The sequence below is a fragment of the Micromonospora sp. NPDC049274 genome, assembly GCF_040678875.1.
GTDB lineage: Bacteria > Actinomycetota > Actinomycetes > Mycobacteriales > Micromonosporaceae > Micromonospora.
This window is the reverse complement of sequence record NZ_JBFAQS010000012.1, coordinates 1-45368: the sequence shown is the minus strand read 5'-3', so window position 1 is coordinate 45368 and position 45368 is coordinate 1. Positions and strand designations below refer to the sequence as shown.

42 protein-coding genes and 3 pseudogenes are annotated in these 45368 nt (G+C 66.4%); 20 read left to right on the top strand and 25 right to left on the bottom strand.

The window, feature by feature from the left end; translation table 11 throughout:
• The 3 genes and pseudogenes from AB0K10_RS22230 to AB0K10_RS22220 all read right to left on the bottom strand — a co-directional run.
• Nucleotides 1–1789: hypothetical protein (locus AB0K10_RS22230; RefSeq protein ID WP_363686271.1), on the bottom strand; the 1789-nt coding region annotated here is incomplete at its 3' end.
• 379 nt (nt 1790–2168) lie between these two features.
• Entirely contained in the window at nt 2169–2462 is a 294-nt protein-coding gene (locus AB0K10_RS22225; protein WP_363686269.1) for a hypothetical protein, read from the bottom strand.
• A gap of 138 nt (nt 2463–2600) precedes the next feature.
• Nucleotides 2601–3291, bottom strand: a pseudogene (locus tag AB0K10_RS22220) (transposase family protein); the annotation flags it as partial.
• Nucleotides 3292–3766: 475 nt separating this feature from the next.
• Here AB0K10_RS22220 and AB0K10_RS22215 point away from each other — a divergent pair.
• Together AB0K10_RS22215 and AB0K10_RS22210 are read left to right on the top strand one after the other, a co-directional pair.
• The gene (locus tag AB0K10_RS22215) at nt 3767–4585 is read left to right on the top strand and encodes a hypothetical protein (protein ID WP_363686267.1); all 819 of its coding nucleotides are present in this window, start codon (nt 3767–3769) and stop codon (nt 4583–4585) included.
• A 602-nt stretch (nt 4586–5187) separates the two neighbouring features.
• Nucleotides 5188–6693 (top strand): hypothetical protein, encoded by a 1506-nt coding sequence (locus AB0K10_RS22210; RefSeq protein ID WP_363686265.1) that lies wholly within the window; start codon nt 5188–5190, stop codon nt 6691–6693.
• Between the two features lie 355 nt (nt 6694–7048).
• Here AB0K10_RS22210 and ribD read toward each other — a convergent pair whose 3' ends face one another.
• The 4 genes from ribD to AB0K10_RS22190 form a co-directional block, all read right to left on the bottom strand.
• On the bottom strand, nt 7049–7933 hold the full coding sequence (gene ribD, locus AB0K10_RS22205) for a bifunctional diaminohydroxyphosphoribosylaminopyrimidine deaminase/5-amino-6-(5-phosphoribosylamino)uracil reductase RibD (protein ID WP_363686263.1): 885 nt from the start codon (nt 7931–7933) through the stop codon (nt 7049–7051).
• Entirely contained in the window at nt 7933–9084 is a 1152-nt protein-coding gene (locus tag AB0K10_RS22200; RefSeq protein ID WP_363686261.1) for a hypothetical protein, read from the bottom strand. Before AB0K10_RS22200 ends, ribD begins: the two co-directional genes overlap by 1 nt.
• Nucleotides 9085–9463: 379 nt before the next feature.
• Nucleotides 9464–9658, bottom strand: a complete 195-nt coding sequence (locus AB0K10_RS22195) for a DUF397 domain-containing protein (RefSeq protein ID WP_363686259.1) — start codon at nt 9656–9658, stop codon at nt 9464–9466.
• Entirely contained in the window at nt 9655–10542 is an 888-nt protein-coding gene (locus tag AB0K10_RS22190; RefSeq protein WP_363686257.1) for a helix-turn-helix transcriptional regulator, read from the bottom strand. The genes AB0K10_RS22195 and AB0K10_RS22190 overlap by 4 nt, the downstream gene beginning before the upstream one ends.
• Before the next feature lie 430 nt (nt 10543–10972).
• Between AB0K10_RS22190 and AB0K10_RS22185 the strand changes: the two genes are divergently transcribed.
• The 10 genes from AB0K10_RS22185 (at nt 10973) to AB0K10_RS22140 (ending at nt 18372) form a co-directional block, all read left to right on the top strand.
• A complete protein-coding gene (locus AB0K10_RS22185; protein ID WP_363686255.1) occupies nt 10973–11230 on the top strand; it encodes a hypothetical protein in 258 nt (85 codons plus the stop codon).
• The gene (locus tag AB0K10_RS22180) at nt 11227–11502 is read left to right on the top strand and encodes a hypothetical protein (RefSeq protein ID WP_363686253.1); all 276 of its coding nucleotides are present in this window, start codon (nt 11227–11229) and stop codon (nt 11500–11502) included. Before AB0K10_RS22185 ends, AB0K10_RS22180 begins: the two co-directional genes overlap by 4 nt.
• Nucleotides 11499–11732: a hypothetical protein gene (locus AB0K10_RS22175; RefSeq protein WP_363686251.1), complete on the top strand. Its 234-nt coding sequence runs from the start codon at nt 11499–11501 to the stop codon at nt 11730–11732. Before AB0K10_RS22180 ends, AB0K10_RS22175 begins: the two co-directional genes overlap by 4 nt.
• Nucleotides 11733–11764: 32 nt before the next feature.
• Nucleotides 11765–12466: a GPP34 family phosphoprotein gene (locus AB0K10_RS22170; RefSeq protein ID WP_363686249.1), complete on the top strand. Its 702-nt coding sequence runs from the start codon at nt 11765–11767 to the stop codon at nt 12464–12466.
• 40 nt (nt 12467–12506) lie between these two features.
• Complete coding sequence (locus tag AB0K10_RS22165) at nt 12507–14000, top strand: APC family permease (protein WP_363686466.1); 1494 nt, start codon at nt 12507–12509, stop codon at nt 13998–14000.
• A 17-nt stretch (nt 14001–14017) separates the two neighbouring features.
• Complete coding sequence (locus AB0K10_RS22160; protein ID WP_363686247.1) at nt 14018–14680, top strand: GNAT family N-acetyltransferase; 663 nt, start codon at nt 14018–14020, stop codon at nt 14678–14680.
• A 95-nt stretch (nt 14681–14775) separates the two neighbouring features.
• On the top strand, nt 14776–15303 hold the full coding sequence (locus tag AB0K10_RS22155) for a GNAT family N-acetyltransferase (RefSeq protein ID WP_363686245.1): 528 nt from the start codon (nt 14776–14778) through the stop codon (nt 15301–15303).
• Nucleotides 15304–15585: 282 nt separating this feature from the next.
• Nucleotides 15586–16335, top strand: coding sequence for a hypothetical protein (locus AB0K10_RS22150; RefSeq protein WP_363686243.1), 750 nt, complete (start codon nt 15586–15588; stop codon nt 16333–16335).
• A 130-nt stretch (nt 16336–16465) separates the two neighbouring features.
• Nucleotides 16466–17689 carry a methyltransferase, FxLD system gene (fxlM, locus tag AB0K10_RS22145; protein WP_363686241.1) on the top strand — a complete coding sequence of 408 codons (1224 nt, stop codon included), beginning with the start codon at nt 16466–16468 and terminating at the stop codon, nt 17687–17689.
• Nucleotides 17690–17745: 56 nt separating this feature from the next.
• Entirely contained in the window at nt 17746–18372 is a 627-nt protein-coding gene (locus AB0K10_RS22140; RefSeq protein ID WP_363686239.1) for a hypothetical protein, read from the top strand.
• Nucleotides 18373–18595: 223 nt separating this feature from the next.
• On the opposite strand, the gene AB0K10_RS22135 is transcribed toward AB0K10_RS22140, so the two are convergent.
• The 17 genes from AB0K10_RS22135 to AB0K10_RS22055 all read right to left on the bottom strand — a co-directional run bounded on the left by AB0K10_RS22135 (nt 18596) and on the right by AB0K10_RS22055 (nt 34245).
• Entirely contained in the window at nt 18596–19912 is a 1317-nt protein-coding gene (locus AB0K10_RS22135) for a hypothetical protein (protein ID WP_363686237.1), read from the bottom strand.
• Nucleotides 19909–20214, bottom strand: a complete 306-nt coding sequence (locus AB0K10_RS22130; RefSeq protein WP_363686235.1) for a hypothetical protein — start codon at nt 20212–20214, stop codon at nt 19909–19911. The genes AB0K10_RS22135 and AB0K10_RS22130 overlap by 4 nt, the downstream gene beginning before the upstream one ends.
• 9 nt (nt 20215–20223) lie before the next feature.
• On the bottom strand, nt 20224–20793 hold the full coding sequence (locus AB0K10_RS22125) for a hypothetical protein (RefSeq protein WP_363686233.1): 570 nt from the start codon (nt 20791–20793) through the stop codon (nt 20224–20226).
• Between the two features lie 438 nt (nt 20794–21231).
• The gene (locus AB0K10_RS22120; protein ID WP_363686231.1) at nt 21232–22602 is read right to left on the bottom strand and encodes a hypothetical protein; all 1371 of its coding nucleotides are present in this window, start codon (nt 22600–22602) and stop codon (nt 21232–21234) included.
• Nucleotides 22599–22976 carry a hypothetical protein gene (locus AB0K10_RS22115; protein ID WP_363686229.1) on the bottom strand — a complete coding sequence of 126 codons (378 nt, stop codon included), beginning with the start codon at nt 22974–22976 and terminating at the stop codon, nt 22599–22601. Before AB0K10_RS22115 ends, AB0K10_RS22120 begins: the two co-directional genes overlap by 4 nt.
• Before the next feature lie 106 nt (nt 22977–23082).
• Complete coding sequence (locus AB0K10_RS22110; RefSeq protein ID WP_363686227.1) at nt 23083–26391, bottom strand: LysM peptidoglycan-binding domain-containing protein; 3309 nt, start codon at nt 26389–26391, stop codon at nt 23083–23085.
• 148 nt (nt 26392–26539) lie between these two features.
• On the bottom strand, nt 26540–26962 hold the full coding sequence (locus AB0K10_RS22105) for a TadE/TadG family type IV pilus assembly protein (protein ID WP_363686225.1): 423 nt from the start codon (nt 26960–26962) through the stop codon (nt 26540–26542).
• The gene (locus AB0K10_RS22100) at nt 26959–27393 is read right to left on the bottom strand and encodes a TadE family protein (protein WP_363686223.1); all 435 of its coding nucleotides are present in this window, start codon (nt 27391–27393) and stop codon (nt 26959–26961) included. Before AB0K10_RS22100 ends, AB0K10_RS22105 begins: the two co-directional genes overlap by 4 nt.
• Nucleotides 27390–27731, bottom strand: coding sequence for a TadE family protein (locus tag AB0K10_RS22095; protein ID WP_363686221.1), 342 nt, complete (start codon nt 27729–27731; stop codon nt 27390–27392). Before AB0K10_RS22095 ends, AB0K10_RS22100 begins: the two co-directional genes overlap by 4 nt.
• Before the next feature lie 83 nt (nt 27732–27814).
• Nucleotides 27815–28015 carry a hypothetical protein gene (locus tag AB0K10_RS22090; protein WP_363686219.1) on the bottom strand — a complete coding sequence of 67 codons (201 nt, stop codon included), beginning with the start codon at nt 28013–28015 and terminating at the stop codon, nt 27815–27817.
• Between the two features lie 34 nt (nt 28016–28049).
• A complete protein-coding gene (locus AB0K10_RS22085) occupies nt 28050–28904 on the bottom strand; it encodes a type II secretion system F family protein (RefSeq protein WP_363686217.1) in 855 nt (284 codons plus the stop codon).
• Nucleotides 28901–29806, bottom strand: a complete 906-nt coding sequence (locus AB0K10_RS22080; RefSeq protein WP_363686215.1) for a type II secretion system F family protein — start codon at nt 29804–29806, stop codon at nt 28901–28903. The genes AB0K10_RS22085 and AB0K10_RS22080 overlap by 4 nt, the downstream gene beginning before the upstream one ends.
• Nucleotides 29803–31332, bottom strand: coding sequence for an ATPase, T2SS/T4P/T4SS family (locus AB0K10_RS22075; protein WP_363686213.1), 1530 nt, complete (start codon nt 31330–31332; stop codon nt 29803–29805). The genes AB0K10_RS22080 and AB0K10_RS22075 overlap by 4 nt, the downstream gene beginning before the upstream one ends.
• Complete coding sequence (locus tag AB0K10_RS22070; RefSeq protein WP_363686211.1) at nt 31325–32131, bottom strand: ParA family protein; 807 nt, start codon at nt 32129–32131, stop codon at nt 31325–31327. The genes AB0K10_RS22075 and AB0K10_RS22070 overlap by 8 nt, the downstream gene beginning before the upstream one ends.
• A gap of 1 nt (nt 32132) precedes the next feature.
• Nucleotides 32133–32699: an SAF domain-containing protein gene (locus AB0K10_RS22065; RefSeq protein WP_363686209.1), complete on the bottom strand. Its 567-nt coding sequence runs from the start codon at nt 32697–32699 to the stop codon at nt 32133–32135.
• Between the two features lie 110 nt (nt 32700–32809).
• A complete protein-coding gene (locus AB0K10_RS22060; RefSeq protein WP_363686208.1) occupies nt 32810–33700 on the bottom strand; it encodes a hypothetical protein in 891 nt (296 codons plus the stop codon).
• A complete protein-coding gene (locus AB0K10_RS22055) occupies nt 33694–34245 on the bottom strand; it encodes a hypothetical protein (protein ID WP_363686206.1) in 552 nt (183 codons plus the stop codon). The genes AB0K10_RS22060 and AB0K10_RS22055 overlap by 7 nt, the downstream gene beginning before the upstream one ends.
• 453 nt (nt 34246–34698) lie before the next feature.
• On the opposite strand from AB0K10_RS22055, the gene AB0K10_RS22050 reads away from it, so the two are divergent.
• The 7 genes and pseudogenes from AB0K10_RS22050 to AB0K10_RS22020 all read left to right on the top strand — a co-directional run bounded on the left by AB0K10_RS22050 (nt 34699) and on the right by AB0K10_RS22020 (nt 43473).
• Nucleotides 34699–35220 carry a hypothetical protein gene (locus AB0K10_RS22050; protein ID WP_363686204.1) on the top strand — a complete coding sequence of 174 codons (522 nt, stop codon included), beginning with the start codon at nt 34699–34701 and terminating at the stop codon, nt 35218–35220.
• A gap of 50 nt (nt 35221–35270) precedes the next feature.
• Entirely contained in the window at nt 35271–35795 is a 525-nt protein-coding gene (locus AB0K10_RS22045; RefSeq protein ID WP_363686202.1) for a hypothetical protein, read from the top strand.
• An 8-nt stretch (nt 35796–35803) separates the two neighbouring features.
• Nucleotides 35804–37042 (top strand): MAB_1171c family putative transporter, encoded by a 1239-nt coding sequence (locus AB0K10_RS22040; protein ID WP_363686200.1) that lies wholly within the window; start codon nt 35804–35806, stop codon nt 37040–37042.
• A gap of 24 nt (nt 37043–37066) precedes the next feature.
• Nucleotides 37067–37659, top strand: a pseudogene (locus AB0K10_RS22035) (hypothetical protein).
• Nucleotides 37660–38047: 388 nt separating this feature from the next.
• Nucleotides 38048–38254: pseudogene (locus tag AB0K10_RS22030) on the top strand (transposase); the annotation flags it as partial.
• A 14-nt stretch (nt 38255–38268) separates the two neighbouring features.
• Nucleotides 38269–38673, top strand: coding sequence for a transposase (locus AB0K10_RS22025; protein WP_363686198.1), 405 nt, complete (start codon nt 38269–38271; stop codon nt 38671–38673).
• 462 nt (nt 38674–39135) lie between these two features.
• A complete protein-coding gene (locus AB0K10_RS22020) occupies nt 39136–43473 on the top strand; it encodes a LamG-like jellyroll fold domain-containing protein (protein ID WP_363686196.1) in 4338 nt (1445 codons plus the stop codon).
• A 152-nt stretch (nt 43474–43625) separates the two neighbouring features.
• Here the strand turns inward: AB0K10_RS22020 and AB0K10_RS22015 are convergent, their stop codons facing one another.
• Nucleotides 43626–44633 carry an IS256 family transposase gene (locus tag AB0K10_RS22015; RefSeq protein ID WP_363686194.1) on the bottom strand — a complete coding sequence of 336 codons (1008 nt, stop codon included), beginning with the start codon at nt 44631–44633 and terminating at the stop codon, nt 43626–43628.
• Nucleotides 44634–44983: 350 nt separating this feature from the next.
• Here AB0K10_RS22015 and AB0K10_RS22010 point away from each other — a divergent pair, with 350 nt between their 5' ends.
• A complete protein-coding gene (locus AB0K10_RS22010; protein ID WP_363686192.1) occupies nt 44984–45226 on the top strand; it encodes a hypothetical protein in 243 nt (80 codons plus the stop codon).
• The last annotated feature ends 142 nt before the right edge of the window (nt 45227–45368 follow it).

Genomic DNA, 45368 nt, shown 5'->3' with positions numbered 1-45368 from the left:
GGTAGAGGTCGACGGCTTCCTCACTGACGGCCGGTGCCTCGACACGGCGCCCTACCTCCGCCAACGTGGCCGCGTGGTTGTTCACCGACATGGCGAGGTCGGGCAGGTAGGCGTCGCGGCTGCCGGCGACCAACTCGCGGTAGAGGTCGACGGCTTCCTGGCTGACGGCCAGCGCCTCGACACGCCGCCCCACCTTTCCCAACCAAAGGGCGTGCGAGTTCAGTAGGGACGCTCGGTCGTTTGGCGTGGTCGCCGCTGGCGGAGCGCGCAGGGCGTGGGTGGTCAACGCGACCGCGATCTGGCCGAATTCGATCGAAGGGTACGGCACCCGACGCGCTGTCCGCAGGACCCAGTCAGGGTCGAGTTCGGCCGTGACGAGCCGGGCTGCGACCCGGGGAGCGAGCATTCCGGGGAACTGGAGGCCGACCTGGAGTACCGCCTCGGTCATCACCGGCAGAGCCGCGGCCAGCGCCACGTCGATCATCTCCGCAGCGTCGGACTGGTGGGTGCGCGCGCGGCTCAGGACCGTCAGTGCCTGCACCGCCTGACCGAGGGCCAACCCGTGCAGGATCATGCTGCGCTCGGCCGGGGTGCTTTCACGCAGGACCGCGACCGCGAGGTCCTCGGCAAGCAGGTCCGGCTGCAACGTCCCCAGACCACCGCCCGTCCCCGCCGCCGGGTATAGACCGTACAACCAGTCCACGTACCCGTTGACCACCTCCGGCTGCGCCCTGCCCAGGCCCGGCACCCGGCGGACCAGCTCCATGGCCTGCTCACGATTGTCCGCGCCCAGCAGCGCCGCCACGGCGACCAGCCGCCGCAACACGGCATCGGCAGCTGGCCCACCCGCACCTGGTAGAGCGTCGCGGCGGGCCCGGTGCCGCCAGTACCGGGCCTCATGGCCCAGCACCTCAGCCAGCACGTCGAACCGGTCATCACCAAGCGGCCCGCCCAACACCGCCAGCAGCGCCTGCGCATGCATCCGCAACACCGGAACATCCGGGCCCACCCCACTCGGTGGAACATCACCCGGAGGCCGGCGATGCAGCCGGGCGGAGAACGCCACCACCGCCTCGGCCACGATCTGCTGCGGGGTGTAGTCCTCAATACGAGCCGGCACCTCTATGACGTTCGCCGGCAAAGTCAACGCGTCCACCAGATGCGCCTGTGGCGGGTACGCAGCCGACAGCGATGACCACCACAACCCGGCCGTCCGGGCCAGCAACAACACCCGCACACCACCGGCCCGATGCGCCACGCACAACAGGTACGCCAACGCCTGCGGGTCACGGGTCTCCGCGTAATCCACCGTCAGCAGCAACCGGCCCGGCCGGTCACGCACCTCAAGTTCCGTGGCGACCGTCGCCTCCCCACCGGGTGCCACCGGCCAACACTCCCAGCCCGTCAACCGGCCGGCGAAGTGCTGACCCAACCGAGTCTTGCCCACCCCACCCGCGCCCACCAGCAGCCGCACCACACTCGTCGCCGGATCCGCGCACCACCGGTCCAACGTTGCCAGCAGCCATCCACGACCGACGAACCCGACCACCGCCGCCTGCGGACGCAAGAGCCACACCACCGACTCCGGCAACTCCGCCACCAACGCCCCCGCGACCACCCGATCCCGCCGCTCACCCCGCTGCCGCGCGACCCGAACCCACTCCAGGACCGACGGCGCGAACGCTCCCACCACCGCCGCCGTTGCGCCCGCGAGCACCGTCCAACGCAACTTGCCATCCGTGACCAACGCCCACACCGCCGCCACAGCGACCGCTGCGGGAACCAGCACCGCCCACCAGCAGCGCCCGACCCGCCTCAATCCAGCCCGAAGCACACTCGCACGATACTGAAGGTGATCAGACCAGCACACAGTCGATCATCCGAGAATGGCATCGGGTCATCGGCAAAGTCGTGAGCGGATCAGGTTCCGTGCGCGGCTGATCCTGAGGTTCGGTTCCCTCGTGCCGGCGTGCACGGCGTGGCCCTATGCAGGAGACGCAGGTGCGTGCAAACGGACGATTTGCGAGGTGGTCGGTGGGGATCGGGCGGCCGTAGCGTTCACAGGTGCCGTAGGTGCCCGAGTCCAGTCTGCCGCGTTCGGTCAGGGGTGCATTAGCGTGGATCACGAGGACCTCCTGGGTGATGCGGAACCTTCGACAAGCTCCACCTCACCCGGAGGTTCTCACCCATTTCAAGATCTCAGCCCTGTCACCAACGTCCATGGACAGAACAGCTAGGGCCTTGTCGAGGTCGGCCAATCGGCGGCGGGTTGCGGCGAGGACGGCGGCGAGTTGTGCGCGCTCGTCGGAGATCGTGCTGCCCTCGGGGTCGTGTTCGTCGTCGGCGTTGGAGTCCCGGCTGGCCTCGAACACGGCGTGCAGGTCTGCCACGCGCCCGTTCAACTCGTCGGCGACCGCTGAACGCAGTCGCTTCAGTTGAGCGCGACTGCCGTCGAAAGTCACCGTTCTACGTTAGGTTCCGCGGCCATTGGGGTTGCGGACGCTCGACCGGGTCCACCAACGGCCACCCGTCGCCGCCACATCAGCTACGGCCGGAAGTCCCGGCCTGACCTGGCTGGTCACCGCCAATGTGCTCGACTCTGCCCGGATCTTGCGGTGCCCGGTGTTGTAATCCTGCTTCCAGGCTGGCAGTTCCCTGCCGTCAAGGGGATTGCGGGACGGCATGATCACCTCAGGGTTGCCGCGGTAGCCGCCGTCGGCCATCACGGTCCTGCTGGCGAGTTGGTCGACGACGCCGCTGCTGCGGTACACGATCGTGTCCTTGCGGTTGCCGGGTTCCGGGTCGTTCAGGGCGATGACCAGGCGGGTGTTCGCAGCGATCGCCACTTGCAGGTTCGTCAAGTACCGGTAGTTCTTACTATGAGCCGCGAGCCGGTAATCCCGGGTCGGAATCAGGGTGCCGTCGACGATCGCGACCTGGCCCTTCGGGCGGCGGCGTACCGGCGCCAATGCCAGCAAGGGTCCGATCGTGTCGATGACCCGGTGCACTGCCGTGTGCGAGACGCCGAACAGTGGCCCGAGCTGGCGCATGGTCAGGTTCGTGCACCAATACACGGCCACCCGTAACACCCGATCTGACAGGTCGAGGGCCCAGGGCCGGCCCGGGCGCCCGTGGGCGATGGCATCACCGATCATCACGGCCATGCTGTGCGCCACCACGTCGTGCAGCGCCACGTGCGGCGACCAGGCGAAGCAAGCGGCGGAACTGCGCCGGGCGCAGTCCGGTGAATGGGAGGATCAACTCCTGGCCAGAGGTCGAGAACACCTGCACACATCGATGATCATCCGCCGTCCGTGCTCGACTGCACCGGGTACTGAGACGACCCTTCAGGTGGTGGTGACGCCGCCGCGTGACGGCGGAGGCGCAAAAGCGGCTTCCAATGAGCGGGGCGGCGTGATCCCAAAACGGCTATGGCAGGAGCTACGACGGCAGCGTCGGTGGTTCCTCTGGGTGATGATGGTATCGATGGGCTGCACCTACGCGTCGATGTTGATGAGGGGCCCGAACCCCGGGTTCGGTGGTCCGGTGTTCCACTTCACCGTGCTGTGTGGGTTCGGTGCGGTGCTCGTAGCATCGGTGGTCCTGATGCTACGGCGGGGCGGGACCAACGCCGGTAACCGGTGGAGCGCGCACGGACGTCCGAAGCTGCTTGATGACGTATCGCGCAAGCGGACCGTCACCGGGTAACGAGACATCGCTTAGAGTCCGCTCCAGCATCGAAGCACCAACGAGCGGAGTCGCATTCATGTTCGACGACCTCCTCCGCGCCAGCGCGGCACTGCTCCATGACATCAGCGTGCAGGTTCAGGACGTGCGCCACAACGAGCCCGCCCCTGGCTCGGTGTGGCGTCGTGAGACGGCCCTGGATGCGACAGTTGGTGACGAGGGTTTCCCAGTGCCTTACAGCTTTGCCCACCACGTGCACCGCACGCTCAACTACGCTGCTGCCGAACGCCTCGAAACTCTTTCGTGGTGTGTGCAGCCCGGCTTCCCGCAAATCCTCAGCGCCATCGACTTGGCCCGCGCCGCAGCAGAAACAGCGAGTCTGGCGGCGTGGCTGGGTCGTCCGGAAGCGGACGGTGAGGCTCGGCTTCGTCGTCTGATGTACATGGTGCAACGGGCGGATGGGGAGCAACGTGGATTGCAGACAGCGCTGGGCGTAGAGCTGTCATCGAGTTCGAAGGGGATCCTCGACTGGGCTGGCCGCAGGAGGCTGCGTGCCGAGCGATACCCGTCTCGTGAGGCGCTGCTAGCTGCCGTCGATGAGGATGCCGGCTCCATACATTACAAGCGGCTGAGTTCGTTTACTCACGGCAACCTCGACGCCATGATGGCCCTCTACATCGAGATTGAGCAGGCCCAGAAGGGCGATAGCCGGCTCCTTGAGGTACACGCCTTGTCGGTTGCGACTGTGGCAACGAGTTACATGCTCGGGGGGTTAGCCTCGCTGGTCCGAATTACTGGTATCGGGCAGCCGGAGCTGGCGGCTCTTGACGAGAGGGCCGAGAAGTTGGAGGAGGCTTTGGAGTGGGCTGCGGAACAGGTGCCCGACTTGGCGCGGTAATTGGCGTCTGGTTCTCCACTTCCCCATCGCAGAAGTGGAAGATCACCAATATTGGATCCGATTCGCAGCACACGCACCTCGTCATGAGCGTGCACCTGATCTCGTCCACGCGCGGGCGTCCAACCGTCAACCGACGACCGGTGGCGGCGTCGGGTGTGTGCCAACCAGCGCTGGCATCGGTCGCTCGTACTCATGGGCCGCTCGGGCGTCGTCGAAGACCTCTTCGGCGACTGCGGCTGTGTACGGCACCTCGCTGCAGGATGCCCGACCGAAGTGACTAGCCGCATGCTCATCGACCTTTCTCCTGGCGCCGACGGTGTCTGTGCGGCGGGTCCTGTAGCGCAAGCCCTTGGTCCGTGATCGCCCTTCGACGTGGCTCCGTCGATACGTGGGTCGCCCGACGCCACATCTTGGATGCATATGTCCGTTTTGACAATATTCTTGTTATTGAAACTCCATAGTCAACGTTTATAGCGGAATCGGCGCAGATTCTTCCTACAGTGGAATCGTTGCTAAGATTCGCGGTGGGGGTGCCGCAGTGGGTGGACGTGCACGGCATGTGAGGTTCGAACCCTCCTCCCCCCCAAAGAAGACGAACGGGAATGATCAACATGTCGACATCGACCGCGGTTATCTGGAAGGTCGTAGCGCGCCTTAGTCGCAACATTTTGACGCCCGGAGAAGTTGGAACATCCTTCAATTCGACACCAAGCCCAGGCGTGTTCCGAAAATTTGGCGTTCCTCTGGAGTACGCCTACACGCCGCTCAGCTTGACGCCAACACCTCCGTTTTATCAGGCCATCAAACGGAGCCTCGCCGACATTCATCACGAACCCACGGGGAAGAAGTTTCCTTTTGCGCTCCATCTCCCCGTTCTAGGATCTGGCAAACTACGGGCGAGGTTTCGGCTTTATCCACCCGCGACTGCGATCGCGACGTTTAGCTTCGACGCAAGCACCAGCGTCGATGTGGAGCAGCTTTTTGCGTTCCGGAACGTCGAAGTAGATGCGACGCTAAGCCGGATCGCCCGAACCTCGCTCGCGTTGATTAACTCGGGAGACCATCGAGCACAATCAGAAATTTCGATCCAAACTTACCCAGCATTTCGGATACTGCAAAGCAATCTTCGCGAATTCAGCAGCTGGAGCCCTCGCGACAAAAAGCAGCTAATTGGCCTATTGATCGGCAACCGGACGTTCGACTTAATGTCCGATGATATCGTCGCGCGAATCCAAGAGCTCAACTCGGAATTCAACAAAAAGAGCACCGATGAGCTGCTACTGCTGAATAAGCAAAGCCTCCTACTTTTGACGTCTGACCTAGAACCACAGCCAGGTATCGGCGATCGATTCGAGCGCTCCGTCGACCTAGTAGAGGTCGCGCTCGCCTTCAGGACCTTCCTACAGCACTACCCTGGAAGCCGCATCGGCGTCGAAGAGTTTAGCGACTACATCTACTGGAGAATTCGCTCGTGGATCCGCAACTACAGGGCAATATTTGCCGAAAGTGTGTCGAATAGGTATCTTTGGGAACACTTGATTCGCGAGTTCGGCCTGACGGAACTGGTGAGCATGGTGGAGGCAGATAACCGTTGGATTGGCGAAAAGCTGGAGCAGCAATCGAAATTCTTTGCAACCTTGGGGCCCACGTGGTGGGCCGACCCCGACTACGCTAACGCCTTTGCCAACTCAAGCCGCTCACCCGACGCTCAGGAACTCGCCTTCCTGACTGACAGGCAGCTCCGCTCGGCCGTTTTGGCAGATGTCCGCGAGGCTGGACGCTCTTTGACTGCGAAGAGCTATAAGTCGGCAACGGTTATGGCAGGTGCTGCGGTTGAGGCTATGTTGCTCGATGCTCTAATGAACCGCACGGCCCTTAGCCAGCAGAAGCTGCTATCCCAGTCCTTGTCCCAGTATATAGCACATGCGCGCGCCGAGAACCTGGGTTTAGACGAAGGCGTGCTGAGTATTGTCGATCAAGCGATGCGCGGGTGGCGCAACTTGATACACCCGGGGCGACAGTTGCGAATGAATGTCGTAATTGATGAACACAAGGCAAAGCTCGCAGTAAATGCAATGCATGCTCTTGCAGCTGAACTGGCGAAATGATCGTATGACGATCGAGCATGCCGTGTTGCTTGAAACCGTTAGGGGAAGGTCCAGGCTGACCGCTCGGACCCACGAGTGGGCACGGGTCGGTTCTGCTCGGCTGCTGGTCAACTCGCAGCCACACGACGCCATCGAGGCACTCATTCGCTTCGCATCTCTTACGCACTTACAGCTTCTCGGCGGGAGGGCGAGGAAATCGCCAAGCTGAAGGAGTTCGCGAACCGTGCCGAAACTGAGCTCGGCAACAGTTTCTAAAGAGTCACCGCTCAACATACTCCTGCGCGTCTCCGCGAGAATCTACCAGACGCGAACCAGCGCGATGATCAGCAGCTGACCGGATGAGTCCTATCCCGCGCTACACGCGCATGCGTCGCATGCGAGACGTCAACGAGTCCCCGTGAGCCACGACTTCGACCAGTCGGAAGCCGATGGGCGTGAGGTCGGATCGAACCACTTCCAACGCCTGAGGCGGGTCAGTTCGCGGCACAGCGACGACGAGTTCGTCGATGACGTGCAAGTGCGGCTGCAGCGCGGCGGCATGCTGTTGCCCGACTACGAGCACACTGCGCACGCCGCCTTCGAAGGCGGCTGATAGCCATTCCGCCAGACCGACGTCGATGTCGGCACCGCTGGGTAGCGCGAAGTGCGCGCTAGCGTGTCCTCCTGGGATGCCCTCGTCGAGGATCATGCCCGAGACGACGAGGTCAGCGTTCGCGCGAAGGTCGAGCAGGAGCCGTTCTTCCGCCGCCGATTGATGTCCGCCTTCCGCTGCAAAGGCCCAGGCCACGTAAGGCCTACGACGCACGGTCGCAGTCAGCCACGGCTCGAGGACGGTCAGGGCTTCGTCGCGCAACACGTCGGTCTCGACCTGGACGCCGGCGGCGGCGAGCATCGAGGCGCCGCCGTCACCGCGAGAGGTTGGGTCGATGACCGCGATGACAACCCGAGAGATACCCGCGTGGATCAGCTCCTGGCGGCACGCCGGCGTGACTCCGACGTGGTTGCATGGTTCGAGCGTGACGACAGCCGTGCCACCGCGAGCCGCACCTCCCGCTGCGTTGAGAGCGTGAACTTCGGCGTGTGGCTCTCCTTTGCGGCGGTGAAACCCCGCACCCACTACCGTTCCCTGCTGGTCCAGGATCACGCAGCCGACGGGCGGGTTCGGGCTCGTCGTACCCAGCCCAAATGCGGAGAGGGTGATGGCATGCCGCATAGCGGACAGCTCGAGGTCTGACGCCATCAGGCAGTCTCCACAAGGTCGTCGAGGAATGCACGGACGTCAGCCAACTGGCGGTGCTCGTCAACAGCGGAGCCGATCTGGCCGAGTTGGTGCAGAATCCGGCGCGATCCCGCTCGTCGAGCGATCGGTAGCGCTATATGCGCCGTGGCGGCCGCTTGCTCAGGCTGGTCAGCCGCTACATGCGCTGCGGCCTTCGTAAGCAGGGCTGCAGTGAAATCCTGGCGGTGGAGCGACGGGATCGACGGCAGCGCGGCGTCGAGTACCGCGATGGCCTCGTCCGGCCGACGCCCTAACCTCAGACATGCGCCTCGATGAACCTCGATGTAGCCGCTCGTGCAGTAGGAGGCGTGCTCGCCCTCGGGCTTACCCGGGCCGCGGTCCGCGGCCCACTCATGCGCGTTGTCCAGGAGTTGCATGGCCTTGCCATGCTCGCCGACTGTGGCGAGCGCGTGGGCATGCTGCACGCGGAGTGCCGCGCGTACCGGACTGGGTACCTTCTTGTCCTGTAGCATCGCTGCTTCGGCCTCTTCGACAGCACGCTGCGGCTTTCCAGCAAGAAGCCAGTGCTGACTGCTGCGGTATGTCGCCCACGCTGTCATCGTCGGATCAGCAATCTGGTCCGCCCAGGTGAGCGCCTTCCGAGTCCACCCCTGGGCCGCTGGGGCATCGTTGAGCGAGTGGTTCAACCAAGCTGCCGATTCAGCGTACTGGGCGGCGAGGCGTACGAGGCTGGGGCGAAGCGACGATGGCACATCGTTGAGCAGCCGGTCGAGCAGCGTGAGCTGAGCCGTGACACCAATCAAGGCGTACTGCGGTCCGAACAGCTTGTCGTTCTGGACGAGCAGGTGCCACTGGGCTCGCAGCTGATAGATCGTCTCATCCCAGCTTCCCTGCATCGGCTGCTCATGGCCGTGGTTGGCGGTAGTGGTGGCGTCGGTACGCCGCGGGCTGTAGAGGTCGAGTTGGCCGTCGCTGGCGGCACCGAGGACGTGGCGGAGGGCGGCGCGACGCTCTTCGCTGGGCCAACGGTGCTCGCCGCGTTCGAGCTTGCCGATCCAGCGGAAGTCGACGTAGTGGGCGGTGAGGACCCTGCCGGGGTAGAGCCGGTCAAGAGCGGCGTTGACGGCGTCGGCCAGCTCGCTACGCGACATGGATTGCCCTGGCCGCCGAGGTGAAGGTAGACGCCGGCGGGCGTCGCTGAGCAGGGTGTTCGGACTGATTACCGTATCCGGGTGGCGGGGCACTACCGGTCCCGGCGCGCTGGCAGCTGAGGGCCGAGACCTTCGTCGCCATCACCTCTGCGCTGCCGACTGGGTTCGATAACGGTCTCGAGATGATGTGACACTCGCTCCCCCATTTCACGTCCGCCAATGGCGGGCGCTCCGCTGCTGCTGATGGCTACTCGAAGTCATGTGGATTCGATGTCCAGGATGCCAACATCGGGCCCAGAGGGCCACGGTTCTATTGGCGTGAAACCCTCGCGTCAGAGGCCGAGGCACACCTTGGCGCTGCAGCGCACTTTGGCCAGGGTCAGCGGCTGAGGTCGCCGGCCCGGAGGCCGCTGGTGAAGGCGCTCCAAGTGCCGAGTCGGAATTCCAGGATCGGGCCGGTGACGTCCTTCGAGTCGCGTACGCCGACGGTACCGTCGCCTGCGTTGGCGACCTCGACGCAGTTGCCATCGTCGCTGCGGGTGGACTTGCGCCACCTCGTGTATCGCGAAGTCATGCTGGAACTCCTTCGATGGGTGACAGGTCCTGCGCCGCTACGCGGAGCAGATGAATGCTGATGTTGGGCGCGAGCGCAGCGGCCTTCAGCCGGCTGTGCAGGCTCAGATAGGGCTGGACCTCATCCGGCTTGGTGTAAATCAGATCAGTCGTGAGCGTGTCGGCGGCGACAGCAGAGGAGTCCGGCGTGTCGCGATAGCGGTAGATCGAGTAGGCGGACCTGGGCGCGCTGTGGCCCTTGATGGAGGCGTCGATCGGTAACACGCGGACGGTCACGGTTGGGTGTGCGGCGCAGACGGCGACGATGTGCCGGAGCTGGTCAGCGACGATGCGTGGATCAGCGGCGCAGCGTCGGATCGCGATCTCGTCGAGCACGACGTCGTAGCGCGGCCCATCGGCGGCGAGGAGCAACTGCTGCCGGTGTGCCCTGGCAGCAACCGCTGCGGCGGGATCGAAGGCCTCGGGGTGACGGGCAGGGTCACTCCGCAGCCGAGCATCGGCAAACGCCCTCGTCTGGAGCAGACCGGGGACCAGCGCCAGGGCGTACTCCGTAATGGCTCTGGTGCCGCTCTCCAGGTCGGCGTAGGTGGCCTGCCTGGCACCCATTCGTTCCGCGTCGGCCACCCACCATCCCCGCGCCCAGCCGTCGGTCGCCGCGTCCATGATGGCCGTCCGCCGGATGGCGCCGACGCCCAGGTAGTCACAGATCGAGCTGACCAGATCGATGTCGGGGCCGAGGTGCCCATTCTCGAGAGCACTGAGCTGTTGCCGCGGAAATCCGACGGCGCGCGCGAGTGGTTCAGCCGCCAGCCCATGCTCGTTGCGCAGGCGTCTGATCTCGCGTCCAAGCCATCGTCGCCGGACGTACGGACTGGGTCTGGTCACCGGCGGCCTCCAGGGCTTCGTCAAGCCGGTCGACCAGACGGCCGGCTGGAGAACTCAATGTAACCCCAACAAATGCTGAACGATCTTGGAGGCGGTTCCTGCGCAGCGGTAAATGCGCAGCTCAGAGGGCGGTCGGACCGGAGGTCGGTACCTGAGGTCGGACCAGAGGTCGGCATTCCCAGTCGTACAGCATTCCGTGATCGTTGAATCGCAATCGGTTATGCGCCAGTGGGCCCGAGCCCACCAGGCGGTTGCTCGATCGCCCGTAGATCAGCTGGGCAGGCGCCTGCTTCGGCACCGCCCAGTCGAGCAGGGTGCAGGGCCCGTCGCGATCCCCCGTGCGGGATGGTCCCTGCACCCGTCGGACGGCTGCGCGGCCAAGGTCGGCGAGGGTCCCGGCCGTGCGCCCACCCAGTGAGGGGAGATGACGGTGGCGAAGCGAATCAAGTGGTTCGTCCCAGCGAAGGACGGTCGGCAGTACCGGCCGTTCGGCATTGACTGCGAAGGCGCGGCGACGCTGTTCGGTCACCGCAGCGGATGGAACCGGACCGGCGCGGCCGAGTCGAACCGACCTTCCCCTCAAGAACTCGCTGCGGAGAACCGTGCCTTCTGGGCCGGTCTTGATCGGGTGCCTGCCAATCGGCAGATCCGTCTCGCCCCGCAGGGTGATGAGCAATCCGCGCCATGAACGACGCCGGCGATCTCCCCACCGTCAAGCCCGGGACGCTGCTGAGGCTCGGTCCCGACGATTGGTCTCTCGGGCGAGACCTGACCCCTGGCACGCATGTCGATGTGGTCGTCGCCTGGCTCCGCACCGACCTCGCGCACCTCAGCGAAGAGTGGATGTGGGTACGCGGTCACCGACCCCAGTGCGAGTACCCCAAGGTTGATCTACACCCGCCCTGCATGGAGCTGCGCATCAGCGTCGCCGCGTTACGCCGGATCGGACCGACGTCGTGACCAGCACCGACGAAAGCGCTCGTCCCGTGGACCGTTTCGAGTCGGCCCGCCTGACGGTGCTCCAGCACGTAGGTGGTCGCATCTGCTTCCACTGCGACGACAACGAATGCAAGCAGTACGCCTGGGCGATGGAGGAGCTCACCCGCCACACCGGGGGCCAACACCTCCTCTGCCAGCTCGGGCTTCTTCCCGCCACCGATAGCTCACCCGCGGAAGGCCAGCCACGGTGAACAGACCCCCTGGCACAGGCGAAGAGCATGCCGTGCCCATCCACAACGAGCCAGTGCAGCCACGTCGGCCGGTGCGAGCCGTCGGTACCGCTACCGCAATCTCCCCTCGCGTCGCCGACGAATTCTTCTTCCTGGCACACGACGACCAAACCGGCCGGCCCCGGCTCTACGACATTGGACTGGCTTCGGGCCTCGCCGCCGCTCTGCTCGTCGAGTTGTACTACGAGCGCCGCATCACGTTCGAGCACGGGAAGGTCCAGGTCCTCCAGACTTTCCCGCCGAAGGATTGGCTGCAACACCTCGTCCTCGACCGGTTGGTCGCCCAGCCGCAGCACAGCGATACCCGAACCTGGCTGACGTTTCTGTCCACCACCGCCTACGAGCAGGTCGCCACACGCATGTGGCAGGTGGGACTCCTCCGACAGCAGCAGGTCAGTCGGCTCTGGCGGCAGCGCACCGTCTATGTGCCGACGGACATCAACACTGCCGCCTGGTCGTGGGCACGACTGTCGCAGCAGATACGCAACTACCGGCAGCTCAACCACTTTGACATCGCGCTGGCCGGCCTGACGCTGCATACCCAGCTGGACACAGCCCTGCTCGATGGCGCGCCGTACACCGCTCAAGCGCACCTGCGTCAGCTGGTCAACCAATCGTGGCTACCTCTACGCGACTTGCTCGCCGACCTCAGCAGCGTCATCGGCGCAGGAGTACTCAGCCACCGCACCTCCTGACGTGCGGTCCACAACCACCCCCCCAGGCGAAAGAGATAGCATGCCCCACTCGAAACCTGACACTGTCACAGCCGTCCTGGCACGCGGTCGGCTCGGAATCCCCTCCGTGGTGTTCTTCGTGATCGCCGCAGCCGCGCCACTCACTGTGATCGCCGGCGGAGCAACCACCGGGTACGCCGTCACCGGTGTGACGGGCATCCCCGTGTCATACCTGGTCGTCGCCGCCGTGCTCGCCTTGTTCGCCGTCGGCTACGTCGCGATGTCCCGGCGGATCGTCAACGCTGGCGCCTTCTACACCTACGTCACCCGGGGACTCGGGCGCCCGGCCGGCGTTGCGGCAGCCATGGTCGCGTTACTGGCCTACAACGCCATGCAAATCGGCCTGTACGGCGGGTTCGGGGCTGTCCTCGCCCAGTTCCTGAAGAGCCAGTACGGCTGGGACACCACCTGGTGGGCATGCGCGCTGATCGCCTGGGCGGTCGTCGCCGTTCTCGGTCTAATGCGCATCGATCTGAACGGCAAGGTGCTGGCGGTCATGCTCGTCGCCGAATGCGCTGTCGCCCTCGTCTTCGACGCGGTAATGGTCAGTCACCCTGCCAGCGGGACGGTCACCTTCGACACCCTCGCTCCGTCGCACGTCTTCGCCGCCGGCATCGGCGCCGCACTGGTCACGGCGATCACGGGTTTCGTCGGCTTCGAGGGCACCGTCGTCTTCAGCGAAGAGACCAAGGATCCGCGCCGGACCGTACCGCGTGCCACGTACATCGCCGTGGCGATCACCGGTCTGCTCTACGGCCTGTCGGCATGGGCCATGTCCGTGGCCACCGGCCCCGACAGGATCGTGGAAGCCGCCCGCGCAGACGGGACCGATTTAATCTTCAGCCTCGTCTCGCCGCACCTCGGGGCGAGCGTCGTCACGATTGGCCGAATCCTGTTCATCACAAGCTTGTTCGCCGCGCTGCCGTCGTTCCACCACACCGTGGCTCGATACCTCTTCGCCCTGGGCCGTGAACGAGTTCTCCCCGCCGCGCTGGGGCGAACCAGCCGTCGCACTGGGGCGCCGAAGGGCGGCTCCATCCTCCAGAGCATCACCGCGTTGGCCGTCCTCATCGGCTACGCCGTAGCCGGCGCCGACCCGGTCGTGCACCTGTTCTTCTGGGTGACCGTGACCGGCGGTCTCGGCGTTCTGGTCCTGATGACCGTCACTTCGGCCGCGGTGGTTGGCTTCTTCGCTCGCACCGGACACACCGAAGGGCCTTGGCGTGCCGCCGTCGCACCACTCATCGCGATGCTCGCGCTGAGCTCGATCCTCGCCATCACCGTGCGCGAGTTCGACACCCTGCTCGGCGTCTCCCCGCATTCACCGTTGCGCTGGCTCTTTCCGGCCGTGTACGGCGGTGCCGCACTCGCCGGCGCGGCCTGGGCGCTGATCCTTCGCGCCACCAAGCCCGCGATCTACAGAACCATCGGCCTCGGCGCGGAGAGCGCAACGGCATCCCTCCGCAGCCCTGACGCCCTCCGCCAGCCGGCCTGACCCAAGCAGGAGTGAGCATGACCCACATCAGCACCAGCGTGACCGTGCGGCAGGCAACTCGTGGCGATGCGGAACCTCTGGTCGCCGTCCTCACCGAGGCGTTCTTCGACGGGCCGGTGGCCGACTGGCTGGTTCCCGATCATCGCGACCGGCAGATCGTCTACCGCCGGTACTTCGAGCTGGTCTTCAACCACGGCCTCGACAACGGCCACGTCGACACCACCGCCGACCTGTCCGCCGTAGCGATCTGGTACCCCCGTGCCGAACCTCGGCGTGGAGACTCTCGGGAGTATCAGGTAGCGCTGGAAGCGGCCACGGGAACGTACGCGCCGAAGTTTGCCCTCCTCGACGCGGTATTCGAGGCATTCCACCCGAGCGAGCCGCACCACTATCTCGCGTACGTCGCTGTTCAGCCCGAGCAGCAGCGCCGCGGTGTCGGCGCGGCGTTGCTCGACCATCACCACCGTCAGCTCGATGCGCTCGGCATGCCCGCGTACCTGGAGGCCAGCAACCTCCGCAACCGTGAGCTGTACGTCCGACTCGGGTACCGAGCAGGGCCGCCGCTGATCCTGCCCACCACCGGGCCGACGATCTGGCGGATGTGGCGCGGACAACCAGACGCGGCCCGCCCGGCTGCCTTCCCCGAGAGCCGACTGCTGCCCCGCCGGAGGTCCCTGTGATTCCCGCAACGACGACCTCGCTCATGCGGCCCGGACAGCCCAGCGATGTGGCTGCAATAGCCAGTCTCCTGGCCCAAGGCCTCGCCGAGGATCCCGTGGCCGAGTGGCTTGTGCCTGACCCGACCGAGCGTCAAGCCGTCTTGCATAGGCTGCTGGCATTGGAAATCGACCACGCTGTCGAGTGGGGCGACACGGACGTGCTGTTGGACATGAGCGGCATCGCGGTATGGAGACGGCATCCGGCCGACGACGCGCCCGCATTGTCGGACCATCACCTCCGCACGATCACCGGGTCGGCGTTGACCCGGTTCCAGCAGCTCAACGCGCTGGTGAACGAGTACAGGTCCGACGCGCCGCATCACTGGCTGGCGTGGCTATGGGTCGCCCCTGGTCACCGCCGCCGAGGCATCGGGGCGGGACTGCTCACCCGCCATCACGGGGTCGTTGACCAGCTCGGCTACCCGGTCGACGTGGTGGTGACCAACCAATCCGCAAGGGACTTCCTGCGTGCCCACGGCTACATCGCGGGCCTGCCGTTGCACTTGCCCAGCGGGCCGCGGCTCTGGCCACTGCGCCGCCACGCCCGCCCAGCCGCCACCCGCCGGGCCCCACAAACCGACTGATCACTCGACGGCACCTACACCAGGGCCGTCTCGCCGGCCCTGCACCCACCTCGACCCGATCCGACACAAGCGAGGAATCACGAGACCATGTTCAGATCGACGGTCCCAGTCCGCCGCCTAGCCGCGAGCCTCATCGGAATTCTCCTGCTCACCGGCTGCGAGCCGAGCAGGCCCACAAACGAGACGCCGGCCCCCTCAGCGCCGTCAATTTCTGAAAGCCAGCCCGCTGCCATACCGAGCGGTGCCGCTACCGGCTCTGGCCCGACCGCGCAACAACGACTGATGGCCCTCGCCAAAGACATCGAGGCCACGACGGCCGACGGCACCACCAACCTGCCGTACACCTACGTGCACACGCAAACCTGGGCCCGTGCGACCAACGCGATCACCCGGATGGACCTCCGGCGGTGGCGCCACGACGCCGACGGCTCGGGCCAAGAGATCATCCGTCGCCTCCCCGATCTGCCCCGGGTCGACCATCAGCCGGATCGTGCCGAACGGAAGCTGCTCGCACAGGTCCCCGCTGCCGCCAAGCGATACCTGGTAAACAGCCTCCATCCGTACCTGCCCGATCCGCTGCCGACCGACGCGACCGCGTTGGCCGACGCGCTCGCACCTCGCAAGCTGGCAACCGAACCCGCGTACCCGCGGATGCTGACTGGCGGCGTCGTTGCCCTGTCGAGCAGCCAATACCTCAACCGTGAACAGCGAGCAGCAACCCTCCGCGTCCTGGCGGCCGTCCCTCACATCAACTACCTCGGGCAGATCACAGACCTCGCCGGGCGTCCCGGCCTGGGCTTCGCCGTCTCCGCCGACGGATCGACGTCGCAACTCGTGATCGACCCACGCAGTGGCGACATCCTCGCCGCTCAGGAGCGACTGACCGGCCGCCGACCCGGCCTGTTCTCGTACATCCTCATCCTCGAGCGCGGCCACACCGCCAGCACCGCAACCGTTGTGCAGCCCTCACCTACGCAACACCCAGCAGGCACCGGCACCCAAGCCTCTGACCTCGACCGGCAGCGTGGGTAGCAAGGGACAGGTACCCCGGGTCAAGTCGACCCTGGAGTTCGTATCGGAGGTAGAGGTGGCAGACGAGCCCAGGGCAAGAGGCATCGTGTCGATCTCAACGCCCACGCCCGGTTCCACTAGCGTCGACCGAGTGATCACGCATAGTGAAGCCGCTGACCTGCGAATCACGCTCGTGGACCGCCTCTGCGCCGAGAATGTCATCCGCTCGTCCGCCGTCGCGGCTGCGATGCGCCAGACTCCGCGTCACCTGTTCCTTCCCGGGGTACCGCTGCAAGGGACGTACACCGACAGCCCCGTTTACACCAAGACCGACGACTGCGGCACCAAGATCAGCGCGGCTTCGCAGCCGCGAATCGTGGCCAAGATGCTCGAACAACTCGACGTACGACCCGGCCAGCGGGTCATGGAAGTCGGGGCCGGCACCGGCTACAACGCCGCCCTCCTGGCGGCCGTCGTCGGTGACAGCGAACGCGTGGTCACGATCGACGTCGACGAGGACCTGGTCGACGGGGCACGCAGACACCTCGCCGCCGCCGGCGTTACCACCGTCGACGTTGTGCTCGACGACGGCGCGCTCGGGCATCCCCAAGGCGCTCCCTATGACCGGATCATCGCCACCGTAGGCGCCTACGAGACACCGACGGCGTGGCTGGAGCAACTCGCCCCGGACGGGCGACTCGTCGTACCGCTGCGCCTGCGCGGGGCCGCCTCCCGGTCCGTCATCTTTGAGAGGTACGACGGCGGATGGCGCGACCAGGGCAGTGAATTGGCGGTGTTCATGCCGCTGCGTGGCATCGGCGACGACGCCCGCCGACTCGTCTCCCTCACTCCCGAGCAGGACGTGATCCTGCAAGTGCACAAAGATCAGGAAGTTGATGCCGCGGCACTCGCCGGCGTCCTGGAAACCGAGCGCCGCAAGATCTGGACCGACGTGTTCTTCCCGCCGATGGTGTCGTACGAGTGGATGGACCTTTGGCTGGCCTGCCGCCTCGACAACGCCATTATGCGGATGAACGTACAGCCCACAGCCGTTCAACGCGGCGCCGTCACCCCGATGTTCAGGTGGGGGGCGATGGCGACCACCGACGGCGCCCGCCTCGCCTACCTCACCACAAGGCCGGCCCCGGCCAGGCCTGACGGCAGCAGACTGTACGAGGTAGGTGTCATCGGGCACGGACCCAACGGCGAGGACCTCGCGCACCACGTCAGCAAGGAGATCCGCACCTGGGATGCCTCCTACCGCTCCCGCACGGTCCGCTTTGAGATTCCCGACGCTCCCGTCGAAGCGGACCCCTCGGCCGGGCGCTTCGTCCTCGTTCGCCCGCACCACCCGATCACCGTCACTTGGCGGTGACTATCAACAATCTCCGATTCGCTCGGTCCTCTCTGGGGTTGTGCCGTCCCGCAACGATGAGCACGTTCAACCTGACCTCCCAGATTGGATTCCGCATGCGCTTGATCTTGCTGCAACTGCCCGCTCTCGTCGGTGTCCTCATCGGCTCCCTGGCCACGTACATCGCGACGACGGCACAGGAGCGAGGCCGTTGGCGCCGGCAGCAGGCGATCCGCTGGGATGAGCGGCGGATCACGGCCTACTCGGACTATTCACATGCCGTCAAGAAGGTGATCTCAATCGCGGTGCGCCTCGCCGCAAAAAGAGGCGTCTACGAGGACGACTTCTGGTTCGGCGGCGAGGTCAACGAAAGTGATCTGCTCGCGGCTGAGGACGAACGGACAACTCGCTGGGAGGCAGTGTTGATGCTGGGCGACGACGAGGTAGTCGCAGCCGCCCGGCAGTGGCACCAGGTGACCTTCCGCCTCATGCGGCTCGCCTTGGGTCAGCCGAGTGATCTGACGTGGAACGAGGCGGTGCGGGCTACCGGTCAGGCGCGAGGCCGCTTCTACACCGCTGCCCGTCGGGACCTTGGCGTGAAGTTCGACGCGTCCTCCGCGCCGTACGAGTGGCAGATGTCCAAGTGGCTGATCGAACGACCCGAAGACACGAATACCGCTGTTGCCGGTGATCCGGTCGCCTGAATCGCGCCCCGGTCGTCGGGGATACACGCGGGCACCGCAGTTGGTGCTGCAACCGCGGATGTTCGTGGTGTCGGGATCAGGTCGCTCGGGCGGCGGATTGACGCCGTCGTCACTGACGCTTGTTGGGAACGAACGCTTTGGAGCGGCGTCAGGATAGTCAGCGCGCGTGCGGCAAGCAGCTCTGTTCCCTCGCCGGGACGCGTCGAGTTTCGGATGCGCTCGATCATGCCGCCGGGCGATCCGGGCGGGGTGCCCACTTGCCACCGTCCAGCCAGGCGTTGGCTCCCACCTCAGCCTGCGGGAACGGCGTCGTGTTGTGGCTGCGGGTGCCGAGGTCGGGGCGTTCCTTGCGCTCCTGCTCGTCGATCTTGATCAGGTCCGACATGGCCTCTACATGCCGGCGCTCCGCGTCCATCAGGAAACTAACGAAGTCCTTCACCACCGCCAGGAGGGCCGCCTCTGGGTTCGAGCAGGCCGAGAAGAGACCGTTGACGGCGTCGACGTACCCCTTGAGGGCCTCGATGAGCTTGCCGATGTGCTGGTAGCCGAGGCCGGCGTACGCATTGCGAAGGCCTTCGAGCATGCTGGCGGCCTCTTTGCCCTCCTCGGCCAACCAGCGCGTCTGGGTCTCAAGCTGAAGCAGGTAGGCCGAGGCGCGCTCGGCGTACTGGCTGAACGCCTGAGAGGCGCTGCCCTCCCAGTACAACTTGAGGTTCTTCAGCTCGCCGTCCATCTCGCCGCGCAGCTCGGCGTAGGTGCCCGCGGCCGAATGCACCAGATCGGCGCGGTTCCAGATCACCTTGGGTGCGGAGCGCCAGGCGTGGACCATCAGGTCACTCAGCGGGAGACGCTGACCGGTGCCCAGCTCGATCAGGATCGCCTCAAGCTGGAGCAGCGTGTCCCGGTGCTCGTGGATGAACGTGTCGAGCTGGTCGCCCTCGCCGTTCTCGTAATAGATGGTCCGGCCGCCGGAGAAGCCGAGATTGTTGCCGTCGGTGCTGCCGACGGTGACCGGCTCCTCGACCTCGCGGGTCCGCGGCAGCCTTTCGTCGCGGGTAGCGCCCAGCCTGTCGTTGCCGTTCGGAATGGCCAACGTCGGCTGGTCGCCCGGCAGCCTGCGCTCGTACGGTTGAGACAGGATGCCGGCGCCGCCCGGACGCACACGCACGCTGCTGCCGTAGCCATCGGCGAGCGGCAGATAGGGTCCCAGGTCCTGGTTGAACACGTCGAAGTCGGTGGCGACGTCCAGATCAGTGCCCTCGTAGTCGGCAGCGATCTGCATCAGCCCGTCGGCTATGCGCTCCATTTCGTTACGGGCGATGTTCGCCTCGGACAGCCGGCTACCCAGGGCCGTCGTCCAGTCCCGGTTGAGCTTGTCGGAAATTCCCTCAAGCGTGCCCCAGGCAGCGACAGGGACCATGCCGACGTCACCGAGGTAGCGGCGCACGGCGCTGTATGTCACGGCATCCTCGTAGCGCTCCACTCCGAAGGCCACCAGTGCTCGCGACTCGACCCGCAGGGCCGACGTGTCCGTGGTCATGCTCCGTGTCTCCCCCCGTCCGTTGATTCGATCGGCGAGAACAGGTCGACGCCGATGGGCGAGCCGAAGTAGTCGATGCGCAACTGGCGGTACCGCCGCCGGTGATCGGCCAGTGCTGCGAGCAGGGCGGTCCTAATCTCGGACGCCACCTGGTCCGGGCTGCACCGGCGCAGCATCCCGGGTCGAATGTTCACCTGCAGGTCCCCGTCGTGGTCCCGAACCACCGTCACCCAACCGTTGGCGGAGACACCTTCGGCCCTGATGCGGCTTACGTCCTCGAAGTAGCGCTCCAACTTGCCCACGACGTGCTCCTAATCCGCGGACTTGAGCGTCATCGCCCGGTCGGTGATGCGCTGAGCGCTGGCGTTCGCGTACGCGACGAGCTGCTCGACCGTAGAACCCGGGTTGCTGAAGTCCGCGTAGACGTGCGCGTACCGGTCGTCGGATGCCACGAACGCACCTGCGAAGACCTTCTCGTTGATCTTCTCCGAGCATGAGCGCGCGACCTGGTATTCGACAGCGTTTGGATATGGAACCGCCTCGCCGTAACAGGGGCCTTCCGTCGCGGTCTTGCGCAGATATGCCTCATCGTCACTCTGGGTGAGACTCACGGTGATCTTGCCCGCGTACGACCGATCGACCGACGAAAAATCGAACTCGCAGCTGACCAGAGACTTGCTGGACTCGCGTTTCGGCTCCGCACGTGTCACGGTCCACGACCCCTCGACGACGCTCGGCAAAGCCTCAACCAACTCACTGCAGGAGGGAACGGCCTCATCGTCGCCGAACGGCCCCCACCGCCAGGCGCCCAGCAACCCGAGGGCCACCGCGACAAAGCCGGCCACGACGGCCAGCGCCTTCCTGCTCCCCCACCCGCTCACCAAGCAGACCGTTGCTCGTACATGGGGTGTTCTCCCTTGGGGGCCTGCGGTTGCAGTGATGCCAACGCGATCCTGGCCGCAGCCCGTACCTGCCGGGCCAACGATTCATCCGAATGCCGGTTCAGGCCGTCGACCTGCACCGCGATGTCACCCTGCCTCGAGGCGACAATGCGAACGGACCGGTCCGGCGAACAGACATCCACCTCAGGGCCAGGAACAGGCACCTCGGGCTCTGAAGGCTCTCGCGACCCGAGGATCATCGGATCGGTCCTTTCCGGACGACCGTACGAACCGCCGCCGCTACATCGTGCGAGCGCCCGATGGTCGCGTTCTCCCGTCGCGGCGTCACCATGGCGACGACCCTATCAACGAGTGTCACCGGCTCGCCGCCCTCAGTGATCACCGCAGATCGAAGTACCATCGCCGACTCGTCCGACATCATCGAGATCGCTGCGCCCCCCGCCCTGGGGACGGATCGGTCCTCGACCACGACGGCTCGGGCACCGAGTTCCTCGGTCGCGGCGGTTTGGGGAACGCCATCGCCGACAGGCTCCTGTCTGCACCTTGGCTACCGACGTCCTGTCCCTGCACCAACGCACGGGCGAGGTCCTGCACAACATCGTCAGATCGTGCAGCGGGGCGCCACCCGCTGGCGGCTCGGTAAACGAGCGAGCCTGCAGGGCGTTCCAGAATCGCCTCCGCCTTGACGAACAGTTCACCTCGCTGCAAAGCAGCGGTCAGCCCTTTGTGAAGCGTGGCCGCCATGAACGGGAGTTCCGAGTTGAGGCGAGAGATCTGCTGAGCATGGGTGCCGTCAGGATCGTCGCGGTCGCCATGCCCGCGTGACCGCAGCCAGCGTAGGACCTCTGCCAGCTCGGCAGCAGTATCACGGGCTGGGCCGACCGGAGGGGTCGCACGCAGGTCAGCGGCTGCGATGGCGGCCTGCCGCCAGCCGCCAATCAATCGTGGGTCACCATCGCTGGCCAGGACGTGGACCGCCAGTCCGAGCTGAGTTCCGAGCTGCAGGTGGATGCTCGTCAATTCCCTAGGGTTCTGCCACATCCAGGTGCGCGCCGCGTTGACCGCAGCGAGGGCGTCGGCCACGCTGTTGACGCCCGGCACGGGATTCAATGGGGACCTGGCAATGTCGAGACCGTGCAGCGGGGGTTGCCCGCGGCCCAGAGCAACCAACTCACGGGCAACCGCGCTCAATCGGCTGCTCGCGGTCCACCTGGCGGCCTCGGCCACCGGCCGATAGATCTCGGCAAGGTGCCCCCGCCCCTGATTGAGCCACCCAGGCAGCGCGATGTCGATCGTTATCGCAGCCGTGGCGAGCCTGGCGATGTCGGCAAGGCTCGACTGGACACCACCGCCAGCCCGGATTGCGAGCCCCTCCGGTGTACGCGGCTGATGGCCCGGTGGGACGTGACTGACGAGAATGTCACCGATCACGCCGATGGCATCCGCAGCCCGACGCAGGGAGCGTGCCGGCTCAGCGGTCACTGCGGCTGGGGCGGCCGGAAACTGCCGGTCAACGATCGTAGCGGCACGAAGCCCGACGTAGAGCTGGGTCAGCCGCTGCCCTTCTCTTGTCAGAATCGTCGAGGCACCTGCCCGATCCGCTACCTCGACTGTCGGACGACCGCCGACCAACAGCTCAGTCGCTCTGGCCAACTGTGCGTAGACGGCCGCCCGGGCGTTCACGGCGGCGTTGATGTCGGCCGCGTTCCTGACTCGCCGTTGGCCCATCGCCGTGGCCGCCGCACGTAAGGCCTGATAGGCCTCGTTGTGCCACTGGCCAACGGTCATGCCAGCGCCGCTGCCGCACGCCGTAGCTGCTGGGCGCCGGCATCGTGACTGAGTCGCCGAGCCAGGTCATCACGGTCGTTGGTGGCTTGGCGCTCGTGATACCGCGCGAGTTGTTCCATCAACGTGGCCACGACGAGGCGGGTGTCCGCGTCATCGCGCACCGGGGCCTCAGCGTCAACAACCACGTCGTGGTCGGCATACAGCCTCGCCCGAACGTCCAGTAGCTCGAGGCCGAAGCGGTCCCAAGCGAGATCGGTTCCGGCCAGCCTCTTCCACGCTTCGAGGGCCAGCTGAATCACTCCCGCAGCGGCAACATCGTCGGCATCGTCAGCAAGGCGAGCCATCATTTCTCGTGCTGCCTCGGCGTATTCCATACCGTGAGCTTGGTTCGACGTCCGCATTTCGTCCATCCCTTCGCGAAGTGGAAGTTGATCGATGGGCTATATCTGCCATATGGATCAGTTGACAGGTGTGATCGCCCTATCCGGTCCCGCTGGTCGCCGACAGCAGATCTGGCAGAAGTTGGCGTAGCAGGGCATATGTGACAGGCGCGAGGTCCTCGGGTATCTCGGCTTCTCGGGTACGCATCAGCTCACCCAGAAGGTTGCGTAGCTCGGCGGTATGCCCCTCAACGTGCGCCGCGCGCATGATGTCGCGCCAGGGCCCATCGTCACCGCGCTCCGGATCGGCCAGCCAGGCCCGCTGTACCGCCCAACGCGCAGCCGTGGGGTCGCCCGCCTCGAGGTAGAGCTCGGCAAGCTCGTGGGCGGTGTCGACGACAGCGGAGGTGATGTGCCCCGGGTAGATGTCGGACGCGGGTAGCCAGGTGAAGGGGTTGCGGGTGCCGATGGCATAGGCGCGGTCAGCTCCCTCGAGAGGGGCACCCCGAACCAACTCCAACGCCGCACGTAGGTCCTTGACCCCGGCAGGACCGCGGCTCTCACCGCGGCTGCGCAGCCGGCGAAACAGGTGCCAGTCCAGCAGGTAGCCCGGCGCCAACCGGTAGAGCCGATCAGATCCCATCTCGGGTAGCCAGGCGGTGCCGTCGTTGGTCTCCCCCAGCCACCGACGGGCACGAGTGATCGCCACCCGACGGCTGGCGTCCTTGACCTGTTGATCGGGCCACAGCGCGTCGGTGAGCTGCTCGGCGGATGCTCCGCGAGCGCCGCGTTGGGCGAGGTAGACGATGAGTTCCGCGTGGAAGCGGCGGCGCTGTTCGGGCGCCGGGCCGGGCGCGTCGACGTCGACCGCCCCGAGGATGCTGATGCGGGGGCGGCTGTTGTCCTGCTCACGCCAGGACCGCAGATCCTCATCGAGCTGGGGATCGGCTTGCCTGCGGCGCTGGCGGATCGCGGCGGTGATCTCGCGCGGTGGAGCGGCGATGTTGCGGGCCTGCTCGATCCGGGGCACTGCGACGATGGGGTCCGACGGAGTGGACGTATCGCTGGCGCCGGTCCCTACATCGTTGGACGCTGGTGCTGCCGGCGCTGCCGGATCGCTCGTACTCAAGAGGTCGAGTACTGAGCCGGCCGCGTCCGTGTCTTGAGCCCACGGTTCCGGCTCGGCCGCCGGCAGGGTGGGCTCGTCTCTAGCGGATCGCGCCTGGGTCATGATCTCGACGAGCGGTTCCAACTCTCGAACGGGCAGTCCGGCCGCGGCTCCCTCGACAGAAAGGAACGGCAGGGTGAGGTGTAGCAGGCCGTCCTCGTCGATGATGGCGGTGTTCGGGCCGGCGTCGGCGAGGGCCTTCGTGGTGCTGGCGACTGCGACAGCGCATCGTCCGGCGTCCCGCAACTCCTTCCCCAGATCATCTAGTACGCCGAGGTCGTCTGCGCCCGGGTCGGCGACGAGGAGAACCTGAGGTGCCCAGGCCTCGCCGACGTCGAAGATGCGACCGGCGAATGTGTTGGCTGCTCCGTTTGCGGCGAGGGCGGCTGTCACGGCCGCGGCTCGGCGACGAAGCCGTGTGACAGCCTCACCAACCGACGAGACCGCGCGTACCCGATCGGGGTTGAGGGCGATGAGTAGTTCGGTCTCCGGGACCGGGAAGCCGGTGACAATGACCTCGACCTCGTCGGACCATGCGTTACAGGCCAACTCGCAGGCGACGTAGCGCAGCAGAGCGAGGGTGCGTTCGCTGTCACCGGCGATGGTGAGGCTACCGAGGCGTTCAAGGTCGAGCAGCAGATGTCGACCGGGCTGTGATCCGACTGCGACGAGAGTCGGCAATGGGGCGAGCTGCTCGGAGAGGGGCGGCACTGTGGCGGCACCGGGTAGGGTCCAGCTCCGGTGATCGTCGATCCATGGTGCGGGCGGTTGTGGACCGGGCTCGTTGAGCACCAGCGTGACGTCGCGGTCGACGATCCAGGCGGCGGCGATATCAGGCAAAGGTTGATCCCGCTCCGCCAGCGCTTTGGCGAGGCTGCGTAGGGCGAGGTCGAGCCGGTCGACGTCGGCTGGTTGCTCGGCAACCCGAAGCGCTCGCTCCGTGGCGCCGTCGCGGGGATGCGGTAGCCGACGGCCGGGCCGACGGTGCTGGCGTTGGCGGTGTCGGCGCCGCACGACGGCGGCGAGCAGCAGCGCGGCAAGCAAACCTGCGCCGGCCAGCGACCCCAGAACTGTCGTCTCGTCGAGGTCGTTGTCCTCAGTCGGCGGTGTGGACCGACCGTTCGGCTCCGACGGGTCGGCGTTCACCCCCGCCGTAGTCGATGGGGCGGATGTCGTCGGCGAGGGCGTTGGCGTACCGGCAGAGGGCGCCGCGGCTGAGGGCTCGAGCGTCGGCGCAGTCGGGGCCGGCGAGGTGGTGGTGTCCGGTTGGCCGCTGCCTTGCTCGGGCGGGTGGGGCGCGGCCGGCTGGTCACCGTGGTCCGGAGCGCTCGGATCCGGTTGGGTTCGGTCGCCGGCAACGACTTGACCCTGGGCGTGGTCGGCAGGGCCCCGATCACGAGCATCCTCGGGCAGGGTGATGCGCCATCCGCGCTCGATGTGGTTGGGGAATCGGTGATCGCGCCGTTCCAGATCTGGGTTGGTAGCTGCGATCTCGACGTAGCGGTCGGCGTCACCGAGAAAGCGTTCAGCGACACCTGCCAGCCAGTCGCCGCGCGCCACCTCGTAGACAAGCGGCCCGGCCGTTTCGGCCGACGACACCGTCCTATATGTGGCCGTCAGAGAAGGGCCCACCGGAATCCGTAACGTCCAGCCGGCGTACACCCGGGTGTTGCCCGGTTGAAGGCTCCGTCCGTCAGGCTGCGGAAGACCGTGGTTTGTCTCGGCCAGGCGCTGCCAGGAGACGTTGTACCTCTCCGCAATATCGAGCAGGCTCTCCCCGCGCTCCACCGGATGCTCGATGTAGCCGGCCGCGTCCGACACATCCCGTACGGCTGTTTGCGATGAGCCTTGCCGAGGTGTCGCGTGTTCTGGTGCGGCCACCGCCGCGCTAGCCATAGCGGCGGGCACTGAGGCCGAGGCCAGAGCCGGCGCGGCGAGCGCGCCAAGGATGGCGGCAACCAGCGCGGCAGCGAACCGCTGCTGCATCCGCATGCCGGGGATCCGGGTCGTGTTGCGCGGGACGCGTCCGCGCCGGCGTCCTCGCAGTTGGGCGACGGTCTCCATCACCAGGGCGACCAGGAAGGTGACCCAGGTCCAAACGACCAGAACGACGGCGACCCACCCGATCAGTGCCAGCGTCTGCAGGAAAAGGTCTCCATCGTCCGGGCTGCTGATGACCTCCCATGCCTGGCCGGCGGACGTGCCCGGATCTTTGGCGGTGTTACTGAGCCAGGTGACCACGCCGGGCAGCGGATTGCCGGCCGCCCAGACGAGAAGGATCGGCAGGACGACGATCAGCGTGACCACGGCGAGGGCGACGGTGCCGTCGAGCGCCTGCCTGCCACGACCGTCAGTCGGGGTCCGTGCCACGGTTACTCCTTCCCGGGTGCTATTGGGCGATCAGGGTCGCGGTTGCCCGTCCGGTCGCCGTCGTGCCTGCGCCCCCGCCGAACAGGTCGAGCAGGATCGGGTCCCAGGTGACGGTGACCGTGACGGTGAGCTGTTGGGAGCCATCCACGGTGACGGTGCCCGTGACTCCCTCGAGATCGTCGAGGTACGCCTGGACGGCTGCGGATGCCGTCGAGGCGTCGATCTCCTTGGCGCCGCCGTCGATCGCCTGTCCTGCCTTGATCGCCTGCCCGCCCGCGCGGGCCGCCTCGGCGGCGATGTTGTCCGCGCGTTGGTACGCGCGCACCTTGGCGCCGCCGTCGACGACAAGGCCGATCAAAGCGAGAAAGGCCGGCGCGAGGACTGCGAACCAGATGGTGATCCGACCATCGTCGCCGCCCGACCGTTGCCAGAAGGTAGTCACTGCCGGCTCCGGTAGGTGTCGAGCGGGCTGGTGAAGGAAGCAGCGAGCGGCACGGCGCCGGGCATCCCGGGCAGCGCGACATCGGACAAGGTAGCGGTGCAGCTAACTGTGGCGGTAACGGTGGCGGGTTGGCCGACAGGAACACCGAAGCCTGCGGCGGAAACCGTGACGCTCAGATTGGTGCAGCTCAGCCCCTGGGCGTCCAGGGTCGAGTTGGCGGCGGCCTGTGCCTGCGCGTTCGCCTCAGCGGCGGTACGTGCCAGGGACGCCGTGCGGGCGGCGTCGTAGGCCGCCGCCTCGAGTGCCTGGCGGGCCAGGTTGAGCCGGCCACCGATGATGGTGCCGGCGATCAACGCCAGGATGGCCGGTGCCACAACGGCCATCTCGATGCTCGCCGAGCCGCGTTGATCACGGATCCGCCAGGTACTCATGGCGTTGTGGGCCGTTCGACGGGGCCGTGGGCCGACATGCTGACGGTCCAGCTCAGCCCTGGAAGCACCGTGATCGCCTGGCCGGTAACGGTAACGTGCGCGTCCGTCTCGGTTCGGGTGACGACGACCTGGTGGTTCTCCAGGCCCACGCCAGCCGTCGACAGGAAGTCGGTGGCCCGTCCCTCTCCCGCTGCAGCCGAAGACTGGTAGCCCCGGGCGGCGTTGGCTCCCTGGGTTGCAGCACCAAGTGCGATCGACTGGGCGAAGTAGATCAGCCCGGTCTGGATAACGGCGAAGGTCAACAGGACCATCGGTAGCGCGACGATGGCGAACTCCACGGGCGAACTGCCGCGGTCGCTGAGGCAGAGGCCCGCCCGCCCGCGTCCGGTGAGACGCGGGCAGACGGAGGTTAGCGCCTGAATCACGGCTGGGTCGGGATGAGAGCGACCCAACCGTTGGCGACGGCGACGATCGCGCCGGCGACGACCACGGCGCCGGCCACGAGGATCGCGGTGATGACGGCGGTGCCGACTGGGCTATCGCCGCGGTCGGTCCGGGCGGGATCGGTCAAGTCCTGCCAGCGAGTCGCCAGGAAGGCGGTGACGCCGTGGATGGTGAGCATGGCGGGTTCCTTTCCGTGAGGGGTGGTGCCGGGATCAGTGAACGAACAGGCGGGCCATGAAGGGGTAGCCGATGAGGACGAGGAGTACGAGAATCAGCGCGGCGGCGGGGATGTCGAGCTTGTTGGTACGCAGTTCGGCCTGGGCGAGAGCCTCGGTGCGGATCCGGTCGCGCATCGAGTCGGCTCGCGCGCGGAGCGTCTGGTGGACGTTGGCGCCCTCGCTGCCGGCAGTTCGCATGATGTCCGCCAGGTCACCCAGCTCGACCACGTCGATATCGCGGGCGAGGACCTTCAGTTCGTCCCACGGTGGTCGCAGTTGCAGCTGGGCGCTGAGCAGAGCTTCACGGATGCGGACGAAGACCCAGCCGTGGCAGACGCTGGCCGCCCGGTCCAGCGACTCCACGGGACCGTGGCCACCAAGGACCTGATGTGCGGCGAGGTCGAGGTAGGTACACATGGCCCGGGTGAATTCCGCTCGTGCGACAGCGGCCTTGGAGACCACTTCGCGGTGGGCCAGCACCGCGCCGGCCAGGGCGGCGGCGATGGTCGCGCCCACGGGGATGAACACTGGGATTGGCAGAGACAGCACCGCGGCGACCGTGATCAGTGCGGGCAGGATGAGGCAGAACAGCGCCGACAGCCCGAGGGTGAGGAAGTACTGATCGGTGGTGCGGTCCAAAAGCCGCAGGTCCGCGTACGGCACCGTGAACCGACGTCGGAGCCAACTGATGCCGGCTGGCGTGTTGCTCGCGGTGCTCAACGGATGAAGTCGTCGAAGCGCGGGGCCCAGGGCTGGCGGCGCCGGAATCAGCTGTACGACGAGCAAGAACACCCCGAGCCCGGCCATCGCGCCGGCGATGACCATGGCGGTGAGGTAGCTGTTGTTCATGCTGCCGCCGCCCAGGTCTGCACCTCGACCGGTGGTAGGAGTCGTTCCCGCTTGGGCGGCAGGCTGAGCTTGCGCACCGAGGTCATAAGCACGATGTACAGGCCGGCGAGGAACAACAGCACGAGCTGCCCAAGGACGCTGCCGTACGGCTGCAGATAGTGCGGATTGATCACGCCGTAGGCCAACAGCAGGATGGTCATGCCGGTCAGGAACCGAACCGCGAAGCGTGGACCCTCGCGTTTCGCGTCCACCGTCGAGCGCATCTCGATCTCGGCGGCGATAGACCGGCTGATCCCGGTCAGCACCTCATGCAGGCCCTCGCCACGATCGGTGACATGCAGCATGAGCGGGGCGATGACCTGGTCAGCGGTGTAGTCATTGAGGTCGTCGGCCATCTGCTGCAGCGCGGCGGTCGGGTCGGCGCTGCCCTGCAGACGCGCCGCCAGGTCGCGGACCTCTTGCTCGATGAGCTGCGGCGCCGTTGCGGCGGTGGCGACGACAGCCTGCTGCAGGCCGATACCGCGGGCGACGATGTCGGCCAGCCGGCGGGTCCAGGCTTCCACTGCCTCGAGCCGGGCGATTGCCAGCTTCTCCGCGCGACCGGCGGCGAACAGCCACGGGATGCCGGGAAGAGCGATACCGATGATCACCCCGGCGGCAGGCCAACCAGTCAGCAGCCAGGTGAGGGCACCGGCACCGATCGCCGTACCCATCTTGACCTGATGGGTACGTTGCTCGCGACGCGTGCGTCCGGGCCCGGCCCACCAACGCCGGGCACGCTGATGCAGTACCGACGGCGGCTTGGGCGGACGGGTGGTCCCTACGACACCGAGAACACCGACGACCGCACCCGCGACGGCCAGCATGCCCGCCAGCACCGCGGAGAGGTCGAGCAGACTCATGGCCGCCTCTGCCCGGTGTCGAGACCAGCCATCCACGCGCCGTGGTTGTGCTCTCCCTGGCTGATGTAGGCGGTCAGTTGCCGCGGGTCGTAGCCGACACGCAGCAAAGGTTCGAGCAGCCGCTCCGGCAGGTGGCGGGGTACGCCTCTTCCATCCGATCCCGGTCCGAAGACCTGGGTGGTGACGAGCTGGTCACCGTTCATCCCGCCGACCTCGAGCACTTCTGAGATGTACCGGTGCTTGCGACCGCCGAGCTTGGTTTCGTCCTCGACGTTCACGTACACGATGAGGTCGATCGCGCCTCCGGCCATCCGCCGTGCCAGTTCGGCGGTCATCTCGGGCCCGTGCTGCAGTGCCAACTCGATGACGCGGTCCATCACGGCGCGCGGGTGGCGGGCGTGGATGGTGCAGAGCGACCCCTTGCTGGTGGCCATGGCCTGCAGCATCGGCACGATCTCCCGGGATCGCACCTCACCGACAATGATCCGCTGCACGGACATCCGGAGGGTCAACGGGATCATGTCCATGATCGTGACCTCGCCGGCGGGCCGACCATCGGCACCGCGGCTTCCGTGGCCTTCCCGGGACTCGAGGCTCATCGCCCATCGGTGCCGCCCGGTGGTATGCAAACCGAGCTCGCGGGACTCCTCGAGGGTGACGAACTGTTCCCGGTCCGGGATTTCGCGGGCTAGACCGCGTAGCAGGGTGGTTTTGCCGGCATCGGCCAGCCCGGCAACCATGATGTTGAGACCGGCGGCCATGGCCGCCTTGAGGAACTGGCAGATCAGGTCATCCATGGCGCCGTATCGGTCGCGGAGGTCTTCGAGGCTGACGTCCATCAGGGTGTGCCGGCGGATCGCCGCGTACGGACGCACCGACACCTGCATGAGTACGGTGAGGCGGCTTCCGTCGGGCAGTTGCATGTCCAGCCACGGCTTGGTCGACGACAGCGAGCGCTCGGTCGCGCCGGCGCGCATCGCGAGGACCTGGAACATGTCGATGAGTTCTTTGTCGGTGTCGGCCACCGGCTCACCGACGGTAATCCGACCGTCGGTGTGCTCGATCCGCACGTTGTCACAGCCCAGGATGTGGACGTTGACGATGTCCGAACGATCGAGCAACTGCTGTAGGCGGCCGAGGCCGAACATGTCAGCCGCGACGGCGTCGAGAAGGGCGCCTTCCTCCGCCTGCGAGATCGGCTGCCCAGCCTGATGCAGAGCGTCGACGTGATCACGCACCAGTCGCGCCGCGATGCGCTCCGCTTCGGCGTGCCGGTGGGCGGTGGAGACGTTAGGCGTCTCCCGCAGTGCCGCAGTCAGTTCCGTGCTGACCCGAGCGCGCAGCAGTCGTACTGCCGCATAGTCGATGCTCACCGGTGCGGGCGGTCCCACGGCTGTGGCGGGCCGATCAGGCTTTGGTCCGAAGGTCGCGGCGGTGCCGTTCGATGGCCAGCGGTGGCCATTCGTGGCGATGCGGTCGGCCGCTGCCGGCCAGCTCGGGTCGCTGGGTGAGCGCTCATCAGGCACGGCTGCTCCCGCTCGATGTCGTCGGTTCCAGGTGGGCTCGCCGCCGTGTGATCGCGTCGCGTACCGCCGGCTCTGTGCTGGCAGCGGCCCGGAGCAAGCGCTCGCTGCCTCGCAGTCGACCACCGCCGTCGCTCAACATCTCGGCGGTGCGCCGGTCGTCGGGGAGTTCAAGCACGGCGGGTAGCTGCAGCCGCTGTTCGATGTCCCGCCGACCGTAGGGACCATCGCCAATCAGCGCCAAAGCGAGCCCTCCGGGCCCCTGGCCGTACTGGGTCAGTTCCCGCCGAAGCATTTCTGCCGCGCCTGCAGCTGGTGCGATAGTCCGCAGGGTCGTCACGCGGACCACGAGTAGCAACAGGTCGGCACGGAAAAGCAGTGGCCACGGCGGCGCGCTGGTGGCGAGTCGCCCGCAGTCGGCGATGACGTCATAGCCGGAATCACGGTGCTCCAGCTGGCCGAAGAACTTGGTCAGCGACTCCCAGGTCGGTCGGAGGGTGCCTGCTTGGACCGTGTCGTTGATACCCGGCAGGACGAAACGCTGACCCGGATTCTTGGCGTCGAGGTCGACGAGCTGGTGGTCGAAGGTCTCGGCGAGCTGGTCGCGGAGGGCCGCCGCAGCAAGGGGCAGGAGGCCGATGGGTGGAATCTCAAGTCTGGACAGGTAACCGCTCAGGATGCTGCCGCCGGACGGGTCGCACTCGGCCAACACCGTGCGCCCCTGCCAGGACAGGGCGCACGCCAACGCGGTGGTGGTGACGCCGGGCGAGCCCTTAGCCGAAACCATCGCGACGATGGCCACGTCAGCTCCCCGTGGTCAATGCGACGGCGATGCGGCCGGCGGCCGCACGGGAAGCGATGAGGGGCCCATCTCGATCGGCGACGGCGACGTTGAGGAGCGTGGTGCCCTCCTTGGCTCCGGCTCGTACGTCCACCACGGTGGCCTTGATGCTGATCGGCGGGGTTGTCGTCTGCTGCTGGTTCGGGACCGGACCTTCGTCGCTGGTGACGACGAGCAGCACGTGGGCGCCGGGCTTGACCCTTTCGGCGGGTACGCGTTCCTGCGGCAGGCTGAGTCCCACCAGCTGTTCACCCTGACCGGGCACGGCGGTGTCGGTGAGGTGTGCCCTGGTCAGCAAGGTGCCGGGCACCAGCCCAACCGCCGCGAACTTGCCGATGACCTCGTCGGCAGCGCCGGCCCTGATCGGTTTGAGCGCCGGGTCGACGGTGATGCGTACCGTGCTGAGGTCTGAGCGATCGATGGGGGAGCCAGCCTCGACCGTGCCGCTTACTGCGAGGTACTCGGCAGTCGTGCCGACCTTGCGCAGTACCGCGGCGGCGATCAGCCCGCCCGCAGCGACCAGCGCCACCGCCAGCCAGACGAGTGCCGGACGCCAGCGGCGTTGTGGTGCGACGCGGGGAATGGCGTACGGGGCAGCCACCGGGGAGGCAGCGCGGGAAGACTTGCTTGGTGCGCTGATCATGAGGTGATCACCTGCAGTTCGTCGATGTCGATCGTGGCGGTGGAGGAGAGCTCGACGGTTTGGGAACCGGTGTTCCCACCGCCGCCACTCCAGGTGACCAGCCATGAGGTGGTGGCCGTGACGGTGTACCGGCCTCCGGGCCGAGTGCTGCTCGGCTGGGAGTAGCCGTCGTAACCGCAATCCGGCGACTTCTTGTTGCCGTACGCGGGCCGGTACGGGGTGCCCGGCTTGGTACAGGTGACGGAATTGCCGTCGCCCATGCTCCAGAAGAGCTTCTGTGCCCGAGCGGTAGCGGTGACCGATCGACCCGGAACTGCTGCTGTCCGCGTAATGGATCCCCAGGTGCTGGGACTGACCCTGTTCCAGAGCCAGATCGGCAGGCCGACCAGGCCGGCGCCGTTGGTCTGTGGAGCGATTCCGATGCTCGGACCGTCGAGGTTCATCTCGGCGATGGCTCGTTGAGCGAGCTCCTGGTACGACGGCAGGATTCCAGCGGGTGGATCCGCCGACCAGGTCGCCGGCGACTGCGAAGCGACACCTCCGTAGACGCCGCACGTACGGATGCTCCAGTAGCCGTCGGTCCGGCCGCCCGGTGGTGGCGGGACTCGCCTGACGTAGCAGGACCCATCCCAGGCCCCCAGGCCGTCGACAACGCATGGCACGGTCTGCCCTTCGTAGCTGCAGCCCTGACCGGCGCCGCCTCCACTGTTGTCGCCCCCGCCGCCGTTTCCGCTGCCTCCGGTGCCGGGCTTCTCGACGATCCAGTAGCAGTTGCCCAACGCGTCGCAGTGCTCGTAGTCCGCGTACGCCGCCGCCGGCGCGAGGAGACCGCCGGCGCCGACCGCCAGGATCAAGGCCGCAAGAACGCGCGTCCTTCGAGTCAGCATGGCCTCTCCCGTTGGGCGTTGACCTCACGAACCCGCCACTGACCGTCGTCGAACAACTCGGCCTTGGCGATCACCACGTACCTCGTTGCTTGTCTCGTGGTTCGCACCGACTTGCCGGTCTTCTTGGAGACCACGTCCCACGTGCTGGTGTCGAAGCAGTCCTCGACCTCGGCGGTGAAGGGACGTCGACTGGTGTCGACCTTGCTCACCGCCGGAGCGGAGGCCGGCTGCCCTTTGGTCACGAGCCCCTGCTGAAACTTGATCAGCAGGTCTTGGCGCACCGTCAGCAACGCAGGGTTGGCCACGAACTTGTCGAGCTTTGCGTTGTAGTCGCCCTTGTTTGAGGCGGCTACGTAGGCGCGGACATAGTTCTGGTACGCCGCCAGCGCGGCCATCCCGGCTTCGGCATCCTCGCCGTGCACTCCTGAGGATGTTGGCGCCGAGGGTTGCGTCAGCGTGGGGCTGGGTTCGACGGCAGCCTCGTCATCCCCGCAGCCGGCCAATCCGAGGATGATGGCCGCCGTGAGCGCGATGCAGCGACTCACTCTTATCACTCGGACAGTGCTAGCCATTGTGATCAAGGTGATGTCCCCTCTGGCTAACGTGGCGATCGCAGCCATGCGCCACTGTCGCTGTGCCAGTGACTGAACGCGGTTTCCTGCCGGAACGAGCCCAGTGTCACCTCCGAGCCGCAGCGGCCGACAGAGCCGTCACCTGCGCCAACGACGCAGCGCACCAGCCGATGCCCCACGAGGAGTCCCCCTGTTGTGCTCGCTCCGAAGCTGGTTCCTTCCACTGATTGCTCCCCCGGTTCGGGTGGCCGGACCTCAATCCCGGTCGTCGCGCAACAGGTGTTGAGCGGAACGCTATTCGGCTCAACACGCGTTGCTCCAAACAGGAGCGAGGATACGCTCACGTTCCGTGTGCGTGTCAACACCTGTTTCGCAGGCACATCTACATGCGACACTGTTGTTTAGGTCGTTGGAGGGTGAAGAAGCATGGTTGATGATCGGCACGCAGAGCAGGAACTGCCGCCGCTCGACACGCTGGCAGCAAGGCTGGAGCATCTCTTCGACAAGATCCGCCCCACCCCCGACGAGCTCAGTGACTCCGACGAGCCAGGGCGCAAATACACCAACAAAGAGATCGCCGACAAGATCAACGAAGCGGCAACCGATACGGGTGTGACGATCAGCGCCGCCTACATCGGAGAGTTGCGTCGCGGTGTGGCCAGCGATCCCCGGACCTCACACGTACGCGCCCTGGCCGCGGCCTTCGGGGTCAACTCGGGCTACTTCGTCGACGACGCAGCAGCACGCCGGATCCAGGATCAGATAACGCTGCTCAGCGAGCTGCGTCGGATGGACGTCAAGCAGGTGGCACTGCGCCAGGTGCTCGCCGACAACGGCCTCTCCGCGACGGACACGCAGCTCATCGAGCAGATGGTGGCCCGGCTGCGGGCCGTGGCCGAGGGTGCTGGCACTCGTACGACCAGTGCCGCGTCTGACGATCGCAGATAGCCGTGCAAATCCTTCGGTGGCAGTACACCGACGAGCGGGGGAACGCTGACGTGAAGTTGCACCGATTACGCAAGCGCTGTGAGCAGATCGTCGCCCAGCTCGAGGTGCCGGAGCCGTTCGACATCCAGAGGCTGTGTGAGATTCTCGGCGAACGGCGTGGCCGGCCCATCCACCTGGTGCCGATCAAGCTGCCGGCGCACACCGTGTGCGGCATGTGCGTACCGACCGGCGACTTTGATGCGATCTTCTTCGAACAGGACACCTCGCCGCTGCACCAACAGCTGATCATTGGTCACGAATTGGGTCACCTGCTGGCCGGGCATCAGGCGACCGAGGTGTTGGACGCCGACGCCTCCCGGCTCTTGTTGCCGGACCTCGACCCGGAGCTGGTCCAGCGCAGCCTCGGCCGCAGCAACTACGCCGCCGCCGAGGAACGCGAGGCCGAGATGATCGGCTCGCTCCTCCTTCAGCGGCTACGTGGAGGTCGTACCGACGCGGACGACGAACCGCTGGGCGGTCAGGACGTCGAGTTGTATGGCCGGCTGCGACACTCGCTCGAACATCCTCACTGGTAGCAGCGACGATGGACACCGCCCTCTACACCTTCTGCGCGATCGCAGGCTGGACCGCGCTTGGATACGTGGTGCGACTCCAACGCCAGCATCCCAGCCACGCCCGCCGGGCCATCTGCCTCGGTCTCGGAGCGTTCGCTGCCGGGATCACCGTCGCCATCCCGCCCATCGCGACCGCGATCGACCAGGTGACCGGTCTGCCCAACCTGGCTAAGGTCATGGCCCACGCCGGCGCCTTGACCATCTATGCAAACGCCGAAATCATGCTTCTCCACTTCGCACTACCCACGGCAGCGGCTGCCGCCCGCGCCCGCAGGTGGATCTGGGTCACCGCCGGTGCATTTGTCATCATGGTCGGCCTGTTCGCCTACACCCTCACCTACGACGACCCCGTGCGCTTGACCGTCGAGTACGCCACCGACCCCGTCGTGACCGCCTACCTGCTGATCTTCCTGCTGCTCGGCCTCTTCGCCTACTGCATCGACATCGCCCGGCTGTGTTGGAGCTACGCGAAGATCTGCGGCCGACCCTGGCTCCGCCGCGGCCTTCGCATCACCGCAGTCGGCGCGGCCTTCGCCCTGCTCTACAGCACCAACAAGATCGGCTATCTCGTCGCCTACTGGGCCGGCTACCAACCCGCCGGGGAGCGACAGATCGCAGCGGTCTTAGTGACCATCGCGGCTCTACTGATCACCATCGGCCTCACCATGCCGGCATGGGGCCCCACCCTCAAGATCAGCCGACGATGGGAGGACTACCACTCCTATCGACGCCTCGAACCACTCTGGAGGGACCTCGTTGCGGCCTTTCCCGAACTCGAACTCGACCCCACCCTGCGCCGACCGCTGACGGCCGCTCGCGGCACCGACTACGCGCTGACACGCCGGGTGGCCGAGATCCGCGACGGCCGCCTAGCGCTACGCCCGTATATGGACGTCAGCGTGACGGCATTAGCCGAGAGGTTCGCCGAGCAGGCCGGGCTGACTGCCGAGGAGCGGCAGTCCGTCGCCGAGGCCGCCCATCTGGCCTGCGCTCTGCGGCGACATGACGCCGGTCTGCCAGCCACGGACCCACAACCTGCGAATGAACTGCATCGCCCAGACGGCGGCTACGCCGGCGAGGTGGCATGGCTGACGCTCATCACTGACGCCTACGTCCACTCGCCGATGGTGGCGCAGACGCTCGCCGCAAGCAGAGAGCTCACTACCGACGCCTCTTCGGATCCCACGGCTGGAGACGCCCGTCGTTGAGGCCGTTGCGACAACCTCACGCGGATCCGCACACTGGACCCGCAGCGCGACTACCTGGACATCTACCAGACCATGCTGCGCCACGAGTTCCCGTGGGACATGAAGCTCGGGCTCAACCTCGCCTTCAACCGATCCTTCTCCATCCCCGCCATCGCCGCCGTGCACACCGCCACCGGCGAGCTGACCGACCGCACGCAGAAGCGCATCGACGACACCGGCCTGCTGATGTACGAGATGGTGCTCAACGGCTTCGACAAACCCCGTGGCCGCGACGCGCTGCGCCGCGTCAACCAGATCCACCGCCCTCACGACATCGACAACGACGACGCGGCGGCCATCGAACGGGCCACCCGCATGCTGATGCTCACCCGGCTCCCCCGGCCGCTCTCGCCCTTGGGAAACGCGCTGGTCAGCGCCATGTACGACGCGCCGCTGCGACGCGCGACGCGGGTCGACATATCACCGTGGCCAGTCCGGGCCGGCTTACACGCGACGTTGAAGATGCGTTCACGTTTGCAGCGGTGGTTTAAGCGCCACGGACGACGGCGTTGATCGCGGACTGGATTAAGGCCAAGAGTTACCCCGACGGGTACGACATCAGCCAGCTCGGACCGTGACAACACCACGGCCATGAGTAGAGCCGGAGTCCGCGCAGCGCGAGATCCAGATCAACGCCATCTGCCCCGGCACGTTCGAGACGCCCATGGTGACCACCATGATCGCCAGCGGTGAACTCGACACCGCCGCAGCGCTGGCCAACCACCCACTGGCCGGTTCGGCCGAGCCGATGAGATCGAAGTGAATCAGACACGATCGCGGGGCGCGAATGCTCTGATTCCGGTCAGGGCCCACTCGACCGAGATGCGCCCTTTCCCGGTCAGGTTTGGCGCCTCGCGCCGTCGAGGCCCGAGACGCAAATCGCCCGCTACAGGCGCGAAGGCGAAGCAAGCGTCCAGTTGGTGTGTGTTTTGAGACGGTTCGAGTGGACTGTGCGGCGGCGTGACGATGGCCGCCGGAGCCGGCAGGAGTGTCCGGGTGTCGTCGCCTCGCCGTGGTTACCCGTCGAACCTGACCGATGCCCAGTGGGCGTTGACCGAAGGGTTGTTGCCGGAGCCCAACACGGACGGGCGGCGGGAGAAGAGTCCTCGTCGGGAGATCGTCAACGCGATCTTGCACTTGGTCCGCTCGGGGTGTCCGTGGCGGTATCTGCCGGCGGACCTGCCGCCGTGGCAGACGGTGTACTGGTACTTCGTGCGCCGGGAAGGCGCCGGCGGGACCGGGAACCTGCTGGCCACGCTGCGGGGCAAGGCTCGGGTGCAGGACGGGCGGAATCCGGAGCCGTCGGCGGGATCATCGACTCGCAGTCGGGGAAGGGCGTCGACACCGTTGGACAGCAGACGCGTGGCTACGACGCGGGTGAGAAGGTCAACGGCAGGAAGCGGTTCATCATTACCGATACCGCCGGGCTGTTGGTCAGCGTCGCGGTGATGGTCGCGTCGTGGCAGGACCGCGACGGCGCGAAGACCGCCCTGGTCGGCGCTTATCTGGCCGGCGTGAGCAGGAACTGGTGCAAGCCAGACCGGACGACCGGGGCGCGCAGCATAGGGGCCAGTGTCCAGCCCACCACATAGCCGTCCTGGTTGCCGTGGCTGTTCATGATCATGATCGAGGCGATCGGAGCGGTTCAAGGACGCGATCGCGATCGGTGCCAGGGGCCAGGGGCCAGGGGCCAGGGGCCAGGGGCCAGGGTGACGAGACCTGACAGGCCCACCGGCGCAAACGGACAAGTGATTCAAGCCAAGGCACACCGCAAGGCAGTTGCGCACCCGCGTGACGCGCGGACAAAGTGACTCACTCGTGGCCCAGAGAGGTCACGAGAACATAACGATAGATCGTTTCTAATTGCCTAAACCTGTCGCAGCGAGTGCGAAAGGGGCAGCTCTTGGTAAGGCGAGGCGTTTCCTCGGCAGGATGTCACTGGTTCACTGTCCCCGCCATCGGACGCGCACCGGCGTGTCCCCTGACACGGGGAGTTCCTCGTCATGACCCGAATACGACCTTCACAACGCACGAGGCTCCTCGCGTGTTCGACTGTGTTCAGCACACTGCTGGCCATAGCCGCCGTGTCGCCGGGCACCGCCGCTGTCGCCGAAGCAGACGGCTACGCCGGTGGACCACGACCCACGCCGGGGTCCTCCACATCGCTCAGCGTCGACGAGGCGCTGGCTGAGGCCCGGCGCAGCGGACAGCCCGTCGAAGCGACAGCGGCAGGCACCGCTACATCGGTCGTCACCGCCGACCCCAACGGCCAGGTCCGCTTGACGCAACACGCCACCCCGACACGGACCAGGGTTGCCGGCAGATGGGCGAACTTGGATCCGACTCTCGTCGAGCGTGCCGACGGCAGCATCGCCCCAGCCGTGACGACCAGCCAGATCCGCATCTCACCTGGCGGACAGGCGCCGCTGGCCGAGATGGCCTCGGGCGACCGGACCCTCACCGTGCAGGCGCCAATGCCGCTGCCCACACCGACCCTGTCGGGTCCCACTGCCACCTATGCCAACGTCCTACCGGACGTCGACCTTACTGTCACCGTCAACGCCAGCGGCGGGTTCTCCCACGTCTTCGTGGTCCGCACACCGCAGGCCGCAGCCAACCCGCAACTGGCCACCCTGACCCTCGGTACCGGGGCCACCGGATTCACGCTAAGCAGCGACGCCGCCGGCAACATCAGCGGCCGCGACCGCTCGGGTGCCGCGGTGGTGACGGCGCCCGCACCGATCATGTGGGACTCGAGCGCCTCATCGGCCGCCGGCCCCGCCGCCCGCGGCGACGGGATGTCTGGGTCCGCCGCTCCTGGGCAGGGCCACCGTACGGCACCCGTCGCCGTACGGGTCCGCCCCGGCAAGCTCGACCTTTCACCGGACCAGAAGCTGCTCAAGGGCCCTGAGACGACCTATCCGGTCTTCATCGACCCCACCTTTAACTGGACGCCGACCGGCTCAAGCCGAGGCGGCTGGGCGAGCATCTCCTACCAGCACCAGTCCAGCAATTACTGGATGGACACTCCCGATCCGATCGGCCGGATGCAGGTCGGCAACTCAGGGTCGCAGCGGTCTAACACATTGATTAACTTCGGCATCCCGGTCAGCACCCTGAAGGGCGCCGAAATCAACTCCGCAATCTTCAAGATTACCAACACGCGGTCTTACAGTTGCACGCCTGAGCGGGTAGATGTTTACGCACCTGGAACGGTATTAGCCGCGAGCAACGCCACCTGGGATTACTGGGAAGGGCAGAGCAGCGGCACCCTCGCGGCGTACCAAAGCTTCGCGCACGGATACAGCGGATGCGCCGCCGACGGCGTCGCCTTCGACATCTCGGCCCAGATCAGAAACGACGTCGCGAACGAGAAGTCAACCCGCACGCTTTGGGTGAAGGCCAACGGCGAGGCCAGCGACCCCGAGAGCTGGAAAGAGTTCCTCGAGACCAGCCCCACCCTCGAAATCCAGTACAACCACAAGCCGAACAAGCCCGCCGGACTGACAACATCCCCACGCACTACCTGCGGCGGCGGGTCTACCGTCGGCGACGCGTCAGTGTCGCTCTACGCCCCGGTCTCCGACCGCAACGGCGGGGTCCTCGGCGTGGCGTTTCGGCTCACCCGCAAGAGCGATGGGGCGGTCGTCGCCACGTCCGACCCGACCAAGCTGACGTACTCCTCCGGCACCACAGGGGTACTCGTGGTGTCGCAGAGCCTGCTGCGCCAGTTCGCCGGCTATACCGGGGCCGGCACCGGCGCGGTAACCGCGTTCACCTGGAGGGTGCAGGCGACCGACTTCCGCACGCCCAGCGACTGGTCGGACACCTGCACCTTCAACTTCGACCCGACCCGACCCGGCCACCCCAACGTCGCGGCCCCCACCCAGTCGGTCATCGGCCAACAGACGACCTTCACCATCAGTGCGGCCCCTGGTACCACCCCCAGCGCGTACCTTTACCAACTCAACGCGGGCGCTCCGGTACAGGTCACCGCAGCCTCAAGCGGCGACACCACCATTTCCATCCTGCCGACCCGCTACACCAACACCCTGTCCGTCACCGGCGTATCTCCGGGTGGCAACATCGGGGACTCCGACAGCGTTACCTTTAACTCCGACCCCGCCGCCACAGCCATCGACGGCGACATGACCGGCGACGACATCCCCGATCTCCTCGTCGCCGGCAACACCAACGGGCTGCCACCCGGATTGTGGCTCACCCCCGGCGGCTCGGACGGTCCACCCGCACCCGCCACCAACGTCGGCGCCAGGGGCAACGGCCTGAGCACCGCCGGGTCCTCCAACGACTTCAACGGGGCCCAAGTACTCATCGGCCACTTCGCCGGCTTCGGTCTGCAGGACGTCTTGGCCTACTACCCGACGGGCACGGTCGCCGGCGGGGGCAGCATCCTGCGAGCTAACGGAGACGGATCAGCCATCCAACCCTCCGGCAACCAGTTCACCATCCCCCGCGAGGCGCTGGCCGACTACGCCGACAACTCGCCACTGCAGGTCGCCAACGCCGGCGACTCCCGGCACGCCGAGTCGCCCTATCCCGACCTCATCGGGACCAGCGGCAACGACACCATCGGCTACTACCTGACCTACTACCCATCCACCGGCCCCGCCGCGTTCCAGCAGGTCACACACACGACCGCGACAACACCTACCGGTGGCACCGACTGGAACAACTGGACCATCACCACCGCTCAGACCATCACCGGCACCGCAATGTTCCTCTGGAACCGCGGCACCGGCGCTCTACATCTTTGGACCAACCTCAGCGTTGACATCGACAACGCCCAGATCAGCTACACGCCCCACACCATCGTTGCCGCCGGCTGGAATAAGGGCGCCACTGTCAGCCTTCACGCGGCCAACTTCAACGGCGACAGCACACCAGATCTTTGGACCGTCGGCCCAGGCGGCGCGAGCAAGGCGTGGTGGATTACCATTCCCACCTCCGGCGCGGCGACCATCACCGCAGACCCCGACCGAACGATCGTCACCCCGAACCACGCCTGGCACCTTGCAGACGCCATAGAGGGACAGGCAAGCACCACCCCCGCTACAGATGCCGTCAGCACCCTGACCGCAGCCGGCAGCGGCACTGCCGCCTGGAACTCCGGAGACCTGTTCGACCCGGACATCACCCTGAGCGGCACCAACAGCGCTCTCACGACGAGCGGCCCAGCTGTCACCACCAACGCCGACTTCTCCCTGTCCACCTGGGTGAAGCCCAACGCGACGGGTGGCACCGTGCTATCCCAGGACGGCGTCAACACCGCGGGGTTCAAACTCTGGGCAGAAGCCAGCGACCGCTCTTGGCGCTTTGCGATGCCCCGCAGTGACATCGCCAGCCCCACCTGGGACACGATCAGCAGCGGCGCCGGAACCCTCCGCCTCGGCGTGTGGACCCAACTCACCGTCACCTTCAAACCGGCCGCCGGCAACCTCACCAACATGTACCTCTACATCAACGGCCGCAACGTCGCCTCGGCATCCCACACCACGACCTGGAACGCCAGCGGCAACTTCCGCTTCGGCAGCGCCCGCACCGGACCCAGCACTATCGGAAGCTACTTCAACGGACAACTTTCCCTAACCCAAACCTGGCGCAGCGTCATCATCAACCCCACCGCCGCTGCCCACGACCTCACCGGCGACGGCAAGCCAGACATTCTCACCGCCGACTCCTCCGGCGGCCTCTTCCTCCGCCCCAACACCGGAGGCACCGGCACGTCCACCTTCGGCGCCCCCGTCAAGGTGGGCTCCGGCTGGGACAGCTGGCGCTGGGACATCCACGACTGGACACAAGACGGGCTAGCAGACGTCATCGGCGTAGACGCCGACGGACTGCTCTGGGTCTACCCCAACGTCAACGGCTCCCCCAGCAGCACCCGCCGCAGTCAAGTCGGCGAAGGATGGACCTCTTACAGTCACGCAGCGGGCAACGCTGACAACGACCCTCACACCGACCACTTCGGCATCAGAAACCCCAGCGGCAACCTGTACTACTACCCGAATGGCTGCTGCAAAGTCGAAGTAGGCCGAGCCGGATGGTCGAACGCCCGGATCTACCCTGCCGACTTTGACCGCGACGGCCTTGACGACCTCATCTCCATCGACACAGCCGGCGACATGTGGTTCTACCCGAACACCGGACAAGCCGGACTGGCAATGCTCGGCGAGCGGAAGCTGATCGGATCGGGATGGACCCCCTACCGATTGACCATCGCCGACATCAACACCGACGGTTTACCCGACGCGGTCGCGGTGGACACCAGCGGCATCGCCTGGATCTACCCCGGCAGGAACACCATCAACTGGGGACCCCGCTACCAGGTCGCCAGCGGCTGGAGCACCACCACGGTCCGCGCGATCGGCTGACCACCTTGTGAATGTTGGGACCCGGAAGCCGCTGTGCTTCCGGGTCCTAACATTTCCCACGATGCATTAGCACAACCTCATGTGGGCCTGTCTCGCTAAAGGTGGGGAGTGTGTCGATTTCCGTGTTTGGGCCTGTGGTGTGATCGAGGTTGTTAGATGGCGATCCGATCGCCGTAGGCGAGGATCAGGGCGTTGAGGGCCTTGGCCCAACCGTAGACCCGGCCGGTGATGCTCCCGCCGCCTCGGCGTTTCTGCTGCACGACGAGGTAGAGGACCTTCATCGCGGCCTGCTCGGTCGGGAAGTGCCCGCGCCGGCGGGCGGCCTGCCGGAACCGTGCGTTGAGGCTCTCGATGATATTGGTGGTGTAGAGGACTTTGCGGACCTCGTGGTCGTAGTCGAGGAACGGCACGAACTGCGGCCAGGAGGTGCGCCAGAGACGGATCACGGCGGGGTATTGGTCGCCGAACTCGGTGGCGAACGCCTCGAACCGAGCCTCGGCAGCCGCGACGGTGGGGGCGGTATAGATCTCCCGCAACGCCGGGGTGATCTTCTGCCAGTCCTTACGATTCGTGTAACGCAGGCTGGCCAGCACGAGGTGCACGACGCACTGCTGGTGCACCGCCTGCGGCCATACCTGCTCGATGGCGTCAGTCATGCCTTTCAGGCCGTCGGAGCAGACCATGAACACGTCCTCGACACCGCGGTTGCGCAGTTCGGTGAGGTAGCCGGCCCACTGCTTGGCGCCTTCCCCGCCGGTCCCGGCCCACATACCGAGCACGTCGCGTTCCCCGTCGAGGCTTATGCCGACCACGACGTAGACGGGCCGGTTCGCGACCTGTCCCTGGCGGATCTTCATCACCAGGGCGTCGATGAACACCACCGGATAGATCCTGTCGAGGGGCCGTTGCCGCCAGGCTTCCATCTCGTCGACGACGCTGTCGGTGACCCGGCTGATCAACTCCCGGGACACGTCGGCGTCATACACGTCCGCCAGATGCGCGGAGATCTCCCCGGTCGTCAGGCCTTTGGCATACAGCGACAGGATCGCCTCGTTGAACCCGTCCAACCGGCGGACGTGCTTCGGCACGATCCGCGGCGCGAACGAACCCGCCCGATCCCGAGGAACCTGAATCCGCACCGGCCCAACCTCGGTCTGCACCGTCTTCGCCCCGTGCCCGTTGCGAATGTTGGTCCGCCGGCCGGTCGCCTCGTCGACGCCGACCTCGTCGAGGTGCGATCCAGCTCCGCATCAAGCGCTGATTCAAGGACCGTGCGGGTGATCCCCGCGAGGAGCCCTCCCGGCCCGACCAACGAAACTCCGTCGGCTTTGGCCCGCTCGACCAACTGCTGCGCGAACTCCACCTCAGCCGCCGTCGGCTCCGGAAGCTGAACAGCGTTCTTCTTGTCTGCCATGACGTGGTCCTTCCCGGACAGGATCTACGTCCTGTCCAACGGACCACACCCAGGTCAAACACGGAAATCTACGCAGTCCCGGACCTCAATCGGCGCGTGGCCAAGTTCCTGCTGAAACAGAACGAGATCGCCGGCCGCGTCGTGGACGCCATGATGGCCAAAGACGTCCACGGCATGAACGTCGCCGCTCAGGAACTCGCCGACCTCAACACGGCACACCAAGACCTCGCCGAGGACATCGCGAAGTACAAGGCCAACACCGGCATCGACCCAGCCGACGCCGCACCAGCAGCACCCGAGCCGGCGAAGCCGCGCCGCGCCCGCAAGCCGACCAAGTAGCCGCAGAAGCCCCAGCGCCAGCGAAGCCCGCAGCGGCCGATTGGCTAAGAGCGCGTTTTAGATTTGGGTTGGTCGGGTGTGTCGCACAGCGGGTCCGATCGATGAGGGTGACTCCGTCGGTAGACAGGCATGGATCGAGTGC

Excerpts from the sequence above, each read along its gene's own strand:
- AB0K10_RS22050 (WP_363686204.1), top strand. The coding sequence starts at position 34,699 with ATGGTTGATGATCGGCACGCAGAGCAGGAACTGCCGCCGCTCGACACG.
- AB0K10_RS22120 (WP_363686231.1), bottom strand. The coding sequence starts at position 22,602 with ATGACCGTTGGCCAGTGGCACAACGAGGCCTATCAGGCCTTACGTGCG.
- AB0K10_RS22040 (WP_363686200.1), top strand. The coding sequence starts at position 35,804 with ATGGACACCGCCCTCTACACCTTCTGCGCGATCGCAGGCTGGACCGCG.
- AB0K10_RS22165 (WP_363686466.1), top strand. The coding sequence starts at position 12,507 with ATGCCCCACTCGAAACCTGACACTGTCACAGCCGTCCTGGCACGCGGT.
- AB0K10_RS22085 (WP_363686217.1), bottom strand. The coding sequence starts at position 28,904 with ATGAACAACAGCTACCTCACCGCCATGGTCATCGCCGGCGCGATGGCC.
- AB0K10_RS22100 (WP_363686223.1), bottom strand. The coding sequence starts at position 27,393 with ATGAGTACCTGGCGGATCCGTGATCAACGCGGCTCGGCGAGCATCGAG.
- AB0K10_RS22195 (WP_363686259.1), bottom strand. The coding sequence starts at position 9,658 with ATGACTTCGCGATACACGAGGTGGCGCAAGTCCACCCGCAGCGACGAT.
- AB0K10_RS22160 (WP_363686247.1), top strand. The coding sequence starts at position 14,018 with ATGACCCACATCAGCACCAGCGTGACCGTGCGGCAGGCAACTCGTGGC.
- AB0K10_RS22115 (WP_363686229.1), bottom strand. The coding sequence starts at position 22,976 with ATGGAATACGCCGAGGCAGCACGAGAAATGATGGCTCGCCTTGCTGAC.
- AB0K10_RS22090 (WP_363686219.1), bottom strand. The coding sequence starts at position 28,015 with ATGCTCACCATCCACGGCGTCACCGCCTTCCTGGCGACTCGCTGGCAG.
- AB0K10_RS22060 (WP_363686208.1), bottom strand. The coding sequence starts at position 33,700 with ATGCTGACTCGAAGGACGCGCGTTCTTGCGGCCTTGATCCTGGCGGTC.
- AB0K10_RS22215 (WP_363686267.1), top strand. The coding sequence starts at position 3,767 with ATGTTCGACGACCTCCTCCGCGCCAGCGCGGCACTGCTCCATGACATC.
- ribD (WP_363686263.1), bottom strand. The coding sequence starts at position 7,933 with ATGGCGTCAGACCTCGAGCTGTCCGCTATGCGGCATGCCATCACCCTC.
- AB0K10_RS22080 (WP_363686215.1), bottom strand. The coding sequence starts at position 29,806 with ATGAGTCTGCTCGACCTCTCCGCGGTGCTGGCGGGCATGCTGGCCGTC.
- AB0K10_RS22210 (WP_363686265.1), top strand. The coding sequence starts at position 5,188 with ATGATCAACATGTCGACATCGACCGCGGTTATCTGGAAGGTCGTAGCG.
- AB0K10_RS22140 (WP_363686239.1), top strand. The coding sequence starts at position 17,746 with ATGAGCACGTTCAACCTGACCTCCCAGATTGGATTCCGCATGCGCTTG.
- AB0K10_RS22150 (WP_363686243.1), top strand. The coding sequence starts at position 15,586 with ATGGCCCTCGCCAAAGACATCGAGGCCACGACGGCCGACGGCACCACC.
- AB0K10_RS22135 (WP_363686237.1), bottom strand. The coding sequence starts at position 19,912 with ATGACCACGGACACGTCGGCCCTGCGGGTCGAGTCGCGAGCACTGGTG.
- AB0K10_RS22180 (WP_363686253.1), top strand. The coding sequence starts at position 11,227 with ATGAACGACGCCGGCGATCTCCCCACCGTCAAGCCCGGGACGCTGCTG.
- AB0K10_RS22200 (WP_363686261.1), bottom strand. The coding sequence starts at position 9,084 with ATGTCGCGTAGCGAGCTGGCCGACGCCGTCAACGCCGCTCTTGACCGG.